Annotated in this window: 53 protein-coding genes; 18 read left to right on the top strand and 35 right to left on the bottom strand. The window is 41.5% G+C overall.

Annotated features, from left to right (window positions below; translation table 11 throughout):
* Positions 1 to 35: 35 nt before the first annotated feature.
* Complete coding sequence (locus tag PR761_RS16390; protein ID WP_112837290.1) at positions 36 to 1,031, bottom strand: LacI family DNA-binding transcriptional regulator; 996 nt, start codon at positions 1,029 to 1,031, stop codon at positions 36 to 38.
* A 463-nt stretch (positions 1,032 to 1,494) separates the two neighbouring features.
* Between PR761_RS16390 and PR761_RS16385 the strand changes: the two genes are divergently transcribed.
* Positions 1,495 to 2,124 carry a response regulator transcription factor gene (locus PR761_RS16385; protein WP_039855186.1) on the top strand — a complete coding sequence of 210 codons (630 nt, stop codon included), beginning with the start codon at positions 1,495 to 1,497 and terminating at the stop codon, positions 2,122 to 2,124.
* A 646-nt stretch (positions 2,125 to 2,770) separates the two neighbouring features.
* Here PR761_RS16385 and PR761_RS16380 read toward each other — a convergent pair.
* The 3 genes from PR761_RS16380 to PR761_RS16370 form a co-directional block, all read right to left on the bottom strand.
* A complete protein-coding gene (locus tag PR761_RS16380; protein ID WP_112837291.1) occupies positions 2,771 to 3,403 on the bottom strand; it encodes a helix-turn-helix domain-containing protein in 633 nt (210 codons plus the stop codon).
* Positions 3,404 to 3,602: 199 nt separating this feature from the next.
* On the bottom strand, positions 3,603 to 4,943 hold the full coding sequence (gene rimO / locus PR761_RS16375; protein WP_006815195.1) for a 30S ribosomal protein S12 methylthiotransferase RimO: 1,341 nt from the start codon (positions 4,941 to 4,943) through the stop codon (positions 3,603 to 3,605).
* Between the two features lie 150 nt (positions 4,944 to 5,093).
* A complete protein-coding gene (locus PR761_RS16370; protein ID WP_006815196.1) occupies positions 5,094 to 6,023 on the bottom strand; it encodes a DUF7916 family protein in 930 nt (309 codons plus the stop codon).
* A 268-nt stretch (positions 6,024 to 6,291) separates the two neighbouring features.
* On the opposite strand from PR761_RS16370, the gene PR761_RS16365 reads away from it, so the two are divergent.
* From PR761_RS16365 to efeB, 5 genes are all read left to right on the top strand, one after another.
* Positions 6,292 to 6,849: an iron transporter gene (locus PR761_RS16365; protein WP_112837292.1), complete on the top strand. Its 558-nt coding sequence runs from the start codon at positions 6,292 to 6,294 to the stop codon at positions 6,847 to 6,849.
* Positions 6,850 to 6,949: 100 nt separating this feature from the next.
* The gene (locus PR761_RS16360) at positions 6,950 to 7,285 is read left to right on the top strand and encodes a cupredoxin domain-containing protein (protein WP_006815199.1); all 336 of its coding nucleotides are present in this window, start codon (positions 6,950 to 6,952) and stop codon (positions 7,283 to 7,285) included.
* 11 nt (positions 7,286 to 7,296) lie between these two features.
* On the top strand, positions 7,297 to 8,154 hold the full coding sequence (locus PR761_RS16355) for an FTR1 family iron permease (RefSeq protein WP_154610689.1): 858 nt from the start codon (positions 7,297 to 7,299) through the stop codon (positions 8,152 to 8,154).
* Positions 8,147 to 9,034, top strand: a complete 888-nt coding sequence (locus tag PR761_RS16350; protein ID WP_154610703.1) for an EfeM/EfeO family lipoprotein — start codon at positions 8,147 to 8,149, stop codon at positions 9,032 to 9,034. Before PR761_RS16355 ends, PR761_RS16350 begins: the two co-directional genes overlap by 8 nt.
* Before the next feature lie 11 nt (positions 9,035 to 9,045).
* A complete protein-coding gene (gene efeB / locus PR761_RS16345) occupies positions 9,046 to 10,320 on the top strand; it encodes an iron uptake transporter deferrochelatase/peroxidase subunit (protein ID WP_154610690.1) in 1,275 nt (424 codons plus the stop codon).
* Positions 10,321 to 10,416: 96 nt separating this feature from the next.
* Here the strand turns inward: efeB and PR761_RS16340 are convergent, their stop codons facing one another.
* From PR761_RS16340 to PR761_RS16330, 3 genes are all read right to left on the bottom strand, one after another.
* Positions 10,417 to 11,151: a vWA domain-containing protein gene (locus tag PR761_RS16340; protein ID WP_006815203.1), complete on the bottom strand. Its 735-nt coding sequence runs from the start codon at positions 11,149 to 11,151 to the stop codon at positions 10,417 to 10,419.
* 142 nt (positions 11,152 to 11,293) lie between these two features.
* Positions 11,294 to 12,181: a hypothetical protein gene (locus PR761_RS16335; RefSeq protein WP_112837295.1), complete on the bottom strand. Its 888-nt coding sequence runs from the start codon at positions 12,179 to 12,181 to the stop codon at positions 11,294 to 11,296.
* Between the two features lie 175 nt (positions 12,182 to 12,356).
* Positions 12,357 to 13,292: a LysR family transcriptional regulator gene (locus PR761_RS16330; protein ID WP_006815205.1), complete on the bottom strand. Its 936-nt coding sequence runs from the start codon at positions 13,290 to 13,292 to the stop codon at positions 12,357 to 12,359.
* A gap of 148 nt (positions 13,293 to 13,440) precedes the next feature.
* On the opposite strand from PR761_RS16330, the gene PR761_RS16325 reads away from it, so the two are divergent.
* A complete protein-coding gene (locus PR761_RS16325; RefSeq protein ID WP_112837296.1) occupies positions 13,441 to 15,249 on the top strand; it encodes an adenine deaminase in 1,809 nt (602 codons plus the stop codon).
* The gene (locus tag PR761_RS16320) at positions 15,249 to 16,589 is read left to right on the top strand and encodes an NCS2 family permease (protein WP_112837297.1); all 1,341 of its coding nucleotides are present in this window, start codon (positions 15,249 to 15,251) and stop codon (positions 16,587 to 16,589) included. The genes PR761_RS16325 and PR761_RS16320 overlap by 1 nt, the downstream gene beginning before the upstream one ends.
* 94 nt (positions 16,590 to 16,683) lie before the next feature.
* On the opposite strand, the gene nadS is transcribed toward PR761_RS16320, so the two are convergent.
* The 3 genes from nadS to mdlC form a co-directional block, all read right to left on the bottom strand.
* The gene (gene nadS, locus PR761_RS16315; protein WP_006815208.1) at positions 16,684 to 16,968 is read right to left on the bottom strand and encodes a NadS family protein; all 285 of its coding nucleotides are present in this window, start codon (positions 16,966 to 16,968) and stop codon (positions 16,684 to 16,686) included.
* A 1-nt stretch (position 16,969) separates the two neighbouring features.
* A complete protein-coding gene (locus tag PR761_RS16310) occupies positions 16,970 to 17,302 on the bottom strand; it encodes a type II toxin-antitoxin system RelE/ParE family toxin (RefSeq protein ID WP_039855194.1) in 333 nt (110 codons plus the stop codon).
* Between the two features lie 135 nt (positions 17,303 to 17,437).
* The gene (gene mdlC, locus PR761_RS16305; RefSeq protein ID WP_006815210.1) at positions 17,438 to 19,069 is read right to left on the bottom strand and encodes a benzoylformate decarboxylase; all 1,632 of its coding nucleotides are present in this window, start codon (positions 19,067 to 19,069) and stop codon (positions 17,438 to 17,440) included.
* A gap of 679 nt (positions 19,070 to 19,748) precedes the next feature.
* On the opposite strand from mdlC, the gene gltS reads away from it, so the two are divergent.
* From gltS to PR761_RS16280, 5 genes are all read left to right on the top strand, one after another.
* Positions 19,749 to 20,954: a sodium/glutamate symporter gene (gene gltS, locus PR761_RS16300; protein WP_006815211.1), complete on the top strand. Its 1,206-nt coding sequence runs from the start codon at positions 19,749 to 19,751 to the stop codon at positions 20,952 to 20,954.
* A 190-nt stretch (positions 20,955 to 21,144) separates the two neighbouring features.
* Positions 21,145 to 22,053, top strand: coding sequence for a LysR family transcriptional regulator (locus tag PR761_RS16295; protein ID WP_112837298.1), 909 nt, complete (start codon positions 21,145 to 21,147; stop codon positions 22,051 to 22,053).
* A 56-nt stretch (positions 22,054 to 22,109) separates the two neighbouring features.
* On the top strand, positions 22,110 to 23,351 hold the full coding sequence (locus PR761_RS16290) for a D-amino acid dehydrogenase (protein ID WP_006815213.1): 1,242 nt from the start codon (positions 22,110 to 22,112) through the stop codon (positions 23,349 to 23,351).
* A gap of 3 nt (positions 23,352 to 23,354) precedes the next feature.
* On the top strand, positions 23,355 to 23,708 hold the full coding sequence (locus PR761_RS16285; RefSeq protein ID WP_006815214.1) for a RidA family protein: 354 nt from the start codon (positions 23,355 to 23,357) through the stop codon (positions 23,706 to 23,708).
* 223 nt (positions 23,709 to 23,931) lie between these two features.
* The gene (locus tag PR761_RS16280) at positions 23,932 to 25,572 is read left to right on the top strand and encodes an alpha-keto acid decarboxylase family protein (RefSeq protein WP_112837299.1); all 1,641 of its coding nucleotides are present in this window, start codon (positions 23,932 to 23,934) and stop codon (positions 25,570 to 25,572) included.
* Between the two features lie 56 nt (positions 25,573 to 25,628).
* Here the strand turns inward: PR761_RS16280 and PR761_RS16275 are convergent, their stop codons facing one another.
* The 3 genes from PR761_RS16275 to PR761_RS16265 all read right to left on the bottom strand — a co-directional run bounded on the left by PR761_RS16275 (position 25,629) and on the right by PR761_RS16265 (position 28,534).
* Positions 25,629 to 26,177 carry a DedA family protein gene (locus tag PR761_RS16275; RefSeq protein ID WP_006815216.1) on the bottom strand — a complete coding sequence of 183 codons (549 nt, stop codon included), beginning with the start codon at positions 26,175 to 26,177 and terminating at the stop codon, positions 25,629 to 25,631.
* Positions 26,178 to 26,372: 195 nt separating this feature from the next.
* On the bottom strand, positions 26,373 to 26,642 hold the full coding sequence (locus PR761_RS16270) for a DUF1471 domain-containing protein (protein ID WP_006815217.1): 270 nt from the start codon (positions 26,640 to 26,642) through the stop codon (positions 26,373 to 26,375).
* 245 nt (positions 26,643 to 26,887) lie between these two features.
* Positions 26,888 to 28,534: an alpha-keto acid decarboxylase family protein gene (locus tag PR761_RS16265; RefSeq protein ID WP_006815218.1), complete on the bottom strand. Its 1,647-nt coding sequence runs from the start codon at positions 28,532 to 28,534 to the stop codon at positions 26,888 to 26,890.
* A 124-nt stretch (positions 28,535 to 28,658) separates the two neighbouring features.
* On the opposite strand from PR761_RS16265, the gene PR761_RS16260 reads away from it, so the two are divergent.
* Positions 28,659 to 29,555: a LysR family transcriptional regulator gene (locus PR761_RS16260; protein WP_154610691.1), complete on the top strand. Its 897-nt coding sequence runs from the start codon at positions 28,659 to 28,661 to the stop codon at positions 29,553 to 29,555.
* Positions 29,556 to 29,719: 164 nt separating this feature from the next.
* On the opposite strand, the gene rlmF is transcribed toward PR761_RS16260, so the two are convergent.
* Positions 29,720 to 30,685 carry a 23S rRNA (adenine(1618)-N(6))-methyltransferase RlmF gene (rlmF, locus tag PR761_RS16255; protein WP_166806852.1) on the bottom strand — a complete coding sequence of 322 codons (966 nt, stop codon included), beginning with the start codon at positions 30,683 to 30,685 and terminating at the stop codon, positions 29,720 to 29,722.
* Positions 30,686 to 31,014: 329 nt separating this feature from the next.
* Here rlmF and mutS point away from each other — a divergent pair, with 329 nt between their 5' ends.
* Both mutS and miaE read left to right on the top strand, forming a co-directional pair.
* The gene (gene mutS, locus PR761_RS16250; protein ID WP_154610692.1) at positions 31,015 to 33,582 is read left to right on the top strand and encodes a DNA mismatch repair protein MutS; all 2,568 of its coding nucleotides are present in this window, start codon (positions 31,015 to 31,017) and stop codon (positions 33,580 to 33,582) included.
* Position 33,583: 1 nt separating this feature from the next.
* Positions 33,584 to 34,345, top strand: coding sequence for a tRNA isopentenyl-2-thiomethyl-A-37 hydroxylase MiaE (gene miaE, locus PR761_RS16245; protein ID WP_006815222.1), 762 nt, complete (start codon positions 33,584 to 33,586; stop codon positions 34,343 to 34,345).
* 74 nt (positions 34,346 to 34,419) lie between these two features.
* On the opposite strand, the gene rpoS is transcribed toward miaE, so the two are convergent.
* From rpoS to cysJ, 15 genes are all read right to left on the bottom strand, one after another.
* The gene (gene rpoS / locus PR761_RS16240) at positions 34,420 to 35,394 is read right to left on the bottom strand and encodes an RNA polymerase sigma factor RpoS (protein WP_154610693.1); all 975 of its coding nucleotides are present in this window, start codon (positions 35,392 to 35,394) and stop codon (positions 34,420 to 34,422) included.
* A 54-nt stretch (positions 35,395 to 35,448) separates the two neighbouring features.
* Positions 35,449 to 36,510: a murein hydrolase activator NlpD gene (gene nlpD / locus PR761_RS16235; protein WP_039855197.1), complete on the bottom strand. Its 1,062-nt coding sequence runs from the start codon at positions 36,508 to 36,510 to the stop codon at positions 35,449 to 35,451.
* 328 nt (positions 36,511 to 36,838) lie between these two features.
* The gene (locus PR761_RS16230) at positions 36,839 to 37,465 is read right to left on the bottom strand and encodes a protein-L-isoaspartate(D-aspartate) O-methyltransferase (protein ID WP_006815226.1); all 627 of its coding nucleotides are present in this window, start codon (positions 37,463 to 37,465) and stop codon (positions 36,839 to 36,841) included.
* A complete protein-coding gene (surE, locus tag PR761_RS16225) occupies positions 37,462 to 38,223 on the bottom strand; it encodes a 5'/3'-nucleotidase SurE (RefSeq protein ID WP_006815227.1) in 762 nt (253 codons plus the stop codon). The genes PR761_RS16230 and surE overlap by 4 nt, the downstream gene beginning before the upstream one ends.
* A complete protein-coding gene (gene truD, locus PR761_RS16220) occupies positions 38,201 to 39,250 on the bottom strand; it encodes a tRNA pseudouridine(13) synthase TruD (protein WP_112837303.1) in 1,050 nt (349 codons plus the stop codon). The genes surE and truD overlap by 23 nt, the downstream gene beginning before the upstream one ends.
* Positions 39,216 to 39,728: a 2-C-methyl-D-erythritol 2,4-cyclodiphosphate synthase gene (gene ispF, locus PR761_RS16215; protein WP_006815229.1), complete on the bottom strand. Its 513-nt coding sequence runs from the start codon at positions 39,726 to 39,728 to the stop codon at positions 39,216 to 39,218. The genes truD and ispF overlap by 35 nt, the downstream gene beginning before the upstream one ends.
* A gap of 9 nt (positions 39,729 to 39,737) precedes the next feature.
* Positions 39,738 to 40,466 carry a 2-C-methyl-D-erythritol 4-phosphate cytidylyltransferase gene (ispD, locus tag PR761_RS16210; RefSeq protein ID WP_006815230.1) on the bottom strand — a complete coding sequence of 243 codons (729 nt, stop codon included), beginning with the start codon at positions 40,464 to 40,466 and terminating at the stop codon, positions 39,738 to 39,740.
* A 60-nt stretch (positions 40,467 to 40,526) separates the two neighbouring features.
* Positions 40,527 to 40,823, bottom strand: a complete 297-nt coding sequence (gene ftsB / locus PR761_RS16205) for a cell division protein FtsB (protein ID WP_006815231.1) — start codon at positions 40,821 to 40,823, stop codon at positions 40,527 to 40,529.
* Between the two features lie 160 nt (positions 40,824 to 40,983).
* Entirely contained in the window at positions 40,984 to 41,592 is a 609-nt protein-coding gene (cysC, locus tag PR761_RS16200) for an adenylyl-sulfate kinase (RefSeq protein WP_115164887.1), read from the bottom strand.
* Between the two features lie 4 nt (positions 41,593 to 41,596).
* On the bottom strand, positions 41,597 to 43,039 hold the full coding sequence (gene cysN / locus PR761_RS16195; RefSeq protein ID WP_154610694.1) for a sulfate adenylyltransferase subunit CysN: 1,443 nt from the start codon (positions 43,037 to 43,039) through the stop codon (positions 41,597 to 41,599).
* 23 nt (positions 43,040 to 43,062) lie between these two features.
* Positions 43,063 to 43,971, bottom strand: a complete 909-nt coding sequence (gene cysD / locus PR761_RS16190; protein WP_039855456.1) for a sulfate adenylyltransferase subunit CysD — start codon at positions 43,969 to 43,971, stop codon at positions 43,063 to 43,065.
* Positions 43,972 to 43,985: 14 nt separating this feature from the next.
* Complete coding sequence (gene cysG, locus PR761_RS16185) at positions 43,986 to 45,398, bottom strand: siroheme synthase CysG (protein ID WP_006815235.1); 1,413 nt, start codon at positions 45,396 to 45,398, stop codon at positions 43,986 to 43,988.
* Positions 45,399 to 45,735: 337 nt separating this feature from the next.
* Positions 45,736 to 46,470: a phosphoadenylyl-sulfate reductase gene (locus PR761_RS16180; RefSeq protein ID WP_154610695.1), complete on the bottom strand. Its 735-nt coding sequence runs from the start codon at positions 46,468 to 46,470 to the stop codon at positions 45,736 to 45,738.
* Positions 46,467 to 48,212 (bottom strand): assimilatory sulfite reductase (NADPH) hemoprotein subunit, encoded by a 1,746-nt coding sequence (cysI, locus tag PR761_RS16175; protein WP_006815239.1) that lies wholly within the window; start codon positions 48,210 to 48,212, stop codon positions 46,467 to 46,469. The genes PR761_RS16180 and cysI overlap by 4 nt, the downstream gene beginning before the upstream one ends.
* Entirely contained in the window at positions 48,212 to 50,017 is a 1,806-nt protein-coding gene (cysJ, locus tag PR761_RS16170) for an NADPH-dependent assimilatory sulfite reductase flavoprotein subunit (protein ID WP_154610696.1), read from the bottom strand. Before cysJ ends, cysI begins: the two co-directional genes overlap by 1 nt.
* A gap of 265 nt (positions 50,018 to 50,282) precedes the next feature.
* On the opposite strand from cysJ, the gene queD reads away from it, so the two are divergent.
* The gene (gene queD, locus PR761_RS16165) at positions 50,283 to 50,645 is read left to right on the top strand and encodes a 6-carboxytetrahydropterin synthase QueD (RefSeq protein WP_039855201.1); all 363 of its coding nucleotides are present in this window, start codon (positions 50,283 to 50,285) and stop codon (positions 50,643 to 50,645) included.
* Positions 50,646 to 50,719: 74 nt separating this feature from the next.
* Here the strand turns inward: queD and queE are convergent, their stop codons facing one another.
* Positions 50,720 to 51,391 carry a 7-carboxy-7-deazaguanine synthase QueE gene (gene queE, locus PR761_RS16160; RefSeq protein WP_154610697.1) on the bottom strand — a complete coding sequence of 224 codons (672 nt, stop codon included), beginning with the start codon at positions 51,389 to 51,391 and terminating at the stop codon, positions 50,720 to 50,722.
* 177 nt (positions 51,392 to 51,568) lie between these two features.
* Here queE and PR761_RS16155 point away from each other — a divergent pair, with 177 nt between their 5' ends.
* Positions 51,569 to 52,936, top strand: coding sequence for an amino acid permease (locus tag PR761_RS16155; RefSeq protein WP_039855206.1), 1,368 nt, complete (start codon positions 51,569 to 51,571; stop codon positions 52,934 to 52,936).
* A gap of 61 nt (positions 52,937 to 52,997) precedes the next feature.
* Here the strand turns inward: PR761_RS16155 and megL are convergent, their stop codons facing one another.
* The 5 genes from megL to PR761_RS16130 all read right to left on the bottom strand — a co-directional run bounded on the left by megL (position 52,998) and on the right by PR761_RS16130 (position 57,482).
* Positions 52,998 to 54,185 (bottom strand): methionine gamma-lyase, encoded by a 1,188-nt coding sequence (gene megL / locus PR761_RS16150; protein ID WP_154610698.1) that lies wholly within the window; start codon positions 54,183 to 54,185, stop codon positions 52,998 to 53,000.
* 15 nt (positions 54,186 to 54,200) lie between these two features.
* The gene (locus PR761_RS16145; protein WP_006815246.1) at positions 54,201 to 54,593 is read right to left on the bottom strand and encodes a hypothetical protein; all 393 of its coding nucleotides are present in this window, start codon (positions 54,591 to 54,593) and stop codon (positions 54,201 to 54,203) included.
* 13 nt (positions 54,594 to 54,606) lie between these two features.
* Positions 54,607 to 55,794: an NAD(P)/FAD-dependent oxidoreductase gene (locus PR761_RS16140; protein WP_006815247.1), complete on the bottom strand. Its 1,188-nt coding sequence runs from the start codon at positions 55,792 to 55,794 to the stop codon at positions 54,607 to 54,609.
* A gap of 245 nt (positions 55,795 to 56,039) precedes the next feature.
* Positions 56,040 to 56,624 carry a DUF1287 domain-containing protein gene (locus tag PR761_RS16135; RefSeq protein ID WP_174217581.1) on the bottom strand — a complete coding sequence of 195 codons (585 nt, stop codon included), beginning with the start codon at positions 56,622 to 56,624 and terminating at the stop codon, positions 56,040 to 56,042.
* Positions 56,625 to 56,690: 66 nt separating this feature from the next.
* Positions 56,691 to 57,482 (bottom strand): endonuclease/exonuclease/phosphatase family protein, encoded by a 792-nt coding sequence (locus PR761_RS16130; RefSeq protein WP_006815250.1) that lies wholly within the window; start codon positions 57,480 to 57,482, stop codon positions 56,691 to 56,693.
* Between the last annotated feature and the right edge of the window lie 189 nt (positions 57,483 to 57,671).

Genomic DNA, 57,671 nt, shown 5'->3' with positions numbered 1-57,671 from the left:
CCCAATAAATGAAATATCCTAGGCTATCGTGCAAACTATACAGAATCACGCTCCAGTAGATTACATGGAATATAATGGCATTCTACATCTTGTTTTTCTTCAATAATATGTAAGGCGGCCTGCTCCCCCAATTGATAATGAGGCAAATCGACCGTCGTTAATGGTGGATAGAATAAATCTCTCACCCCAATCATATTGTCATACCCCAACACGGCGATATCCTCGGGGATCCGTACCCCCCTCCCTAATAAGACTTGATAAGCAAGAAAAGCAATTCGGTCATTACCGCAAATTACCACATCAAAATCAGCACGTTCAGGGGAAAAATGTTGATTAATCAGCGCGACTACATCCCGATAATGTTCATCACCCCATTCAAGGTGATATTGCGTTAATGACTCTAGTGGTAATCCCGCTTGTTTCCATGCTTCTTCCACCGCTTCTCGACGTACTTTTCCCGCAATCGTTTGTTGAGGTAAATACAAGCATAAAGGGCGTCGGTATCCTTTCTCTATCAATCTAGAAACTGCGTGATATTGCCCATTAAAATCGTCAGGAATATATGTCGGAAATTTCCCGTCTTTCGCTACGCAGTTAGCAAGTACCACAGAATGGCTAAATAGCGCGCTCGGAATATCCACTTCCCTTAATCCCATGGTGGTATAAATTATTCCATCAGGACGCTGTGATAATAATTGACGAACAGCTCGGTCATGATCAAGATTAGACGTCATGTTCACCACAAAACTGCTCCACCCATATTTTCTGGCGGTATCTTCAATTGACAGGATCATTTCAACTGAAAATGGTGTGGTGGCTGTATCCAGCGCTAAAACCCCTAAGGTAGAAACACGAGAATTTTTTCCGCGAATTTTTCGCGCAGAAAAATCGGGAATATAATTAAGAGCTTCAATTGCCTGCTGAACCTGTTTCAATGTTTCAGGTTTTAGCAGCTCGGGATTGTTAATCGCTCTTGAGACCGTCATCAATGAAACATTAGCAAGTTGTGCTACATCTTTTAAAGAAGCCATTAAGTATATTCACTCACTATTAAGTATAAAATGGAATTTTACCATGATATTAATAAATTTCACGTCTCATAAGCTGCAAACCAATCTAAATTTTTAATTAGGAAATATCATAAAATTACCAATATGGGCTTTTTATGATTACTCTTTTACGATATTATTACTTATCAAAATAACATTTATTTTTATGTTATCGATACACATAATAATAGTGCAACAAGTTTAAATCTCTATCTTGTTACAAAACATTAATCAAATGTTACGTTTTGACACAAACTTTAACCTTTGTTTCTTTTTTATATTAAAATCATGTCTAGGCAAATTTTAATATACTTTACGTTCAGCAATAAATTATAAAGAAGAAAGAACAATTGGAAATATGATTGCCATTTTGCTTGGTAATTATTTTCTAATCTTATTTCATTACGTTAATTTGCATGTCAAATCAGTTAACAGGAGTTTGGTGATGAACAGCACCATTCACGTAATTATAGAAAATGATAATGTCTTTAAGAATAAACTGAAATTAAAGATGGAATCTTTTGATTTTATATTTAAATTTTATAATAACGAAGAGGTATTTATTAGTACTTATACCTATCCGTTAGAAGAAAATGCAACGGACTGTGTTTTGTTATTTTTAAATAATGATATTGCTCGTATTCATAAATTAAAAAATATTACTCATCTTCTAGGAGTTATACCTATTATTGCTATCTCAGAAGAGTCCTCTACGGTACTATGCAGAGACTGTTTTAAAGCAGGTGCATTCGATTTTCACGTGGTCCCATTTAATGACCATGAATTATTGAGTGCAATACAAAGTGCTCATATCTACTTCTCTGAAGCACATGAAAATCATAAAAAATATGTATTCCTTTCAGATAAATTCGACCGTTTATCGGCTAGAGAACGTGAAATCATGGACATGATTTTAGACGGTAATACCAGCAGAGAAACCGCGGAGAAATTATCTTTATCACCGAGAACGGTAGAAGTACATCGCTCAAATATTTATACCAAACTAGGAATAAAATCATTACCGCAATTAATCCAAGAGTATGAATATATCAATACCTATTCAGCTAACGCTTAATACTTATTATCCCCTATCTCCACTTATCGGATGGTTTAATTTTAAACCATCCGATTGTCATCTTAAATAAAATAGCCAAATAAACACATCAGTACAAAATATAGACTCCAATCTCATATTCAATATTAGCTTAAATATTCAACCTGAGCCAACCCTCATAATTTAGGTTATAGAACTCACATCTTAATTTCAAATCGAAAGTGGCAAGATAAATAATCCGTACTATGATTTTATAGGATGAAAATATTTTATACACGAAAACAACTAAACAAATCACTTATTAGAAATGAATAAATTAATAAATTTACTTTAATTAAAAATATAAAACTATATACATTCATAATTCGTGCTACTACTGCTGCGAGTAAAGGGCATTTCTAAAATAAAAATCTATAATAAAAATTAATAAGAAATTCTAAAAAATGAAGACCAAGATCAACATACTTATCTCTCTAAATAGACGATAATCCTATCTCTTTTCATTTTTTCTCTTTCGTATAATTCGCCAATAGGCGTGACAAAGCCTTCCTCATTTATCTGAGGAGATAAGCTTAGTCCTTACCGCAAAGGTAGTGTGAATTGCTCGCTTCGAACTTTTTTACTTTTTACCAAAAAATAGTAGAAGCGATTTTTTTATCTAAGGGGTCTATAGTTTGTAATCTCGAATATCGATTTGATACTGCTTCAACTTTCGCCATAATGTCGTTCGCCCCATGTTGAGGGCTTGGTGCATTTCCTGTATTTTTCCGCCAAACGCTAATGCGGCTTCAATGATCAGGGCCTTCTCTACATCATGAATATTCAAGTTATTGAACAACGTGTGTTCTTCAGATTTATCTGATAATTTCTGCCAATAAAAGTAACTCTTGAGCTTCTCACTAATTTCCCGTCCCAAAGAACAGGTAAGTGCCAACAATAAATTGCTCTTGATCTGACTTGCCGTAATCATCACAACGGCTAACAAGCGACTTTCATCATAAATAAGCGCCGAATAGTAAAACTCTCCCTGTAGCTCTATTGGTTGCGAAGATTGAGTACCTTGCCCCATTTTTGCTAAAAATAACTCTGAGGCCTTTTCGAGCATTCCTTGCTGATTATTGGACCATAAAACACACCCATAACTATTCAGTAATAACGCCCCAGCATTAAGATCACTGATCGGCTTTAAACCATCAATGATAGTGGTGCTTGCAAGTTGAGTTAATAGATCGAGACTAATAGTGCATGAGGATTTTTCGGTAAGCGGTGCAAGCTTAGGGATAGTGAAGTCAATCGTCATAACCAGCCTTATTCATCGATAAGTATTACCCCTGATTATGTCTATTTGATATTTAATTTTCATATTCTAGATCAAGTTATGATTTGATAGATATTCGCGGGATGATGTAGATCAAATTACCGAAATATAAAGAAATCAAAATATGATATTCCCATTTTTTAGCCTGCTAAAAAATAACGTTAGCAGGCTAAAAATCACCTTAAAATGACTCAGGAACAAGGCTTCCCCATAAGTCATATTCATCAGCATGCTCGATAAGCACGTTGACAATATCCCCGGCTTTAACGTCAAATTCCCCGTTAAGGTACACCATACCATCGATTTCAGGAGCATCAGCCATACTGCGCCCTACCGCCCCCTCATCATCAACTTCATCAATGATGACCCATAATTTGCGCCCTACTTTTTCTTGTAATCTTTGCGTTGAGATTTCTTGCTGCAGCTGCATGAAGCGATGGTAACGCTCCTCTTTAATTTCTTCAGAGACTTGATCAGCTAATTCATTCGCTTTTGCGCCTTCGACCGGGCTATATTTGAAACAGCCCACCCGATCAAGCCTAGCTTCCTGTAAAAAATCGAGCAACATTTGGAAATCTTCTTCCGTTTCCCCCGGGAAACCGACAATAAATGTAGAACGTAAAGTCAGCTCAGGGCAAATCTCACGCCAACGTTTAATTCGCTCTAATGTTCTTTCTACTGCACCAGGACGCTTCATTAGCTTCAGAATTTTCGGGCTGGCATGTTGAAGTGGAATATCTAAATAGGGAAGGACTTTCCCTTCAGCCATCAACGGGATCACCTCATCCACATGCGGATAAGGGTACACATAATGCAAGCGAACCCATACCCCCATAGAGGCGAGTTGTTCACATAACCCCACCATACTCGTTTTGACCGGTTTCCCCTCCCAAAAGCCCGTACGATGCTTAACATCCACACCATAAGCAGAAGTATCTTGAGAAATAACCAATAACTCTTTCACGCCTGATTCGACTAAACGTTTAGCCTCATTGAGTACATCCCCAATTGGGCGGCTATCTAAATCACCCCGCATGGATGGAATAATACAAAATGTGCAACGGTGATTACAGCCTTCAGATATTTTCAAATAGGCATAATGTTTTGGCGTCAACTTCACACCTTGTTCGGGGACTAAACTCAAGAACGGGTCATGTTCAGGTTTTGGTACATAGTGATGAACATGGTTCAGAACTTGTTCGTAACTATGTGGTCCGGTGATCTCTAACACTTTAGGATGAACTTCACGGATTTGGTTTTCTTTCGCTCCCAAACATCCTGTCACAATCACTTTACCATTTTCGTTCAGAGCTTCACCGATGGCTTCTAACGATTCCTGTACTGCGCTATCAATAAAACCGCAGGTGTTCACAATCACCAAATCGGCATCATCGTAGCTTGGAACGACTTGATAACCATCAGTACGCAACTCGGTTAAGATGCGCTCTGAGTCAACGAGATTTTTGGGGCAGCCGAGTGAAACGAAGCCAATTTTAGGCACCGAATTAGTATTTTGCGACATAACTCACTTCTTTTATTTTTTTAGAAAAATGGGCGAAATTTTACCTGAAGTATAATGGGAATTGTATAAATTTTTAGCGGTGGAAATAACATTTCGAGCGAGATCCTAAACACAATAATAACAGGACCTCGCCCAGATAAATTGCAGAGATTATCGGTTAATTGAACGCGCGATGCGGGCGTAAGTGTGCCGCACTCCACGGATCACAATCCCGTAATTCAAAATATTCTCGGGGAGTGCTATGCCGTTGTAGCCTGAATCACCGATATGATGTAAATCAGTACCTGCCATTTTACACATTAACGCAATTTGACGAATCGTTTGAGTATCCGCACCCTCTTGAGACGTCCCTATGGCAGTCATCGTCATCACTCTTTGAGAGTGACAATAACTCACCATTCTCTGCACAAATTCTAATGTAATTCCCGGTACGGTTCCCGGTGCAGGCAATAAAATAATGTCCGCGCCACTGCTAATAAAAGAACGAATATCGTCTTCGGTAATCAATTGCTCAGCAGAAGCATTTAACACGCCCGCTGCGTGCATTTTTCCCGTGATTAAAACCATCTCCTCACCCACCACGGCTTTAAGTTCTTTTAAGCTTTGGTTGATCTCTTGATTTGTGACACCATTACCGGGATTACCGGTTAGGACGATAATATCGACCCCCATCTGTTTTAATTTCAGGGCATTTTTTACCGTCGCCAATCGACCTTCGGATATTTTCCATTGCTTATCTTGGTGCGGATTATTAAATCCAGCGGGAACTGGTTCTAAATTGACGCCAATGGCTCTACCCGTTAGATGCTTTAGTGTCCGAATAATTTCTTCTGGTAACGTCCCCTCAGGTAGTCCTTGTACCACTGGATTGTTCACATCAAAGACATTCAACAACAGGATATCGGCCCCCTGACTTGCCGCCAGTTCAGCATTGGTTACGGTCATTAATACTGGTTGAAGCGTTCCGATAGTTTCACTGACCAATAAGCGCCCTTCACTCGCCTTAATCGCTTCCAATAACCCTTTCTTATTTAATTGGGCGATTTCGGATGCAGAGCAATCCAGATAACGTTTTTGCATTGGCAACCCCTTTACCTACAGTTAGAGAAAGACCGTCGATTTGTTATTTCAATATACCAGATAAATTTAAATGCCATCCCAGAGCAAAATCACCTTTCTTTAACTTATTTTTCAACTCTAAAAAAGAACCAATTAACATATTGATTAATATTAAATTTAAATGATTCATTCTTTAACATTAATGAAGAAGGTAAAATATTCCCCTTGTCATTTATGAATAGTAATGATTATCATTATGCTTCTAACTTTATCAGGTAAGGATGTCACAATGAAATTTGCGTATCAGGCTGCCATTTCAGGTTTAGCTCTGTTCTCTATTTCCGCTTTTGCTCAAGAGTATCCTCTCGGTCACCCAGTCATTAAAAATGGGATGGAAATCCAAGGTGTTTATTTACAACCTATCACCATGGACACAGAAGAAGGTCACCATGCAATGGCGCACCTGGCTGCGGATAAAGCAGATATTCACTTAGAAGCCGATATTCATGCAGTAGAAGAAAACCCAAATGGATTCGCTGAAGGCGATTGGATGCCTTACTTGACCGTTGAGTATTCCGTTACCAAATTAGGCGATAAGCCACAAACTCAAACGGGTACATTCATGCCAATGGTGGCAAGTGATGGTCCACACTATGGCGAAAATATTAAATTAGACGGTAATGGTAAATACCGTGTAACGTATAAAATCTATCCGCCTTCCCATAATAAACAAGCCTCTTTTGGACGCCATATTGATAAAGAAACTGGCGTTGCTCCATGGTTTGAGCCGTTTGAAGTCTCTTGGGACTTTGACTATGCAGGCATAGGTCGCAAAGGCAGTTACTAATTTACATCCTATGCATTAAGGGCTTTCGTGGGGTTAAACTTCTACGTAAGCCCTTTTTCGCTCATAGGTCTTTACCAATTCTTTAAGATTTGAGCTAAAAATGAAAACATTACTGAGCGCTTTACTGGTTTTTGTTTGTGCATTGCTCCCTCAATCGGCGCTTAGTGCTGAAAAATACACCGTAGAGCTAGAAATGAAAAATGGGGATTTAATTCCTCGCGTTCTCGAAGTCCCTGCCAAAACCATTATTCGAATCAAAATAACCAATACCGGCACTGAACCTGCAGAATTCGAAAGCATTCAATTAAGAAAAGAAAAAGTTTTAGCTCCGGGAGCTAGCTCGGTAGTGGTGATTGCACCATTAAAACCAGGAACATATAGCTTTTTTGACGACTTCCACCTCTCTCACCCAAAAGGCGAGATCATTGCTAAATAGTAGGATTTAATATGGGGCAGGTTCTGTTTGTTGTTTGGCGTGAAAGCTTTGAAGCGCTATTAGTTATCGGCATCATCTATGCGTGGATAAAACGCCACCCCGATGCTAAAAATGGGATGAAATATCTGTGGGGCGGTGTCGCTCTCGGTATCGTTACCTCTATTTTATTAGCACTGTTAATCTACGGTGTATTCAACGTCCTTGATGATACAGGGCAATCCATTTTCATGATCTTTATGGAGATCCTCGCCTGTATATTGATCGTCCAAATGGTGTATTGGATGAACAAAAACGGTCGATCCATGAAAACGGAAATTGAATCGGGAATTAACCGTAACGCTCAGCACCATAGTTGGTGGGGAGCAACATTGATTATTGCGATTGCCATTGCTCGCGAAGGCAGCGAAATTGTGGTTTTCCTTTCAAGTTTCATCATGTCCCTGACCGCAGAAAATTCGAATGAATTTATCTTTGAAGTCGCGACGGGAATTGTGATTGCAGCTATGACCCTGTATGCATTTCTTCTCACAAACCGTATTATTTCATGGAATATATTCTTCAAAGTTACTGGCGTGATTTTACTGTTCCTCGCACTCTCTTTGTTACTCAAAGGCGTTGAAGAAATTTCAAACTTGATGATCGAGTTTGATTACCCCATTCCTGAATTCTTAATTTATCCCGCTTGGAATACGACCGCATTTCTTGATGATTCTGGCGTAGCAGGCAATTTTATCTCGTCATTCTTTGCCTACCGCTCACAACCTATCTGGCTCAGCGTCATTACTTTTGTTGTCTATTGGGTTGTGGTTATCACGCTCTTTGCTTGGGGTAAACATCATGCAACTAAACAGCGTTTACAAAATGCGTAATATGACCAAAATAACACTGAGTTTGTTTTTAGCGACATTCATCATATCCACCGCTCATGGCAAAGCCTTAAGATCCCCTGTGCAAACAGGGGATGATATTGTCATTGCGAAAGGGGATATTCCTACCCCTGAAAAATACCAGCCCGCAATCCAAAATTATTTAGCCTTTGTCACGAATGAGCTGGGCGAAATGGTAGAGCAACTCGATATTCTCAATCAGTGTTTGAAAAAAGGTCACTTAGCGCAAGCTAAATCAGCGTATATTCAAGCCCACCAACACTATGAAACCGTTCGCCCTATCATTATGTTATTTGGGAATACCGATAGAACCATTAATCCTCGCGCTGACTATTTTCTGGGTAAAGAAAAAGATTATCGCTTTACCGGATTCCATTTGGTCGAATACCAATTATTTTCCCAACAAGATATTAAAGCCGCACTTCCTGCCGCTGATGAACTGTTATTGAAAGGGCGTGACCTGCATAAGCGAGTCTTGACTGAAACCATCGAAATACCCAAGTTGGTGCAAGCATCCGCTGATTTTATGGAAATGATCCTTGAGACAAAATTGGCGGGACAAGAGAATATTTATAGCCAATCAGACCTCACTGATATCGCCGCCAACGCGAAAGGTTCACAAGCGATTATCGAAGTAATCAGCCCATTTGTTGAGACAAAAACCCTCGACCAAATAAAAGAAAATGACCAGAAAATTAATAAAATAGTGCAGTCATATCAATTAGCTAAAGGTCAATATGCGCCTTATAGCCAATTAAAACGACAAGATAAAATGGCGCTCTATTCACTGTTAACTCAACAAGCGGAGCTATTGGCCACTTTACGCGCCCAACTCGATGTTGATGTTTACTACAAATATTAAGGCATGTTTTTATGCAAAATAAACCAATAAGCGACGTACAACAGGTGAATTTATCTCGACGTAGTGCATTGAAAACTCTCGCGATGGGCGGAGCAATTTTAGCTGCCCCAGCCCTCAGTGCTCAGGCATCTATCGCCGATTGTCAGCTAAATTATGATAAAGCTATCAACTATTTAGGCGAGCATCAACCTGGGGTACTCACGCCAGAACAGAAAAATGCCTCATTTATTGCTTTTCATATCACCACACAATCCATCGACGAGCTACAAACGCTATTTACCATTCTTACCCAGCGCATTGCTCATCTAACCCAAGTACAGAAAGCCACACCTAATCAGAATGATAAAATGCCCCCTGCAGAATCTGGGATTTTAGGATCACTGGCACAACCGGACTCACTCAGTGTAACCGTGTCTCTTGGTGATACCTTATTCGATTCACGCTTCGGCTTAGAAAAACTGAAACCACGTTATCTTGTAGAGATGACCAGCTTCCCAAATGACCGTTTAGAAGATAAATGGTGTGGGGGTGATGTGGTATTACAAATCTGTGCCAACAGCCAAGAAAGTGTAATCTATGCGCTTCGAGATATCCTACGCCATACTTCACCATTTTGGTTTCCTCTGTGGAAAATCGACGGCTTCTTACCGTCACGGGATATTGATCGCCGCTCTACACCAATCAATCTGTTTGGGTTTAAAGATGGGTCAGGTAATGCGCCAACGGATGATAGCAAGCTGATGGATGAGCTGATTTGGGTCACATCAGAAGCCAAAGAACCGGAGTGGTGTATTGGTGGAACATACCAAGCAGTACGCCTAATTCGCTTTAATCTAGAATTTTGGGATAGAACCCCATTGGAAGATCAAGAGAATGATTTTGGTCGCCATAAAGAAACCGGTGCTCCGATGGGAATGAAACATGAAATGGATGACCCCGCGTTTGAAAAAGATCCCCACGGAGATCGCGTGCTATTTGATTCCCACATGCGCCGTGCTGAACCAAGAAACCCAAGCCGCTATACGGCTAAACTCAGACGCCGTAGCTACAGTTACTCATTAGGATTAACCGATAATGGGGCACTTGATATGGGATTGATTTTCGTCTCCTATCAAAAAAACTTGAAAACGGGGTTTATTGATACCCAAAAACGCCTTAATGGTGAACCTCTTGAGCGTTATATCAAGCCATTTGGCGGTGGTTATTATTTTGTGCTACCCGGCATTCAATCTGAAAAAGACCAACTAGCGAAAGGGTTATTTGAGTCGTTAAAATCACAGAAATAATGCTTATAAAAAAGCCCCAATATCACTATTGGGGCTTCGATTACCGACCTTTATTGACTTGTTAAGTTAATAAAATATTCCTAGGTTTACATCTTATTATTTTTTGCGATCCTTCGCGTCTTGCTCAACTTCCTGTTTCCATTCCTCTGATATTGGTGCGGCATTCTGTTTTGCTTCTACGGCTTTATTCACCGCTTTATAGGCTTTACCGTAACCGGTATCATCCTGAACATATCCGGTGGCGTTAGAGCTTTTAATTCCGATATTATTCGCTTCTGAAATCGCATCAATATTGGCGCCAAGGAAAATAAAGTCCCAATTGTCTTCCGTTTCGGCAGACTTAATCATCGATTTAATTTTTTCTTGGCTATATTCACGGCTGCTATTTTCCTCGCCATCAGTAATAATCACGAATAACACATTATTGTTCTTCGTGATTTTGCGATTCTCGCGCATTTTTACAATGCTATTCCCGATCGCATCTAATAACGCTGTATTTCCACCGACTTGATAATCATCAAGCGTAATATTTTTAACTTTATCAATAGGTTCTCTATTATGTAGCAGGCTAGTTTTGTTATTGAATAAAATGGTGGTGATAAATGTTTTGTTTGATTTATTTCTGTTTTCGGTTAATACGCTATTGTATCCACCAATGGTGTCTGATTCGAAGCCGGACATTGACCCACTTTTATCCAAGATGAACACTAAATCTAAAACCTCAGAATCTTTCTTAGGTTCAACTATGGATTTACTGCTTGATACACTAGAAAAGAGTAATAAAAAAGCGGTCGATATCACGGTCCAAAATGACGTCTTAGATAAACTCATCAGCTAGCCCCTTATGATAATATCTCGATGAAATTATCCTCTATCTTCCTTGTTTATGCGGGATATCAAATAAGATTACTCTGTTTGTTTTATAAGCAAATTCTTAAATTTATTCATACTGAAGGGGATTACATCAATAGACCTACTTCACCCAAACACCATAGTTACGAAGTTGATTTATCTCTTGAATAAACTCATTCAGTTTGATGTATTCAGTCGGTACGTTACTGGATGGACTTTCCGAATAGCTTTCCACTAAACTCACAATCAACTGGTGATATTGTTTATTTAAATCCTGATGAATATCGACTTTATTTGACTGTTTCAATTGCTGAGTTAAATCAATAATATTTTGAGCAATAGACTGAACTTGCGGATCTTCAAATTTCACATCAGGAATTTGGTAACTTAAATTAATATTTAGCGAATTATTGTTTTCATTAAACTCTGTTTTTGGAACTAAATTTTTATCGTATACATTTGCAAAATATTCAATTAATTCTGCCTGATCAAAACATTTAGATTTAATATCTTCTTGTTTATTTGGATTATTTTTAGGCTCAGGGTATGGCTTTCCAATGGGATAAGTACATCTTAATATGTTGCCATCAATCACCGTGGCATTCGTGCTTTTAATGGGCAAATTTAACTCATGACCATAGATGGTTACATCGCGGCTAGCAGGTTGATAACCTTTATTTTTTTCATCATTAGAATAGACTTCTGATAAGGCATAATAGACCCCATGATGAGGGTTTAAAATCCCACCAGAATTATGTTCATATACCATAAATTGGGTGACATTACCGGATTCGTCTTCCAATCGATGCTCGCCACTCGCTAACGTTATAGTCCCAAACTGGCGTGGCTCCACCTGATAATCTTTGCCATCTACTTTAAATGAAAAAGCCTGCTCTGTTGGATTACTATAATAAAATTTCCCTTTATTCCCGACAATATCGAAGCCATCACACGCGGTTAGCAACATCATTGCCGCCGTGAAGAAACTTATTTTCAATATAGTTTTCATTAATCCCCCCAACATCCCATTAATTTTTTCAATAAAATAGATACAATAAGTCAAGGGCAATAATCTTATTCATTTTAATAAAATTATTTTTACTATAAGTGCTTTCAACTCTTTATCATTGTAAAACTAAATAATAATAGATAAATATGAAAACTAACTAATAAACTAGCTTAATTTAAGGCTTATCCGTGTGATTACTGCGTAACACTTTTAATAATAACTGAAACACAGATTCCATCATGGGTGTCAGTATCTGGCTATTGCGCATTAATGATATTGATCGCGTTAATGCAGGCTGCTGCAACTGTAAAACGTTAAGGTCTGGATCCCGCAAATGTACCGTATATAACTGAGGTAAAATTCCGATAGCCAGTTTTGATCTCACTAATCCATACAAGGTTTCAATATAGTCGACTTGATAGCGAATGCGAGTATTAAGCCGATTACTTTCAATGGTTGCCGTCACCAAACGGTTAATATTGCCTTTGGAAAATATCGCAATATCTCGATGATTTAAATGCTTCCAAGGTAGATGAAACTCATTCTCCGTCAGAATTTCATCTCGATGAGCGACCACAACAAATGGGTCATCTTGCAATGGATATAACGTTAACTCCGCAGGTACCGAACTATCCATAACGCCAATACCAAAATCGATTTCATTGTTAACTAACTTATTGATCAACGAGTCATTGGTTTGATCATAGAATTCCACATTGAGTCGAGGAAAATGCTGGCTAAGTTGCTGCGGAATTAACGGAAACAGCAGAGAACTCACGGAAGGAACTAGCCCAATACGTAATGTTCCATCTCCCCCCTCTTCGATAATTTTTTGGATATCACTAAACCCACGCTGAGACACACTTAAAATTCGCTCTGCGTGAGGCAAAATAGCCGCACCTAACTCAGTGAGCGTAACCGATGCGGCGGTTCGATTAATCAGCCTACCTCCAATGATGGTTTCAACTTGTCGCAATGCGCTACTTAGAGCCGGCTGACTGACCGCAAGACGGTTAGCTGTTTCCGTAAAATGGCGCAAGTGAGCTAACGTCACAAAGTATTGGAGCTGCTTTAACGTAAGTGCAGGAAGACGCTGCCAAGGCTGACTCATACTGATATCCCCATTGAATCTGTTTGTTTTTATTATGATGATGGAGCTTATTATAACCTCTCTTTATGATGTGATAAATTTTATCATCTTGGCAAACGTTTGCGCACCCCATAAAGTAACCAACATTAATCCGCAGTGATGGTATTTTATGAAGCTAACAACGCAAACTCGACGTCGTGCTATACAGGCAGCTAAAGGCGAAATTCCTTTTGACCTGTTACTCACTAAAGCCAATATTATTGACATGGTGACTGGGGAAATTCGTCCTGCTGATGTCGGTATTACCGATGGCCTTATTGCCAGTGTTCACCCTACAGGTAGCCGCGATGATAGCCATGAAACCCATGATTTATCCGGCTTATATCTCTCGCCTGGCTTTATTGATACCCATGTTCACTTAGAAAGTTCTCATCTGCCCCCAGCTCGCTATGCCGAAATCGTGCTCACTCAAGGAACCACCGCCGTATTCTGGGATCCCCATGAATTGGCGAATGTGCTGGGCTTAGAGGGCGTTCGTTATGCCATTGATTCCAGTCGTAATCTCCCGTTAGACGTGATGGTTGCAGCTCCCTCTTCTGTTCCTTCAACTCCCGGATTAGAAATGTCGGGGGCAGACTTTGCCGGACAAGAGATGACCACCATGCTGAGTTGGCCGGAAGTTCGTGGGGTTGCAGAAGTCATGGACATGTTCGGTGTACTCAATGGTAGTGAACGCATGGAAGAGATCCTCGATGCTGGCTTAAGTTCCGGAAAAATCATTGAAGGTCATGCTAGGGGATTAAAAGGCGCAGATTTACAAGCTTATCTAGCGGCAGGCGTCACCTCCGATCACGAATTAACTTCGGCGGAAGATGCGCTTGAAAAACTCCGAGCTGGACTCACATTAGAGATCCGCGGTTCACACCCTTATTTACTGCCAGATATTGTCGCCGCATTACAAACACTGCCTCATTTATCATCGCAGATTACTGTCTGCACCGATGATGTTCCTCCTGATATTCTGATAGAAAAAGGAGGGATCATTGCACTGTTAAACTTGCTGATTGAGCATGGAATGAAAGCCACAGATGTTTTACGTTTTGCAACTCTCAATGGCGCTATTCGCTTACAACGCAACGATCTTGGGTTAATTGCAGCAGGACGCCGTGCCAACTTAGTGGTACTCGATTCACTCAATACCTTAGAAGCTCACCGAGTCTATGTAGCCGGAAAAATGATCGCTCAAAAAGGGCAATTAATCGATCCTCTCGCCGTCCCTAGCGATGTCTTACCGCCACGAGATACTATGCATCTATCTCCAATTCGCACCCAAGATTGCCAATTACGGCTCACCGATATTAACAATGGTACCGCACGCCTACGCCATATTAATGGTGCTCGATTCACTCAATGGGGAGAAGTTGACGTTCAAATTGAGAATGGCATCGTACAACTTCCTGATGAGTTCAGTTTAATTCGCGTTCAGCATCGTCATGGTCGCCATCAAGCTGAGCCTCAAATGGCATTACTCAAAGGTTGGGGAGAATTACGTGGTGCGATTGCCACCAGCTATTCTCATGATTCTCATAATCTTGTTGTACTAGGACGCGATCCCGAAGATATGGCAATCGCAGCCAACTTACTTATCGAAAGTGGTGGCGGTATGGCTTTAGTGCAAAATGGCAAAATTCTAGCACATGTGGCTATGCCCATTGCAGGTATGCTATCCGATTTACCTGCCCCAGAATTAGCGGCTCAATTTCGCCGATTACGGGAATTAAGCCATCAAATTGCCGATTGGGAGCCACCTTATCGAGTCTTTAAAGCGATTGAAGGCACTTGCCTTGCTTGTAATGCAGGTCCTCATTTAACCGATTTAGGACTAACATGCGGCACGACACGTCAAATTGTTGATGCCGTTTTACAACGTCACGAACAAACCCAAAATACCAATAATAATGATAGGAGCGCCAATTAATGGCTAATCATTCTCATCAGCCAACATCAGGGAGTTGGTTGGAAAAACGTTTTGCTTTACGTGAGCGTGGAAGTTCCGTGAAAACAGAATGTTTAGCAGGTATAACCGGCTTTCTTGCTGCCGCTTATTTGCTAGTCGTCATTCCGGGTTTACTGGCAGTTGGTGGCATGGATAAAGGTGCGGCTACCACGGGAACCATCATTGTATTTGTTCTCGCTAGCCTACTCATGGCGTTTTATGCAAACTTACCTTTTATTGTCGGCCCTGGAATCGGCGGCTCAGTTTTGGTCGGGATCACCCTTGCAGGTAGCGAAGGAATTGATTGGCAAATTGGTTTAGGAATAGCATGTTGGTCAGGAATTCTATTTTTCTTGCTCACCAAATTTGGGCTGCGTGAGGTTGTCACTCGCTCTGTACCACAATCGATTAAACTTGGATTAACTGCATCGATTGGCTTATTTGTTGCCATTCTTGGTTTTCGTAATGCGGGTTTAGTATTAGCCAATCCGAAAACTAACGCATTAATGCTGGGAGATTTTCTGTCTCCGGGAGCATTAGTCGCACTGTCTGGATTCTTTGTCGCCATCGCCTTACAAGCTCGTCGTATTCCGGGTAGCATTCTCTGGGCGATATTATTTGCCACTATTTTAGGTATCCCATTTGGCGTCACTAAATTACCCGAGAGCTTTATCGGGATCCCACATTCTGTGGCTCCGGTACTGGGGCAAGTCGATTTAATTGGCGCCTTAAATATTGCATTCCTACCGTTTTTATTTGTATTCTTTGCTGCGGAATTTTTCTCCACGATGGGTACGACATTAGCCGTTGGTGGTGAAGCCGGTCTATTAGATAAAGAAGGCAATATGCCAAATATCAACCGCCCGTTTATTGTTGATTCTATCGCAGCGGCACTGGGACCATTAGTGGGGATTCCTGCAGCAACTGCATTAATTGAATCTTCAGCTGCGGCTGAAGCTGGCGGTAAAACAGGCATGACCGCCTTAGCGGCAGCGTGTATGTTCCTGTTAATGTTATTATTTACCCCAGTGGCATTAATGATCCCAGCACAAGCAACTGCACCGGCCTTAATTCTTATCGGCTTAAATATGTTTAGCGGATTACGTAAAGTGGATTTAGGGAATTTCACTGACGGCTTGCCCGTTCTGATGATGGTGATGATTACGCTTATTGCCAATAGCTTTGGTACAGGGATCGCCGGCGGGTTACTGTTCTATATCTTAATTAAAGCCGTTGCAGGAAAATGGCGCGAAATCCCAATTAGCTTGTGGATCCTCGCCATCCCACTCGTGTATTACTTCTCGACGCTAGTGAAGCACTAAACTTCCATTCAAAATAAGAAAACCCCTACGTAAGCTATTAACTAACCTAGGGGTTTTATAAAAAAGACTCAAAAGAAAGTCCACAAAGAAATAATCAGCTAGTTGCTAATATTTTAAATAAAGCTGGATTGTTTTTTATTGCAATTAAGACTTTAGCCGCCAGCCCTGTTGGATTTCGTCTTTTTAATTCCCAACTTTTAATCGTATCAATACTGGTTCCTAATGCATTCGCTAATTCACTTTGTGAAACATTAAGCTGTTCTCTAATCGCTTTAACATCAGCAACTTCATAATAGGTAATTTTTGATGCTGCTTTCTCACCATTTTTAATCTCAACGGCTTCTTCCAAAGATGTTTTTAGTTCATTAAAGAAACTCATGTTACACCTCACCTTTTAGTATTTTTGTTACCTTTTTCAATGCGATTTTTTCTTCATCCGTTAAACTATCTTTCATATTCTTTGGATAAGCCATTATCAGGTAGATAATTTCCTTGGTAGCTAAAAAGTAAATAACCCTAGCGCTGCCGCTTTTACCTTGGCTACCTATTGCCATCCTCATTTTTCTTATTCCACCAGTCCCTTGTATTATATCGCCTTTTTCAGGTCTACCTATGAGTTCATTTTGTAATATCCTTAATTCCTCATCGGTAGCTATCTGCTTAATTTGTCGCGTAAAAATAGATGTTTCGATAAATTTTATTCCATGGCTCACGATGTTCCCTCTGTGATGACCCGTACACAAAAAGTGTACACTGTACACCATCAGGCGTCAATGTGAGGCAAATACCATACCAGTCCTCCGGTAATTAGATAATTACCGGAGGACTTTAGAATTTAGAGTCATGAATCAAATCAATGGTGGAATTTGGGGTAAGATAGGCACTTCAATGACCGTAGGTCCTTGGCGCTTATAAGCCTCTTTGCAAGCTTGCTGAACTTCCTCAACCGTCGTGGCTTTCACTGCGGTACAGCCATAACCTTTACCCAGCGCGACAATATCTAAGTTAGGAATATCCAAACCCGGTACACCTGGCGTTTCTTCTAAAACAGCGAAAGATTTTAAAATCGCGTACTCGCTATTTCGCGGGATCACAAACACAATGGGTAAATTATGTTGTGCTGCGCTCCATAAACCCTGAATGGAATATTGCATCGAACCATCGCCGATAATCGATAATACAGGGCGATTTCTACCGCTATCCCTTTCTGCTAATGCAATACCCACACTTGCAGGTAAATTCCAGCCTAATGAACCGCTGGCAAAGGTATAGAAAGAATCAGGATGTTCAATAGGCCATTCACGATGTAGCTCCCCTAAGTTGGATGGTGATTCCTCAACTAAAACCGTTTCTTTCGGAGAAACTTCTCGCAATGCACGGAATAATTGAGCCGCACTCAAGGTGGTTGCGTTATTTACGGTCTCTGGCGCGGCTGGATATGGTGCCATACCATGTGGCTGTTTCACCACCTTAGCTTGAGAAGCCGCTCTCGCTGACACCAACTGAGTTAACCCTTCAACAGCTAATACTGCGTCACTTAGCATGCTGTCCCCAACAGGCGCTCTTCCTACCTCTATTGGATCATCCGTAATATGCAACAGGCGCAGCCCGTCCGGTAAATATTCACCCGCGACATAAGGGTAATAACGGAAAACAGGCGCGCCAATAATGAGCGCTAAATCATGTCCTTTTAACTTATCTGCTAAAGGTTGGATCGCAAAAGGTAAGCCACCAGCATAGAGCGGATGTGTTTCTGGGAATGGAGGGCGCTCTGATGCAGGTGCCGCCCAAACAGGGATATTCAATTTTTCTGCCAGAGCAATACCGGCATCCCACCCCTGCCCCCTAGCAATAGCAGAACCGTAGATTAATACCGGATTCTTAGCCTGTGATAAGACATCAGCAAAGGATTTTAAACGGATAGGATCATACCCTATACGCTCAGAAACGGTACGAACAACAGCAGCGTCCTTCTCGGCAGGTTTATCCCAATCATCAAGAGGAATTGAAAGAAATACAGGCCCCGCAGGTGGCTGTAATGCCATCGCATAAGCACGCATAAATGCGGCAGGGACATCTTCAGCTCGTGCTGGTTGATAACTCCATTTGACCCATGGCTTTGGTAAATTTTCTGGCTCTATGTTGGTTAACCAAGGTTCCATAAGTAACATTTCACGGGTTTGGTTTCCTGCCGTAATAATTAAAGGCGTACGGTTCATATATGCCGTTAAAATATTACTCATCCCATTACTTAATCCCGCCGAGGTGTGCAAATTGACCATTGCGACTTTGCGCATGCCTTGGGCGTAACCATCCGCAGCAGCTACCGCCGAGGCTTCGTGTAATGTCTGAATATAACGAAAATCACTCGGAAAATCTTTTAAAAATGTCTCTTCCGTCGAGCCCGGGTTACCAAAAATTGTCGTGATATCTAGCTCACGTAATAGGTCAAAGGTTACTTGGCGAATGGTTTTCTTCATATAAAAATACCCTAATCAAGATAGGTGGATAATGCCCTCATCATAACCAATCCCCTAAATGAAAAACATTTCGCCAACAATAGTGAAAAGCTCACCGAATAAATAATTATTCTTATTATTTATATATAAAACAAATCATTAGAAATTCATCATGTTTCGATGATAGAAATAAAATGGGAAAAAACACCATGGATTAAGATTTAATCCATATAAATAGGCTGAGTTATCTCATAATATTGGCATTTATGTTATTACCCTTCGTTATTAACGTAAAAAATAACAATATTGGCTATCTCCCCCAACCACATTTGTTAATAGAATATTTTATGAATTAGTTACTCATCACATTTCTCGCAATTGACGCGACTCGATTTCCCAACGTGTTTATCTCGCTCAGAGATAATTTCTTATAAGCAATTCTCTTTTCGTGATTTAAAAGTAAAAACATAAAAATCAAATAATTAAAACACCCCCTCCTAATACTTTGTTTAAATAACATTCAAAATCAAATTTAAATCTATCGATAAAACGTATTTTTCTAAACCATTTAGTTAACTAAAAGTTATAGCACCCCAAACAAAACTCATTGTTAAACAAAAGTTAAGCAAAGTAATTTAATTTAAAACTAATGTTAAATCGCAAAAATGCACATTCTGGTAAACTAATGTGAGGTAAAATAATGATTCTAGATGCCAGTTATACGCTATTATTTGCATGCTTAGCGCTGCTTATTGGGATGATTTTTGTTAAATTCACCCCCTTTTTACAGAAAAATCATATTCCCGATGCAGTAGTCGGCGGTTTTATTGTTGCCATCGTATTGTTGATTGTTGATAAAACCGCGGGTTACAGTTTCTCATTTGATACCTCTCTACAGAGCACATTGATGATTGCATTCTTTTCATCAATTGGCTTGAGCTCAGATTTTGCTCGGCTGATAAAAGGCGGAAAACCGCTAGTTATTTTAACGTTAGCCGTCACTATTTTAATTGTTATTCAAAATGCCGTCGGTATGGGCATGGCTGTGATGCTCAATGAAAGTCCGTTTATTGGTCTGATTGCCGGCTCAATTACCTTAACTGGTGGTCATGGTAACGCTGGAGCATGGGGACCAATCTTGGCAGACAAATATGGCGTAACTGGCGCTGTTGAACTTGCCATGGCATGTGCAACCATGGGGCTGGTATTAGGTGGTCTTGTCGGGGGACCAGTCGCCAGACACTTACTGAAAAAAGTCGCCATTCCAAAAGCGACAGAACAAGAAAAAGAGACAATTTTAGAAGCCTTTGAGCAGCCGAGCGTCAAGAGAAAGATCAATGCCAATAACATCATTGAAACGATCTCTATGCTGATTATCTGTATCGTGGCAGGTAGCTATATCAGCGAATTAGTGAAAGACACACCACTTCACTTGCCGACTTTCGTTTGGTGTCTGTTTGTCGGTATTATTATCCGCAACGTACTGACACATATCTTTAAACACGAAGTTTTTGAACCAACCGTCGATGTCTTAGGCAGTGTGGCTTTATCACTGTTCCTCGCTATCGCACTGATGTCTTTGAAATTTGGTCAATTAGCCAGTATGGCAGGCCCTGTTCTTATCATCATCGCGGTTCAGACTGTCGTCATGGTACTGTTCGCTTGCTTTGTCACCTTTAAGATGATGGGGAGTGATTATGATGCCGTGGTCATCAGTGCGGGGCACTGTGGTTTTGGGATGGGGGCAACACCAACCGCTATCGCTAACATGCAAACCATTACCCGAGCATTCAGCCCATCACATAAAGCATTCTTAGTCGTACCAATGGTTGGCGCATTCCTTGTCGATATTACTAACAGTATCGTCATTAAATTATTTATCGAGCTGGGCGTCAGTATCGGATAAACTTCACTCACAAGATACTGGCTCATAACCAAAAGTATATGAGCCAGTATTTTTATTTTTGGTATTTTTTCCTCATTATTTCCCCTTTACTCCCTATTTTCCTTATCTATAAGTGACCCCAATATCGGATTGATGACTTTTTTTCCGGTAAAATAGGAATAAATGCAAAGTACTGTTTAGGTTACTGATAATGAAGTTAAGGCACCTTGATATTTTTTATGCCGTTATGACCTGTGGCTCACTCACTCGTGCTGCAGAGGTTTTACATATCTCCCAACCCGCAGCCAGCAAAGCATTAAAACATGCAGAACAACAACTCGGTTTAGTATTATTTCAGCGGATCCGAGGGAAATTAATCCCTACTGACGAAGCTAATTTATTATTTGAAGAGGCAAAAGAGGTTTATCAAAATCTAGATAGGCTCAGAATTTTGGCGCAAAATTTATCGCGTAATCCACAAGGTAAACTCGCGATTGGTTGTCTTCCTAGCCTAGGGTTAAACTTAGTCCCAGAAGTCACTGCGCTATTTATAAAAAAACATCCGAATATCAAACTGACCATTGGAACTCATCACACCACGGATATTCTGCAATTATTAACCCAACAAGATTTGGATATTGGAATTGCTTTCAATCTCGCGATTGAAGGCGGTATTACGGTGCTACCCGTTGCAGATATTCCGTTAGTGTATGTCGATAGCCAGCCCCCTACCCACTCCCCAGTTTCATTAGTGGATATAGATCAAGACCGTTGGATCCACCCCGGTTCAGACTCTCTATCTCAGCTATTACAGCAAGTTCATGAATTTGCAGCATCCAATATTAGTGTGCATACCTACCACATGGCAGCAGAATTTGTCCGAGCTGGCCTTGGATGCAGCATTACTGATATTTTTTCTGCCGAACATACGCTGCCAGAATCGATGATTTACCCACTCAAAGAAAATTTGCATCTGGCAGTATCAGTCTTTCATCGAGCAGACAGACCATTAACCAAAGCGGCACAAAATTATGTAAACACTTTGTCGTTAATACTAGAAAAACGCAACGCAGTAGTTAACCAAAAGTTATACTCTGGTAATGAAAACTCAATTGTTTAGTCTGACTATTCGCCGTTAAATGATAACTCCTTAGTTATTATTGGTTGCGGAATATTATGGCTAAACATGTGGTGGTTATTGGTGCCGGTGTTATTGGATTAAGTACCGCCTATGCTTTAATAAAAGCGGGTCAGACAGTCACATTAATTGAATCTGATTCAGATGTTGGCATGCAAACAAGTTTTGCCAATGGTGGACAGCTGAGCTATCGCTATGTTTCGCCTCTTGCCGATGCAGGTGTGCCATTACAGGGTTTGCGTTGGATGGGGAAAAATGACTCTCCATTAAATTTGAGGATCAATTTTTCCCTTGAGCAACTGACTTGGCTGGCTCAATTTACCTTAGCTTGTACTCGCGCAACCAATAAAATCAATGGTGATCATTTATTGAGATTGTCCTTATTAAGCCAAAATATCATGAATACTTGGCGTACAAGTGGAGATATTGCTGATTTTGCTTGGGAGAAATCAGGAAAATTAATTATCCACCGCGAGCGGTCTAGCTTTAAAAAAGCCAGTGAAACCATTGATAAAGAATTCCAAAAAATACTCACAACCCAAGAGATTATTGAATTAGAACCTGCTCTGGCAAATATCCAATCACAATTGGTTGGCGCAATCTATGCCCCAAGTGATGAAACCGCAGACTGTTATTTATTCTGCAAAAATATTTTGGCATATTTATCTACCCAACCCACCTTTAAGTTATGTTTAGAACACTCCGTGAAATCTTTTATTCAAGTGAATAACCAAATTACGGCGGTTGAAACGACTCAAGGAACAATTCAAGCCGATGATGTGATTGTCTGTGCTGGAAATGGGAGCCGTGAATTACTGAAACCACTGGGTATCGATGTACCAATTTTAGGGTTAAAAGGGTATAGCTTAAGCGTGGAATACCCTCAGGCTGAGCATATCGTTCCGAAAGTGAGTGTTACCGATTACGGTAACAAAATCGTATATGCCAAGCTCAATGACCAATTACGGATTGCCGCAATGGTCGATATTGGCTACGACAAATTAGGGTTACGGGAAAATAGAGTATCTGCCTTAAAAAATATTATTAGAAAAACATTCCCGAACTTACCAAAAATTGATGAAGCAGAAGCATGGTGCGGTTTACGTCCGTCAACACCAAAGGGACCGCCAATATTAGGCAAAACAACATACCGCAATTTATGGTTAAACGTGGGTCATGGCAGTTTAGGTTTTACATTAGCTGCAGGGAGCGCTGAAATATTAAGCCAATTAATTACCCAGCAACAATCACCCATTTCTTTAGAAGGATTAACGAGGTAATTTATGTCCATTAAACGTAACAACCCAAAACCGCGCTTAGCTGATAGCGTTGAATATGCTGGATTAGTTTATTTATCAGGGCAAGTGCCGACTAATTTATCGGGTGATATTACCGCTCAAACTCAAGAAGTCTTAGATAAAATTGATGCTTTATTAGCCGCAAGTCATAGCGATAAAACACGTATTTTATCGGCACAAGTCTGGATTAAAGATATGTCTCGTGACTTCGCACCATTTAATCACGTTTGGGAAGCTTGGATGCCTGCTGAATTCAGCCCCGCCCGTGCAGCAGTAGAAGCCAATATGGCAAGAGATCAGGTTCTTGTCGAAATTATGGTGATCGCTGCTCAGCGTTAATATTCACTTTCTCTTAATGGCATTTGTATATTTTAAATTAATGTTCCAATGCCATTTTTATTTAGCCATTTCTTTTTTCATTCCCCGATTAATAAATTTAATTCTCCCCTTATCGTATATTTAACCTACTATTAATTCTATAAATATTAAAATAATAAACTAAAAAAACAAATTAAATCCGAATATACGTTGGTGAACATTGGTTTATGAGCGGAGAGTAAATATGACTAAAACCGTCATTGAACATATTTTAACGCGATTACAAGACATAGGAATTACGGATATATTTGGTGTTGCGGGTGATTATGCCTTCCCCATCAATGATGCTATTTGTAAAAATAATACTCTGCGCTGGGTAGGAAACTGCAATGAGCTCAATGCCGCTTATGCTGCAGATGGCTACGCACGCATAAAAGGCGTCGCTGCATTAGCCACGACATTTGCTGTTGGTGAGCTTAGCGCACTTAATGGGATTGCAGGGGCTTATGCTGAACAACTACCTATTTTTCATTTAGTTGGCATGCCTGCGAGTCATATTCAGCATGGTAAATATCTCGTTCATCATACGCTAGGTAATGGTGATTTTGAGGTTTTTTACCGAATCGCTCAATCCCTATCCTGTGCCCATACCATTATTACCCCCGAAAATTGCATTGATGAAATAGAAAGATTAATCACCCATGCGTTATCTGAGCGTCGCCCAGTTTATATAGGGCTACCCGCAGATTACGCCAAGCAAACCATCGTTCCACAAAAAAAAGTCCCCATATCGCTTCCAGAAAGTTGCCCGAATACTCTGAGAAAAGTCATTAATTTAATCGCCAATAGGCTGACATGCAGTGAGTGTTCTTGCGCACTTATTGGTTCAATGGTTTCCCGCTTTGAATTAGTCAAAGATGTAGAAACTATTATCAAAGTTACCAATCTTCCTTATGCGACTATGTTTATGGATAAAGGTGTTTTGAATGAAACCAATAGCCAATATATCGGTGTTTATAATGGAAGATTGATGAACCTTGAGGTCGCTAATTTTGTTGAAAGCTGTGAGTGCGTTTTAAATATCGGTGCTTTAATGAGTGATGTTAATACGGGTTGCTTTACCGCAAATCTTTCTCCTGAAAATCACATTCAGATATTGGCAGATCACGTTATTATTGACTCAGTTATTTACCCACATATTTATATTTATGAATTGCTTTCGGAACTCAAAGATATTCTGACATTTATTCCGAATAATGCTTTAAAAGCCTACGGGTTGGGTGTTCCTCAAGCGGATGAAACAGGGAAAATTACCCGTTCCTATTTGTACCCTAGACTCGAAAAATTCTTCAAGCAAAACGACATTATTATTGCAGAAACAGGTACATTTTCCATGGGATTAGGCTTTGCGCTGTTACCTAAAGAAGTTTCTTTTCAAACTCAATCACTGTGGGGTTCCATTGGCTGGGCAACTCCCGCAGCTTTAGGTGCTGCAATTGCCGCTCCACATCGCAGGGTAATTTTAGCGACTGGTGACGGAGCACATCAGCTTACGGTGCAAGAAATCAGCCAGTTTGTGCGCTGGGGTTTAAAACCGATTATTTTTGTTCTCAATAATGATGGCTATTTAATCGAGCGTCTATTTTGTAAAAATCCTGAGTATATTTATAACGATATCCCTCACTGGAATTATGCTCAACTTCCTGCTGCTTTTGGATGCCACGATTGGCTTTGTAAAAAAATCACGCTTTGTGAAGAACTTGAAATGGTACTAGAGGAAATAGAGTCCAAAGATTGTGCTGCCTATATTGAAATCATAACTGATCGCTATGAATCATCAGAACTTCTGCAAAAAATGGGTGAAATTATTCGAGCAGAGCAATAAAAACAGACCTAAGCCACCACGGATAATGGTGGCTAATCCAACATTTAATATTCGACTTAGCGACGCCATTTTTTGCGGATCAGAATGGCTAATCCCACAATAACAAGTCCAATGACCAGCCAAGATAAATGAGGGTGAAATGGTAAAGCAAAGACTATCGAGCTGATAAAATAGCCTATTGAAACAATACTACATCCCCAAATAATCCCGCCGATCACATTGAGGATAAAAAATTTAATTGGATTGACTTTGCTGGCACCAATAATGATAGGCCCTATCGTCCTCATCCCATAAGCAAAGCGAATGCCGATTATAATCCAATTTTCATGGCTCTGGATCAACTGTTGTACCCGCTCTATTTTTGCTTGATGCTTTTGAAATCGCGGTAAAATTCGAGCGCCCGCGAAACGCCCAACAAAGAATAAAACGTTGTCACTGACAACCCCACCTAATGCTGCAAATAACATAGTAAGAGGATATGAGAGCCATTGTTTATGGGCTGCAATTCCCGATAAAAACGCAGCGGTTTCCCCTTCAATCATTGAGCCCAAAAATACCGCCCAGTAACCATACTCTATTAGCCAGCGGGTAAGTTCATCAGCCATAAATAAAATTTGCCTTCCACAATTTTAATTACCAATATCTTTCATTAAAATTTTAACATAGCTAAACACTATTTTTTGAAATGGTTTGGGATTTTATCAAAATAAGATGGGAGTCATGGGATGAAAAGTAAAAAAAACTGCACTTAGACCGGTCTTAAGTGCAGTGGATCACAACGCATAAAATATAAATATAGACTATTTATTGTATAAGCTAGCGGTTATTGCAATATCATTACCTTCACCTTCAGAAGTTACTGAAGTGATAATGAAATATTTCGCACCTGCCTCATCGGCTTTTTGAGATACCGCATTAGCATAATCCGTGGTTGTAGCTGCATTCATTACCACATTGATATTACTAACTAATTTCATATCCATGGATTGAACATAATTAATTTCTGTTGCACTCATCGCAAATGGACTTAAAAAAAACAAGGAAACCAATGCTATTTTTAATTTATTCATCAAACTCACCTTTTATTAAAATAACGCATCTCATTTAAATACATTCTTTTTTAGAGAATGAAATTATGAGCATCATTAAATGAATATTACTTACCTGCTAATATAAGATTATATTTACCTATTAAAATAAAGAATGTAGCGATGAATATCAAATTTAATATCGTGCTAAACTTAGCAGAAATTGCTTTTATTGATGAGATTTCTAACGTTTTAAATCAACACTAAAAATAGGGCTCAGCATCATGTTAAAACGAATACAACGATGCCACAGACTTACCTACTTTTTGTGCCAGATCTGAAGCAGCGTATCTATCCATGACTATCTCAATATAGGCTGCTGAATCTGTTACTTCAGCGTGTTTAATCGCAGCGTCTAACTCATCGCAAGTGGTGACTTTTTGGCAATACCAATCAGTACAACCTAATGCCGCTGGCAATTGTGCATAATTCCACTGTGGTAAATCGTTATAATAAGCTTCAGGCTCTTTACATAATAATCGCTCAATTAAGTAACCATCATTATTAAGCACAAAAACAATCGGTTTTAATCCAAAACGCGCAAACTGACTAATTTCTTGCGCCGTTAATTGATGTGAACCTTCCCCCGTCACTAAGATCACGCGCTTATTGGGTGCTGCAATTGCTGCGCCAAATGCCGCTGGCGTTGCCCAACCAATGGAACCCCACAGTGATTGAGTTTGAAAAGAAACCTCTTTAGGTAGTAAAGCAAAAACCAATCCCATTGATGCTGTCCCTGTTTCAGCAATCACAATATCGTGATCCATGAACATTTCTTCTAAGCGCGGATACAGATATTGTGCAGTAATTTGGCCATTATCTCCTTGTCGAGGTTCTCCCAATCCTTGAGCTGCAATACCTTGATGTTTTAAAGAAGGTGCTAATATTTGCAGTTTGTCCAATACCTCTTTCATCATCACATTTGGGTAAACCGCAGAACCCACTTTCACATAATCTGCTAAAATATTAATGCCTTGCTCAGGGGAGATAGATGCCGTAAAACTGCCTGAGTTAAAATCAGTTAATACCGCACCAATACCTAAAATACAGTCGCAACTTTCAACAAACTCTTCTACTTGGGCATTCATTAATTTGCCATTATAAATTCCCATATACGTCGAGTTAGATTCACTCACGATGCTTTTATCCATAAACATCGTGGCATACGGTAGCCCTGTCTTATCAATAATTGCCTGCACATCATCCGAATACCCTAGCCGCGCAGCCAAGATCCCCGGAATAATACAGGCTTTTTGGCTGGCATTAAGTTTATCTAAAATGGCATTCACTGCGGCATTGAGTGACTGTGGATCACTTTTCTGTTGTGCAACTTTTTTATGTTTCTCATTAGCAATGATGGGCATCACCGCGTAATCAGAGGGGAACCCCATATAGACAGGGCGACGCTCTTTTAGGGCGGCTGCAATTAATCGCTCAGTTTCATCAATGCAATTTTCTGGGGTCAATATTGTATGGGCACAGCTCAAATGCTGGCTCATTTGATAAAACACATCAAAATCACCGTTACCTAAAGTATGGTGAACAAGACGATGGTTTTCCTGGACACCACTCGCTGGCATTCCCACCAAATGGAAGATAGGTAAATGCTCAGCATAAGAACCCGCAAGACCATTTAACGCACTGAGTTCACCCACACCAAATGTTGTCGAAAGTGCGGCAACACCTTTGATTCTTGCATAACCATCCGCGGCATAAGCAGCATTTAACTCATTACAATTACCGATCCAACGCAATGTTTCACTTTCACAGACTGCATCTTCAATAGGGAAAGCGTAGTCCCCCGCAACCCCAAAAACTTCGTTGATACCCAGTGTTTGTAAACGCTCAAGAACATATTCGATAACTGTTTTCATAATGTAGCTCCAAATAATAATTTCGACTGATTATTCAGCCCGTTATTATTATTATCCCTAATGTTACATTAACAGAAATCATTTATAATCATCGCAGCTATAACAAAATGTAATAGAGGTCACGATGGATATTCGAGGATTACGCTACTTTGTCGAAGTAGTACAACAAAATAACTTTAGCCGAGCGGCGGATAAATTATGCGTCACCCAACCAGCAATCAGCCGCAGCATTCAAAAATTAGAACAAGAGCTTGAAGCGACTTTACTGATCCGAGAAACCGATGGAGTGAAACTTACCGATTATGGTGATATTTTATTTCACCATGCTCAGCAAATTTTGGCACAATTCGACAATCTTAATAACGCACTAAAAGACAAATCAGGCCCACTCACTGGGGTCTTGAAGGTCGGTTTACCGCCGGTTATCGCTTCGACCTATTTTGCTGATATCATCATGATATTTAGCCAGAAATATCCACAAGTCGAACTACAGATCATTGAATTAAGTTCAAACCATATGATGAATGCCATGCTCAAAGGAGATGTAGAAACGGCAGCGGTAATGTCTCCATTTGATGAACAACGATTTCATTTATACCAATTTGCTACCGACCGATTGATGCTATTAGTGAATGATCAACATCCATTAGCCACCCAAAATAGCGTTAAGTTTGCAGAACTTCTGAATGAGCCATTTATCTTCTTTCAAGATAGTTTCCGAATTAATGAATTAATTGTTAATGCTTGCGGGATTCATGGTAAAAAACCGATTATCGCAGGACGTAGTGGGCATATAGATCTTGTGATGGCAATGGTACGCGCTGGGGTTGGTGTGACATTACTCCCTGAAGGTATGTGGAAAAAGAACCATATTGGGGGGCTTTCCATTATTCCAATCACAGAGCCTATTCTGTCCTATGAGCTGGCACTGGCAACATTAAAAGGCTCCCATCCAAGCCGCCGAGCTACAGCGTGGATCGAGTTAGCGTTAGAAATGCTGAATGAGCCCTCATCATTATGAACCATTATAATGAGTTACAACTGAATAGCCGCCGACTTGATAGACACCTTTAAGTTAGACAAGCTTGTTTTAGGAAGACATATTGAGAATAATGCAACATGCAGAAATTGAAAGGAAAATGCGAAGTTTTATCGGTGCCAGTTAAATAACCGGCACCGGGGAAATTAACGCCAGCGTTCTGCCGCCCAGGCGACCTGCTGTTGTGCGTCGTGGAAAGTCCAAGCCACAAAGCGACTGATTTTTTGCCCCTGCGCCATTTCAATGGTACGGACTTCGGCCGCCCCTACCAGCTTCAACGCGTGATAAATCGAAGGCAGGGTCGTATTTTTAGAAATTAACGAGGTGAACCACAGGCAGTTTTGCGCCAGGCTAACGCTCTCCTCTACCATTTTACGCACAAAGGCTTCTTCACCGCCTTCACACCATAGCTCTTTACTTTTGCCACCAAAGTTCTGTACCGGCGTGTCGGCTACCTCGCCTTTACCCAGCTTGTGCAGTTTGCGGCGAGTGCTGGCTTGCGCTTCCTGTTCAGAGCTGTGGAACGGTGGATTACACAGTGTGGCATCAAATTTCTCCGCCACGCCGATGATGCCGTTCAAAATAAATTCGGGTTGTTTTTGCAAACGCAGACGCACGCTGTTTCTCAGTGTTGGATTCATCTCCACGATCATTTTGGCCGTATTGATCGACACCGGATCAATCTCCGAACCAGTAAAACGCCAGCCGTATTCATTCAAGCCAATAATCGGATAAATACAGTTGGCGCCAACGCCCACATCAAGGATAGCCACGCTTTTACCACGAGGGATCTCACCGCCGTTACTGGTCGCCAGCAGGTCAGCTAGATGGTGTAAATAGTCGGCACGCCCGGGGATCGGCGGGCACAGATAACCGGCGGGAATGTCCCAGTGTTCGATGCCATAAAAATGTTGCAGCAACGCACGGTTGAGCATTTTAACCGCCGCAGGATCGGCAAAATCTACCGAGATGTCGCCCCAGGCGTTCGGTTTGACGAACGGCTCCAGTGCAGGGCAACTGGCGATCAGCGCCGGGAAATCATAGCGCGAGCGATGACGGTTACGCGGGTGCAAGCCGCTTTTCTGCTGCGGGAAGGTTTTCTTTTTTTCCACCGTGAAGGGCTCTCTTAAAGGTATTTCTGACGCGTACGATACCATATACCCTGCTTTTTATATTGCTTTTCTTCTTTTAGCTCAGTGACCGGGCATCGACTTAATTGGCATAACGGTTTCAACTCATGCAACTCAACTCACCACGCAATAACATTGCGAGGTAAATTCCCCGTTATTAGCAGTACAAGTTTACCCTTAACTGGGCTACTATTAGGGTCGCAAATGCCCTTTCAACTTTCCGCGAATTCACCCTAACAACAAGATAAAATAACGTTTACGCCGAAAGTCAAAAGCCCATAAATACATCAAATATTCAACAAGTTAAAAAAATGACAGAAAAACAAAATTTCGAATCCCACACACCAATGATGCAACAGTATTTAAAACTTAAAGCTCAACATCCGGATATTTTGCTGTTTTATCGTATGGGGGATTTCTACGAATTATTCTTTGATGATGCCAAAAAAGCCTCTCAATTATTGGATATTTCCCTCACTAAACGCGGTCAATCTGCTGGGCAACCCATTCCAATGGCGGGGGTTCCTCACCATGCGGCAGAAAACTATTTAGCGCGATTAGTGCAGATGGGCGAATCCGTCGCTATTTGTGAGCAAATTGGAGATCCTGCCACCAGCAAAGGTCCCGTTGAACGTCAAGTTGTGCGAATTGTAACTCCGGGTACGATTACTGATGAAGCGTTATTAAATGAGCGCCAAGACAACCTATTAGCCGCTGTTTGGCAAGATGCTCAGGGCTACGGTTTTGCGACCTTAGATATCACTTCCGGGCGATTTATTATCAGTGAAATCGACGATGAAGAGTCATTAAAAGCAGAGCTTCAACGTACTCGACCTGCGGAATTACTCTATCCCGAAGATTTTGCCAGCATGCCATTAATTGAACACAGTAAAGGCTTACGTCGTCGCCCACTCTGGGAGTTTGAATTAGACACAGCGAAACAGCAATTAGGCTTGCAATTTGGTACCAAAGATCTGATTGGCTTTGGTGTTGAAAATGCCCATAAAGCCCTAAGAGCCGCAGGTTGTTTACTGCAATACGTTAAAGATACCCAACGTACTTCGCTCCCCCACATTCGTAGCATTATCATGGAAAAACAGAATGATAATGTTATTTTAGATGCGGCAACACGTCGCAACTTAGAGCTAACTCAAAACCTCGCAGGCGGAACAGAGAACACGCTAGCGGCAATCCTAGACCTGTGTGTGACCCCTATGGGTAGCCGAATGCTGAAACGCTGGTTACACACTCCACTACGCAATATTGATGTGCTTACTCATCGCCAACAAGCCATCGGGGCATTGCAAGAGTGTGGATTAGAATTGCAGCCATTTCTACGCCAAATTGGCGACCTTGAACGCGTTCTTGCACGTTTAGCATTACGCTCAGCTCGCCCCCGTGATCTCACTCGCATGCGTCATGCATTCCAGCAATATCATGATATTCACCAAATCCTTGAACAGTCTGACTGTGGTTATTTACAAACACTACAAACACGCATTGGGCAATTTGATGAACTGCAAAGTCTGTTAGAGAAAGCGATTGTCGAAGCGCCGCCAGTGTTAGTTAGGGATGGTGGTGTGATTGCCCCTGGCTATCATAGCGAACTCGACGAATGGCGCGCATTAGCCGATGGAGCAACCGACTATCTTGACCGCTTAGAAATTCGTGAGCGAGAAAAACTGGGAATCGATACATTAAAAGTCGGCTATAACGCGGTACATGGCTACTATATCCAAGTGAGTCGCGGTCAGAGCCATTTAACACCGATCCACTATGTTCGTCGCCAAACGCTGAAAAATGCCGAGCGCTACATTATTCCTGAACTGAAGGAATATGAAGACAAAGTTCTGACGTCAAAAGGAAAAGCTCTCGCCATCGAAAAAGCGCTCTATGATGAGTTGTTCGATATGCTGCTGCCACATTTGGCGGCACTGCAAACTAGCGCAGAAGCGCTTGCTGAATTAGATGTACTGGCTAACCTAGCCGAGCGAGCCGAAACATTAGGTTATGCATGCCCTCAACTCACGGACAAACCGGGAATTCAGATCACAGAAGGTCGTCACCCCGTTGTAGAGCGCGTTCTGAGTGAACCGTTTATCTCTAACCCATTATCCCTTTCTCCACAGCGCCGTTTGTTGATTATTACGGGGCCCAATATGGGTGGTAAAAGTACCTATATGCGCCAAACTGCGCTGATTACATTGCTCGCCTATATTGGGAGTTTTGTCCCTGCCAGCAAAGCCGTAATTGGTCCCGTTGACCGTATTTTTACTCGTGTTGGCGCATCTGATGACCTCGCTTCTGGGCGTTCAACCTTTATGGTGGAGATGACGGAAACTGCTAATATTTTGCATAACGCGACGGAACACAGTTTAGTCTTGATGGATGAAATTGGCCGCGGAACCTCAACCTATGATGGTTTATCACTCGCTTGGGCTTGTGCGGAGAACTTAGTTAATCGCATCAAAGCGATGACCCTATTTGCCACTCACTATTTTGAGCTCACTACATTGCCTGAAAAGCTTGAAGGGGCTGTAAATATTCATCTCGATGCCATTGAACATGGTGATACCATCGCCTTTATGCACAATGTTCAAGAAGGAGCAGCGAGTAAAAGTTATGGTCTTGCGGTAGCTTCCCTCGCTGGTGTGCCTAAAGAGGTGATCAAGCGCGCAAAACAGAAGCTTAAAGAGCTTGAGGTTATTTCAAATAATGCAAATACCAGCCATGTGGATAGCGCTCAATTAAACTTCCTTGACATTGTCGAAGAGGAACCGTCCCCCGTATTAGTGGCGTTAAATGAAATCGACCCTGATAAGTTAACTCCACGCCAAGCCCTTGAATGGTTATATCGCTTGAAGGAAATGGATAAATAATATGGATGAGTACGCAGAACTTTTGGCACCGATTAAGCAATTTTTGCATTGTGAAACCCCGAATGCGTGGATCCACAAAGCAAGTCAGCCTGAAAATCTGCCCATTATCTTAAAAGACCATCTACTGTGCGAATTAAAAGCTGCGCAAAGTGCCATGTTTTTGATCCGTAAATATGCCGTAGATAAAGAAAGTGCCGCCATTCTTTTAGAATGGTTTAAGCCTTATGAGTCTTTTGCTTATGATCGAATTGGTGATGTTCACACGCTAAAAAATAAAAATCAGGTTTCCAAACATATTTTGGCGAAGAAAAATTCCCCCTATAGCCAAGATTTAATTGATAAAATGGTGCTATTGATTAAAGAAGAATTGCACCATTTCTACCAAGTATTGGAAATTATGCATGAACGAAATATTCCTTACGATGGGATCAGCGCAGGTCGCTATGCTAAGGGGCTATTCAGCCATTTAGATCCTCGTGACCCTAAAACTCTCGTCGATAAGCTGATTATTGGTGCCTATATTGAGGCGCGTTCGTGTGAACGTTTTGCAAAATTAGCGCCTCATTTAGATGAACAGTTAGCGAGTTTTTATACCTCTCTATTACGTTCTGAAGCCCGTCATTATCAAGATTATCTTCAGCTAGCTCAATTAGTTAGCAAAACAGATATCTCAGAACGAGTCAAATTCTACGGAGAAATCGAAGCGCAATTAATCTTAGCCCCTGATGATGATTTCAAGTTTCACAGTGGTGTACCCGTTTAATTGATTCACACATTATAATAGAAAAACCCCTGTTATCGATGATAACAGGGGTTTTAGATTCAAACACAGCAGTTCTACATATTGAATAACGCTTCCAGCGTTAATTCCTCACCTTGTAAAATATCTTTAAGACGTCTTAAACCTTCGACCTGAATTTGACGAACTCTTTCACGTGTGAGCCCAACTTCTTCCAGAGTCTCCGCTTCATAGCCTAATAATCCAAACCGACGCGCTAAAACTTCCCGCTGTTTCGGATTTAATTCATATAACCACTTAACAATATTTTCTTTTAAGTCGTTATCTTGGATCGTGTTCTCAGGTCCTGAATCATTATCATCAGATAATACTTCAAGCAATGACTTCTCTGAATCCCCTGCAATCGGCGTATCAACGGAAGTAATACGCTCATTTAGGCGCAACATTCGGCTGACATCTTCAACAGGTTTATCTAATTGCTCAGCTATCTCTTCTGGGCTTGGTTCATGATCCAGCTTTTGGGCTAATTCACGTGCCGTACGAAGGTAGATATTGAGTTCTTTAACGATATGAATCGGAAGGCGAATAGTACGGGTTTGGTTCATTATGGCGCGTTCAATCGTTTGACGGATCCACCATGTTGCGTAAGTTGAAAAACGGAATCCCTTCTCGGGATCAAATTTTTCTACTGCACGAATCAAACCTAGATTTCCTTCCTCTATCAGATCGAGTAAGGCTAGTCCTCGATTATTATAACGACGAGAAATTTTTACGACTAAACGAAGGTTGCTTTCTATCATACGCTGACGCGATGCGATATCACCACGAAGCGCTCGACGAGCATAGAAAACTTCTTCCTCTGCTGTGAGGAGCGGAGAGAATCCAATTTCACTGAGATAAATTTGGGTTGCGTCCAAAACACGTTGACTCGTGCTTTGGAGTAAGTCCGTTTCTTCATCCTGCTCGGAAACTAGATCCTCTTCTTTAAATTGACTCTCATCAAATGCGTCATCCATCGCATTTTCATCGAGGTCATTATACAACTCGTTAACTTTCAGCGAACTTTGGCTCATCAGTCACTCCGACCCAAGATAATGAGGACGGAATGTGAAAGCACTCCGCCCAGTTTATCGCTGCGGTAAGTAGCGCAACGGGTTTACTGATTTTCCCTTGTAACGAATTTCAAAATGTAAGCGAACCGAACTTGTACCGGTGCTACCCATCGTGGCTATTTTTTGACCTTCAGCAACATCCTGTTGGTCGCGCACAAGCAATGTATCATTGTGTGCATAAGCACTTAAGTAGTCATCGTTATGTTTTATTATTATAAGATTTCCATATCCACGCAGTGCGTTGCCTGCGTATACAACTTTACCTGGAGCAGACGCTATGACCGACTGGCCACGAGTACCTGCGATATCAACACCTTTGTTCCCACCTTGTGAATCAGAGAAGCCTTCAATCATCTTCCCATCAGCAGGCCAACGCCATTTTATCGACGAGTTATTGGTGCTACTTCCAGTTGCTGCGGTTGTTGTAGTCGTAGTTGGGCTAGTTGTTGTCGTAGAAACCGTTGATACTGGTTTCTTATTATTTGGCAACATCTTACCTGAACTTTGCCCACTACTATTTTCAGGATACCCACTAGTTGGTTGAAGATCAACCGCTCTCTGCTGACTATTTGATGCTAATTGCGTGTTCGAGTTCACATTTGTGTTACCAATATTTATCACCTGACCAACATTTAAGCTATAAGGCTCCGAAATATTGTTTTTCGATGCTAACTCACGGAAATCATTACCCGTTAGATAGGCGATATAAAATAATGTGTCTCCACGCTGAACGGTATAGGTATTCCCGTTATAGCTACCTTTTGGAATACTTCCATAATCACGATTATAAACAATACGACCTTCACCGTTAGTCGACACAGTGCGAGAAGCTGAATTCCCCATCGAGCCATTAGAGGACAAATTAGGTCTGTCTGAAGGCATCGCCGTACTCATTCCGTTATTAGACGGAGAATTAGGTACAGTTCTTGATGCTGATTGTTGGCTAGAACCACCATCATTCACACTCGAAATCGGTGCTGCTGGATGATATGGCGTAGAACATCCCGCTAATAAAGCACCGCTAAATGAAAAGATAACCGCCCATCGAATTTTACTTATAGGGCTAACAATTTTCATATTTCTTCTCCCGTGAAGAAAAGTCTGACCTGAAGCTAAAGGACTAAATGCAAATAATGCCTAATAGATATAGGTATCTTAAAATATTTCGCTTATTAAAGCAGAAATATAAAATAATGGACAAGTTAAATGTATCAAAAATATAACAAATTGAGATTATCACTTAACCATGTGAGCGAAATCATCCCATTTAAATAGGTAAAATATCATATTAAGAGTAATTCAAATATCATTAGGCTAGATAAACTCATCAATAAACGGCTATTGGTGACGTTTATTTTCAAGGTGACTCTAGCCCGTTAGACATCAGATTTGAATTAATGATTTATCAGCTTAGATCGCCGGCAATCAGGGGGACAAAACGGACTTTTTCGATGACATTAGTGTGATAATCGTTACCGCGACGAGTAATCAATTTCAGCGCCTGATCTTTATCACCTACAGGCAATACTAACCGCCCACCGTCTTTCAATTGGCTCAACAGTAATGAAGGAATTTCGCTAGGTGCGGCTGTCACAATGATGCCATCAAAAGGACCTTTTGACAGCCAGCCTTCCCAGCCATCACCGTGACGAGTTGAAATGTTGTGTAAATCGAGCAACTTAAAGCGACGCTTGGCTGTCCACTGTAAGCTTTTCACCCTTTCGACTGAATAAACATGCTCTGCAAGGTGAGCAAGCACCGCCGTTTGGTATCCCGACCCTGTCCCGATTTCCAGAATATGATCTGTTGGTTTAACTGAGAGTAAGGCGGTCATTTTGGCAACAATGTAAGGTTGTGAAATGGTTTGCCCATGACCAATTGGTAATGGGATATTATCATAGGCTTTATGAGATAGCGCTTCATCAACGAATCGTTCACGTGGAACGAGCGCGAGAGCGTCTAATAGGCGCTCATCGTGAATTCCCTGTTGGCGAAGTTGTACCAGCAGTTCTTTCATGAGCCCAATTTTCATTTTACCTTCACTCCTGACTTATCTAACCACTCTTCCACTACAGACTGAGCCTTATAGGATGTCAGGTCTACCTGCAATGGGGTAATTGATACATAACCATTTTGTACCGCTTCAAAGTCTGTTCCCGGTCCCGCGTCACGAATTTCACCTACAGGTCCCAACCAATACAGCATGTTTCCACGAGGATCTTCGAGATTATAAACCTCTGATGCGGCATGACGGCTACCACAGCGGGTCACTCTGATGCCTTTAATTTCATCATAAGGAATATCCGGTACATTGATATTCAAGATATTTCCTGCTCGTAGTGGATTTTTTTGCAGCATTTTCAGAACATCGCTAGTGACCTTAGCTGCCGTTTCATAATGCACATCACCATCTAAAGAAACCGCAATCGAAGGCAAGCCTAAATGACGTCCTTCTGTGGCTGCCGCTACCGTACCGGAATAAATAACATCGTCCCCTAAATTCGGGCCACAGTTGATACCGGAAACCACAATATCAGGGCGTGGACGCACGACTTTATTCACGCCGATATAAACACAGTCTGTCGGTGTTCCCTCTTGAACTGCCAAATCACCATTCTCTAATGTTTGAATTTTCAGAGGTTTATCTAATGTTAATGCATTTGAGGCACCACTACGATTGCGGTCAGGCGCAATCACTTGCACATCATAAGATTTGCGCAATTCAGCAGCCAATGTTTGAATTCCCGGTGCAGTAACACCATCGTCATTACTCAATAATATTTTCAGCATCAACACAATCCTGATTGATAATTTCTCGCACTACGCTGGTCGCAAAGCTACCGGAATTAAGAAAAAATTGTAATTTCACGGTAGACGCATCCAGCCACTGCCATTGTAAATTTTGAGGCTTGATAAGCACCGCTCTTCTTGCTGGCGAAACGCGTTCACTTTTCATTAATGCCATAAACGGCTGATAACTTTCCAAGCATTGAGTTTCAAAAGCAAGCGCATCGTCTTGAGTTCCTAGCTCACCATCACCCGGTAGTGGCGCAGTCACACTGAGCTCCGAGGATTCAACTCTTCCCTGTAATGCCGCTAACTCTTCTGCGGTTGCGACAAACCAACTTCCACGCCCAGTCAATTGAAGTGCATCCCCCAACATGACATTCTGAGCGCTGTTGCTTTCGATTCTTGCACTGGCAACTTCATTAAACATAGCACTACGCGCGGCAGACAGGTAAAAACTGCGCTTATTTCTTTCTCGCACATTAATTTCTTGGTTTGCCCAACGACGTGCTTGCACCAAGTTTTGTCCACCACGGCCAAAACGTTGCTCCCCAAAATAGTTGGGTACGCCAAACTCAGCCACTTTTTGTAGCCTGAGTTCCACATCATCTGAATTCGAAATATCTCGCAACGTGATTTCGAATTGATTCCCTTTCAGGGCGCCAATACGCAATTTACGTTTCTGTCTCGTCACCGCTAATACGCGACAACCTTCCAATTGCCACAGAGCAAAATTGGGCGTTTCTTTCCCCGGCATTTGCAAACAAAACCACTGTTCGGTAACGGCATGCCGATCTTTCAATCCCGCATAACTGACCGCCCTTGCAGAAATTTTAGCAAACTTTGCCAATTGTTCCGCAACGAATAGTGTATTACATCCAATTTTTTCAACGCGAACCATCACATGTTCGCCGTCACCATCTAACTCAAAACCGAGGTCTTCTTTAACCACGAAATCTTCAGGAATACTTTTTAAAACCCCTGAAGAGAGAGGTTTACCATGCAGGTACTGAACATTCATAACTTTCATTACTATTATCTTTGATGAGTAGAACGACCGCTGCGCAAGCAATCCCTTCTTTACGACCGACAAAACCTAGCTGTTCTGTGGTGGTGGCTTTGACATTGACGTCATCCATATGGCATTCAAGGTCTTCTGCAATATTGACGCGCATTTGCGGGATATGAGGTAACATTTTTGGCGCTTGTGCCATAATCGTCACATCGATATTACCGATCAAATAGCCTTTTTTGCGCACTTGGCAAAAGGCTTCTCTCAATAAAATACGGCTATCGGCACCTTTGTACGCAGGATCGGTATCTGGGAACAATTTACCGATATCGCCTAATGCTGCTGCGCCTAAAATTGCGTCAGTAATGGCGTGCAATACTACGTCACCATCCGAATGAGCGATAAGCCCTTGTTCGTAAGGAACTCTTACACCACCGATCACTATCGGGCCTTCACCACCAAATTTATGTACATCAAAACCGTGTCCGATTCTCATTTTTTTTCCTTATGATTTCATTCTTGAAAGATAAAACTCCGCAAGAGCCAAATCTTCAGGTCTGGTGACCTTTAAGTTATCGGCTCGTCCTGCGATTAACATAGGTTGATAACCACAATGTTCAAGCGCAGAAGCTTCATCGGTGATCACGGCATTCTCTTTCAAGGCTTTATCTAGACAGTCACGTAATAACAATAATGGGAAAAATTGTGGCGTTAATGCATGCCAAAGCGCATCTCGTTCAACGGTATGAGAAATATTTTTCTCTCCGCTTACCCCGCGTTTCATCGTGTCGCGGACAGGTACCGCTAATATTCCACCACAACAATCACGTTGGGTTGCTAGCTGGATAATCGTGTTTAAGTCATCTTGGTGAAGACATGGGCGAGCGGCATCATGCACTAATACCCAAGCATTCATACAATCGGCTTGCTTAGCAAGGTAGTTCAACCCCGCTAAAACAGAATTGGCTCGCTCTTTTCCTCCAATAACGGTAATTACTCGAGGATCTTTAGCGATTTCAAGGTGCTGAAAATAATCGTCTTCCGCACTCAATGCAACCACAATACGCTGCACGTGGGGATTACGTAGCAAGGTATCAATGGTGTGTTCAATAATGGTTTTCCCTGCCACAGTGAGATATTGCTTTGGGCAGTCCGCATTCATGCGGCTTCCCACGCCAGCAGCGGGAATGAGTGCCACAATGGAAGTGGCGCTTGAACTTATTGGATTTGTCATTATTCGAATCTTACATCAGAAATTATCAGGCTCATGGGTATCGCCCATCCAACATGATGATTATTGGGATGAGGGTGGGTTGGCGCGCTCTTTGACCATTCGATAGAATGATTCCCCAGGTTTTACCATGCCTAATTCGCTACGTGCGCGTTCTTCAATAGCATCCTGACCATCATTCAAATCATTGATTTCAGCAAATAGCTGCTCATTACGCTGTTTTAAGCGCGAATTGACAATCTCCTGTGCGGCAACGTCATCCTTAACTTTGACATAATCATGAATGCCATTTTTACCTAACCATAAGGAATATTGTAACCATGCTAATATCGCAATTAATAGTAGCGTTAATTTACCCATTCTGCCCCCTGAAATGATTTGCTAATCATCCCATAACTGAGCGCGTGACGCTACTGCGATGCATATATTGTCTTAAAAAGTCAGAATTGTTCGCGCTAGAAGAGATTAAATATCATCCAAATCTCCTTTAAATGTAGAAAAGGATGATATTTAAGTAAAATCAATTTAACTCTGGAATGATATTTTTCTGTTGAAGTAGACTCAAAACCTGCATCAGTAACGTGTCAATCGGTTGCTGACCATCGAGATGCAATTCCGGATTTTCTGGTGCTTGGTACGGGGAATCGATTCCTGTGAATTGTTGAATTTTCCCTGCTCGCGCTTGTTGATACAGGCCTTTAGGATCCCGTTGCTCGCAAATCGCAATTGGCGTATCCACATACAGTTCAAAAAATTGTTCTGGCTCGAACAATTCACGCACCTTTTGACGGTCAGATTGATAAGGGGAAATAAATGCTGTCGCAACAATTAAACCGGCATCAACCATTAATTTAGCAACCTCACCAATTCGGCGAATATTTTCTTGTCGATCCGCGTCACTAAACCCCAAATCACGACACAATCCATGGCGAATATTATCGCCATCCAATAAATACGTTTTAGCTCCCAGATTGGCTAGCTGACTTTCAACCGCTCCCGCTAGTGTTGATTTTCCTGAGCCTGATAGCCCCGTAAACCATAAAACAGCCCCTTGATGTCCATTGTGTTTTTCCCTTAATTCACGGGTTACAACATGTGGATGCCAAACTATTTGGTTAATCGAGTTCATGGCTTTATTTCCCACCTAGCACATCTCTAGCGCCCCAATGTGGGAAATGTCGACGAATCAACTGATTCAGTTCAATTTCAAACTGACTAAATTCGCTAGGGTAAACTTGATCAGAAGATTGAGGCTCACGAACTAACCCTGCTCCCACCGTGACATTTGTCAGTCGATCAATCAGGATCATTCCACCAGTATCCCCATTACTTTGGTAGTTTTCTAACAATAAAGGCTCATCAAAAGAAAACTCCACTAAGCCAATACCGTTCAACGGCAGCTCGGTCGCGACTTTTTGCGTCAAATTATTGACGTCCACTTGGTATTGAATATTTTCGACTTTACCGCGACTGCGTTTACCTGCAATTTTAATATCCAATTGCTGGCCTTGCACTAAAGGCTGCTCTGACATCCAAACCACATCAACCAACCCATGCTGGCTGGTTTGTAGAGTTTCATCTTCGGCGACAATCAAATCGCCACGGCTGATATCAATTTCATCGTTAAGTACTACCGTGATAGCTTCCCCGGGCACTGCACTAGCAAGATCCCCGGAGAAAGTGACTATCTGCTTCACCGTTGAAACCACACCCGATGGCAACACTTTCACTTTTTGTCCGACGCGGATAATTCCCGAGGAAAGGGTTCCACTGTACCCACGGAAGTCTAAATTTGGGCGATTAACATATTGAACAGGGAAACGTAATGACTGCTCTGCGGCTGTTTGAGTGACTTGTACACTTTCCAGTAACGAAAGTAGCGTTTCCCCCTGATACCAAGGTAAATGACGACTTGGGTTAACAATATTATCCCCATCCAGTGCAGAGATCGGGACAAACCAGACGTTTAAATCGACGGGAAGTTGCTGGGCAAAATGTTGATAATCTTGTTGGATTTTATCGAATACCTGCTGGCTATAATCCACCAAATCCATTTTATTTACCGCCACGATCAAATGACGAATACCGAGCAACGTACTAATAAAACTGTGGCGTCGAGTTTGTTCTTGTACCCCTTTTCGAGCATCGATCAACAAAATAGACAGCGAGCACGTTGAGGCTCCGGTTGCCATATTGCGGGTATATTGTTCATGCCCCGGCGTATCAGCAATAATAAATTTGCGTTTTTCCGTGGAAAAATAGCGGTAAGCCACATCGATGGTGATCCCCTGCTCTCGCTCAGCCGCTAAACCATCCACCAGCAAAGCCAGATCGAGCTTCTCGCCCTGTGTTCCAATTCGTTTACTGTCACTTTGTAAAACCGAGAGTTGATCTTGATAAATCTGTTGTGTGTCATGGAGTAAACGCCCGATGAGTGTACTTTTCCCATCATCCACATTGCCACAGGTTAAAAAGCGTAAAAGCCCTTTATGCTGTTGAGCCAGTAAATATGCTTCAACCCCACCTTGCTGCTGTATCTGCTGGGCGATAGTGTCGTTATAAGCCAGTTCAGCCATGATATTGCTCCTTAACCCTGTGATTAAAAATAGCCTTGGCGCTTTTTTTGCTCCATGGAGGCGGATTGGTCGCTATCAATTAAACGCCCTTGGCGCTCACTGGTTGTGGACAGCAACATCTCTTCAATAATTTCTGGGAGTGTTTGTGCATTCGAACGCACCGCCCCCGTTAGCGGCCAACAGCCCAGGGTTCTAAAGCGCACATTCTTCTTAGCGATCACTTCTCCCGGCTTTAGTTCAATACGCGCATCATCGACCATGATTAATGTGCCATCGCGTTCCAGCACAGGGCGTTCTTTTGCAAAATAGAGCGGAACAATATCGATATTTTCTAAATAGATATATTGCCAAATATCGAGTTCCGTCCAGTTAGAGAGAGGGAAAACGCGAATACTTTCCCCTTTATTAATTTGGCCGTTGTAGTTGTGCCACAGTTCAGGGCGCTGATTTTTAGGATCCCAACGGTGGGCGCGATCACGGAAAGAGTAAATTCGCTCTTTGGCTCGTGACTTTTCTTCATCGCGCCTTGCACCACCAAACGCCGCATCAAAACCGTATTTATCCAACGCTTGTTTTAATCCTTCTGTTTTCATGATGTCCGTGTGCTTGGCGCTACCATGAACAAATGGATTTATACCGAGGCGTTCCCCTTCCGGATTTCGATGAATTAACAGTTCAAAACCGTATTTTTCTGCCGTTGCATCACGAAATTGGTACATTTCACGAAATTTCCATCCGGTATCCACATGCAATAATGGGAATGGAATTTTCCCCGGATAGAATGCTTTGCGTGCAAGATGCAGCATGACCGAAGAGTCTTTTCCAATTGAATACAGCATCACAGGGTTAGTAAATTCGGCAGCAACCTCCCGAATAATATGAATACTTTCCGCTTCTAATTGCTGTAGGTGGGTTAATGTTTTTTCGTTCACCATATACTCCTCGATTAAGCCAATTCCAGCACGGCTGAGCGCCATTGGATGGTTTCTGATTGCGGACCAAACCACGCAAGCTGTTGATGTAATGCAGCGACTTCACCAATGACGATGAGAGCGGGAGCCGGTGCTTGTAACGTTAAGGACTCCAATTCGTGCAATTGTCCGGTGACCACCTTTTGCTCTTGGCGGGTACCACAACCAATGACGGCAACGGGAGTTTCTCGATGGCGACCATACTGAATAAGTTGTTGGCGTATATTGGCCGCGGTGACCGTTCCCATATAGATCGCCAAAGTTTGATTACTGCGCGCCAATGCTTGCCAGTCCAATTCAGCGCCTTCGCTGCGGCAATGCCCTGTAATAAAGGTAATACTTTGCGCATGCTCACGATGAGTCAGCGGAATTCCTGCATAAGCCGCGGCACCAATCGCTGCGGTTATTCCGGGAACGACTTGGAATGGGATCCCCGCTTGCGCTGCTACTTGTAACTCTTCACCACCCCGCCCAAAAATAAAGGGATCGCCACCTTTTAAGCGCACCACTTTTTTGCCCTGCTGCGCATATTTCACAATCAATTGGTTGGTTTCTTCTTGGGAAACACTGTGATTTCCAGCTCGTTTTCCCACACAAATTTTATCGGCATCACGGCGAACCAAATCGAGAATGTCGGCACTGACTAAATGGTCATACAGCACCACATCGGCACTTTGTAATACCCTCAAGCCTTTCAATGTCAATAATCCCGCATCTCCAGGTCCTGCGCCCACTAACACTAACTCTCCTTGGCTATCTGCCTCAGAAAGCTGTTTCTCAAGTTGCAGCTCGGCTTCACTCAGTTGCCCACTTTCCACAAGGGAGGCAAACCGCCCACTAAAACTGTGCTCCCAGAAACGCTTGCGCTCTCTTAACCCTGTTAAGCTTTGTTTGACTCGCTGACGCCAACGCCCAGCAATTTCTGCCATTTTGCCTAATGATGGCGGTAACATGGCTTCCAGTTTTTCTCGAATTAATTTGGCTAAAACAGGGGCTGTGCCACCGGATGAAATAGCAATGACCACTGGCGAACGATCAATAATTGATGGCACGATAAATGAACACAGCGGCTGATCATCCACAACATTGACAAAAATTCGTCGTTGCTGCGCATCATGAAAAACTTTCTCATTCAAAGCCTGATCATCCGTTGCGGCAATCACCAAATAAGCCTCATCAAGATGCTCTGGTTGATATGAAGCTTGTAACCATTCCAGCTGCTGTTGCTGATAAGCGGTTTGCAATGACTCACATAACTCAATGGAAACCACCACCAGCGATGCATGCGCTTTGAGTAGAAGCTCAGCTTTGCGTTCAGCCACATGCCCACCACCGATTAGCACGACTTTGCGATCACGTAAATTCACAAATAAGGGTAAGTAATCCATATATCACTTCCATCTGACTTTTTAATTATAAGCGTATTGAAATTGACTATATGGCTTGAATGAGCGCCTTTGAAATGACAAAAAGGCATGAATAGGAACGGAAAGGCATAAGCTAAATAAAATCGATAAAATCACGTAAATCAGGCTTATTTTCAGTAAAACAAACATGATTTGATAATAAAAAACCAATAATTAATAATAAAAAACAGTAAAGGGATACTTTTGTTTTAAATAAAAGTATCCCTTTGTTATTACACAAATAAATTTGATTTCTATTTATTAGTAAAGCAAGTAACTAATTATTTTAATGAAATACTCAAAATTTCATTAACAGATTTTAATTCTCATGAAGCCCGCATTCGCGCTTTAAGCCAAAGAATCTCGTTTCTTCCTCACTCATTCCGGGTTCCCACGGTCGACTGGTATGTGTATCACCGACAGATAAATACCCTTTTTCCCATAATGGGTGATAAGGCAAATTATGCTGGGTGAAATACTGATAAACATCCTTATTGTTCCAATCAATCACGGGTAAAATTTTGAAAATTCCGCGCCCTATATTGAGCACAGGTAACGATGAGCGGCTCGTAGATTGCTCCCGCCTCAATCCCGAAAACCAGCTTTGGGCATGTAACTCACTTAATGCTCGTTCCATTGGCTCCACTTTATTGAGTTGGTTGTAGCGTTCAATGCCTTCAACACCCTGAGTCCATAATTGCCCATAGACTGCTTCTTGCCATGCGGGAGTGAGTGGAGCGCGATACACTTTAAGGTTTAAATTTAACCGCTCAGTCAGTTGCTCAATAAATTGGTAAGTTTCAGGGAATAGATAGCCAGTATCCGTTAAAATCACCGGAATATTGGGTATCACTTGGGTCACTATATGTAAGGTGAGCGCCCCCTGAATCCCAAAACTGGAAGATAAAACAAATTCTTCCGGTAAATGATCTACCGCCCATTCGATCCTCTGGGTGGCATTCATTAATTCCAGCTGTTGATTGAAATTAGCTAAATACGCAGTTTGCTCTGATGGTGCTAACGCTTGAATTTGCGCTAATTGAAGTCGGCTCATACCGCCTCCTTAACCTCATAGAAATCCACCGCAGAATTCATCACCGGCTTGATCACGTCTACGCGGATTAAAAAATCCCCGAAGCCTTCTCCAGACTGGCGCTCTACAGCCCAGCGTCCAATTAAGGTGTCCAAAATTGAGAGAATTTCTGCACTCGTAATATTTTCTTTGTACATCCGTGGAATACGGGTTCCAATACGGTTACCGCCAAGATGTAAGTTATATCGGTCATTGGCTTTACCCACCAGCCCGACTTCCGCTAGCATGGCGCGCCCACAGCCATTCGGGCATCCCGTAATCCGCAAGACGATATGCTCATCTGCCACCTGATGCGCCGCCATAATAGTGTCAATTTGCGTCGTAAATTCAGGTAAAAAGCGTTCAGCTTCTGCCATGGCTAATGGGCACGTTGGGAAAGAAACACATGCCATTGAATTTTCCCGCTGGCGAGTCACTGACGGGCTCATTAATCCATGGGCTTGGGCTATCTGCTCAATCACTACTTTATCTTCTTCGGCGATACCTGCCACAATTAAGTTTTGATTGGCGGTTAAGCGAAAATCACCTTTGTGGATCTTAGCAATCTCAGCAACCCCCGTTTTTAACGGTTTATCCGCCAGATCAACCAAACGACCATTTTCCACAAATAAGGTTAAATGCCAGCGGTTATCAATGCCTTTTAACCAGCCAATTTGATCCCCTCGATGGGTAAATTGATAGGGACGAATCGGTTCAAACGTTACCCCTGAACGCCGCTCAACTTCCTGCTTAAATACGTCTACACCAACACGTTCAAGGGTGTATTTGGTTTTGGCATTTTTCCGTTCGGTACGGTTTCCCCAATCTCGCTGGGTCGTCACAATGGCTTCGGCTATCGCTAAGGTTTTCTCCAGTGGGATAAAACCAAATTCACTGGCTAAACGTGGATAAGTATTGGTATCCCCATGCGTCATGGCTAAACCGCCACCCACCAGCACATTAAATCCAACCAATTGCCCCTGATCCGCAATAGCAACAAAATTCATATCATTGGCGTGAAGATCCACATCATTAAGCGGTGGGATCACAACCGTGGTTTTGAATTTTCTTGGCAGATACGTTTCCCCGAGAATGGGCTCTTCATCTGTGGTGACGATTTTTTCTTTATCTAGCCAAATTTCAGCATAAGCGGTGGTTCGCGGTAATAAATGCTCTGAGATTTTTTTTGCCCATTCATAGGCTTGCTGATGTAACTCCGACTGCACCGGATTTGAGGTACATAGAACGTTACGGTTCACATCATTTGCCGTTGCTAACGCATCCAATCCAACCTGACTGAGCATTTGATGAGCCGGTTTCACATCCCCTTTCAAGATGCCATGAAATTGGAATGTCTGCCGGTTAGTAATGCGAATGCTGCCATACAGAGTTTGTTCAGTGGCAAATTTATCAATATCGAGCCACTGTTTGGGGCTAATAATTCCCCCCGGTAAGCGGCAGCGCAGCATCATGGCATGGCGAGGTTCTAATTTTTGTTCCGCACGTTCGGCACGAATATCGCGATCATCTTGCTGATACATGCCATGAAAGCGAATGAGTAAAAAGTTGTCACCCTCAAAGCCACCCGTTAAACCATTTTTCAGGTCCTCTTTGATGGTGCCTCGCAAATAGTTACTTTGCTGTTTCATGCGCTCGCTGTCTGCGAGTTTTCCCTCAACCACTAACGGTGGGTTGGACGCATCTGTTTTATATTGATTGCTCATTAATAAACATCCCTCTGATAACGGCGCATTACACGCAGCTCACTTAAAAAATCATCCGCCAGCTCTTCATCCATGTGACCGTGTTCGCTGATGATATCCAATAACGCTTGTTCGACATCTTTTGCCATGCGATTGGCATCGCCACACACATAAATATGCGCACCCTCTTGTAGCCAATCCCATACCTCGCGACCTTGTTCACGTAGCTTATCTTGGACATATACTTTGTGTGTTTGATCCCGAGACCACGCCAACGAAATCTGCGTCAGTAAACCGTCTTTAACGTAGCGCTGCCATTCCACTTGATATAAAAAATCATCCACAAAATGAGGGTTACCAAAGAACAGCCAATTTTTGCCTTCACCGCCGTCATTATCTCGCTGCTGTAAGAATGCACGGAATGGTGCGATTCCAGTTCCTGGTCCAATCATGATAACGGGCGTATTAGGGTCGGTTGGTAAACGGAAATTATCATTGTGTTCGATAAACACGCGCAGTTCGTGACCTTCATTTAGGCGATCAGCTAAGAATCCTGATGCTCCCCCCGTTCTTGGACGACCATCAATCTCATAACGAACAACCCCCACCGTGGCATGTACTTCATCAGGCACTTCCGCTTGCGAAGAGGAAATTGAATATAGACGAGGGGTTAATGGGCGCAGAATATCGATAAATTCTTGAGCCTTTGGCTGAGCGGCTGCTTGTCGAAGCATATCGGCGATCGGTGTAGTTTGCGCATATTGCATCATCGCGGATTTATCGCTAATTAATGCCAGTAAGCTGTCATCTTTAGAAAGTTGCGCATATTTTTCCACAATCAAGTGGGTGTTTTGAGTTAGCTCTAACTGGTACGTTAACGCATCACGCAAGGAATGACGTTGCTGACCAATAAAAACCTCTTCATTTCCTTTCAGCCATAGCAACTCAATCACTTCATCGACTAAGGCTGGGTCATTATCGAACCAAACGCCCAGCGCATCTCCAGGCTGATAGCGTAACCCTGAATCCCCTAAATCAATTTCAATATGGCGAACATCTTTATCCGAACCACGCCCGGTAATTTTTTGGTTGTTTAATAAGGTCGCCGTCAGTGGCGCCGTTTTTGTATAAGGGGAAGAATCTAGCTGATTGATGCTGCCAGACTGTGCGCTCACTAACTGACTTTCAGATTGAGCGGGCACTCTGGCTTTGAGAATGTGAGTCAGTTCATCAAGCCATGAATTTGCTACCGCTTGATATTCTACATCTGCGTCAACTCGAGCCAATAATGGACTAGCACCCAATTGCGCTAATTGCGTATCGAAGTCTTTACCTGCTTGGCAAAAATGTTCGTAAGAAGAATCACCGAGTGAAAATACGGCATACTGGGTAGTTCCTAGATTCGGGGCTTTTTTCGAAAATAGGTATTTATGTAACGCAACAGCCTCTTCCGCAGGATCCCCTTCACCTTGGGTTGAAGCCACCACAATCAAGACTTTTTCTTGGTTAATCTGCTTGAATTTATAATCCCCAGCATTTACCAGATTGGCATTGATTTTTTCATTGATTAGTCGCTCTCTGAGCTGTTCAGCTAAACGGCGAGCATTCCCCGTTTGGGATGCCGAGATAATTGTCACGGCCTCTTGAGGGGGAATAATAGCTTGAGCTTGTTCACTAACGCCATTATTTGGATTTACCATTCCCCATAAATAACCCGATAACCACGCAAGTTGATGAGTAGAGAAATCCCCCACGACAGTTTGTAAACGTCCCAATTGTTCAGTAGAAATCGGTAATGCCGATAATGGAGGTTGCTTGTTTTGCATTTATTTTGTCACTCCAACGTGATCCGTCATTGAATAGCCTAAAAGTAAAATCAAAACCTTTATCTATTCCATATATTGATAAAGGTTATAACAGCTATTGACAGGAATATAAGAAACTCTAGCCATAACTAATAGCTAAAAATCCTAAAGAAAATATTCGATGATCGATATCTATTAAAAAGGTTAATAAGAAATCGATAAATAACGACATATTGAGTGAAAATAACAGTAGAATACGCTACTAAATATGAGTAAGGAGAAACTTATGAGCACAACTATCTATAAAGATTTTCAATTCGAAGCCGCCCACAAACTTCCACATGTTCCTGCGGGTCATAAATGTGGCCGCCTACATGGTCATTCTTTCATGGTGCGCTTAGAAATTACCGGAGACGTTGATGCTCATACGGGATGGATTATCGACTTCGCTGATGTGAAAAGTGCCTTTAAACCTATCTATGAGCGACTAGATCATCATTATCTGAATGACATTGAAGGGTTAGAAAATCCAACCAGTGAAGTATTATCTCGCTGGATTTGGCAACAAGTTAAACCGCTGCTGCCATTATTAAGCGCAGTAACCGTTCAAGAAACCTGTAATGCCGGCTGCGTTTATCGTGGTGAATAATTTATTGTGATAAATAATATGCAATAAGTTTATCTAGCTGTGGGGGAGACCGACAGCTAGATAATGCAGTTCGGCTATTGAATATTTAAATATTTGTGCGTTTGAATGGATAAACGCCAATTACGTTGAATACAGATATCAATACATAATTTTGTCGCCGATACTTTTTGGCTAATGGGCTGTAATGCTACGATGAGAGGCGCATTATTTGTTCGTCTTGCTAATAATTGGTCAAGAGCTTCAATGTCTTTTTCTCTGGCAACTGGATGCTTTATTTCATTAGCACGATCTACCGCTTGGTTCAGTACTTTCAACCCCCCTTTCATCCCTACTTTTGGCGATACTGTGACCCACGTTTTTTCCGTGCAGAGAATAGGATAAGTTCCGCTGGTTTCAATTTGACATTGAAAACCATTAGTTTCTAGTGTCTCTGTTAATGGGGTTAAATCGTAAATACAAGGTTCTCCCCCCGTAATCACAATATGCTTCGCCGTATAACCACTTTGCTGCATTAACTGAATTAAAGCTTCAGCATCTGCCATCGCCCATAAATCATTATCTTGTGTCTTTAACGCAATATCACCCAATGTGGATTCCTTTGCGGGTTCCTTATCCCAGGTCTGTTTGGTATCACACCAGCTACATCCGACTGGACAGCCCTGCAAGCGGATAAATACCGCAGGAACTCCGGTAAAAACGCCTTCTCCCTGCAACGTTTGAAAGATTTCATTAATTGGGTATTTCATATCGCTCCTAAAATGATCCATTTGGCGTACATTATATTGCAGATATCTATCTCACGGGCAATGCACTTTGTGATAATCTAGTCGACTTGCACTCAAGAAAGTTCGTCAATTAAATCAACGAAACCGAAACAATATTCGGTACCATATTTAGTGATAACGACAAAGACAGGAAAAGACATGCAAAGTAGTGAACAAAATCAACTCAGAAAGGGACTGAGTGTTCGGCACATTCGCTTTATGGCTTTAGGGTCAGCGATTGGTACCGGTCTATTCTATGGTTCTGCTTCCGCGATCCAAGCGGCAGGCCCCGCGGTATTAATCGCCTATATGCTCGGCGGCGCAGCCGTGTTTATGGTCATGCGTGCACTTGGTGAAATGGCAGTCCATCATCCTGTTCCTGGGTCTTTCTCTCACTATGCGAGCCATTATATGGGGCCGCTTGCTGGTTTCTTAACCGGCTGGAACTATGTGTTTGAAATGCTGGTCGTCTGTTTAGCGGATATTACCGCCTTTGGGATGTATATGGGATTTTGGTTTCCCCATGTCGACCAATGGATTTGGGTACTAAGTATCGTGCTATTTATTGGCGCTCTCAATTTATGCCACGTTAAAATCTTTGGTGAGATGGAGTTCTGGCTTTCGATTATTAAAGTCAGTGCGATTATTGCCATGATTATCGGTGGTGCTTTCTTAATGTTCTATGGCTTTGGGCAAGAGACTGACCATGCTGTAGGCATTCAAAATCTGTGGGAACATGGCGGTTTCATGCCAAATGGCATTGAAGGAGTGATAGCTTCATTAGCTATTGTCATGTTCGCATTTGGTGGTATTGAAGTCATCGGTATCACCGCGAGTGAAGCGCAAGATCCTGAAAAAACCATTCCTAAAGCCATCAACGCAGTACCTATTCGAATTTTATTATTCTATGGGCTAACACTGTTTATCCTGATGTCTATCTACCCATGGAATCAAATTGGACAAAATGGTAGTCCATTCGTCCAAATCTTCGATAGCCTTGGGATTCAATCTGCGGCAAATATCTTAAATGTCGTGGTGATCACGGCGGCCGTCTCTGCTATCAACAGCGATATTTTTGGTGCAGGTCGTATGATGTATGGTATGGCTCAAGATGGGCAAGCGCCAAAAGTCTTCACTAAATTGACCAAAAATGGTGTGCCTTGGGTCACCGTTGTTGTGATGTCAGTAATTATGCTGTTAGGTGTTTACCTCAACTATCTGCTACCAGAAAAAATCTTTGTGATCATTGCGTCGATTGCAACTTTCGCAACAGTTTGGGTATGGTTGATGATCCTGCTTTCTCACGTCGCTATGCGTTTAAAGATGAGCAAGGAAGAAGTGAAAAATATCAAGTTTCCGATGCCTTTCTGGCCTATCGGACCAGCGATTACCATCGCGTTCATGGTATTTGTTATCGCACTATTAGGCTTCTTTGAAAATACGCAAGTCGCATTGATTGTGGGAGTTGTCTGGGTGGCTCTGCTCAGTATTGCTTTCTATGCCATGCGTTATTACCAAAAACGTTAAATAGAAACTGGCAATACAATAAAATGCCCTATACCTGATGGATATAGGGCATTTTTTATGGCTATGTTTCTAATGCTTGTTGGATATCTTCGATCAGTTCATTAGCATCTTCTAAGCCTATAGAAAGCCGAATAAGCCCATCACTAATACCATATCGTTGTCTTTCTTCTGGAGAATAAGTTGAATGTGTCATACTTGCAGGATGCTGGGCTAATGATTCACAATCCCCCAAGCTGACTGCTCTAGAAAATAAGTTGAGACGATTTAAAAAATATTTTCCCGCATTCAACCCACCTTTTAACTCACATGCAATCATTCCCCCTGCTAATTTCATCTGCTTTTGAGCTAATGCAAATTGCTTAAAACTCGGTAAGCCGGGATACATCACGGATTCTACAAGGGGATGAGATTCTAAATATTTCGCAATTTTATGGGTACTTTGGACTACTCTCTCCATCCGCACTGATAACGTTTTCATTCCCCTTAAAATTAAGCTGGCATCATGAGGAGACAAGCAAGCCCCTGTCATATCTTTCAACCCAACCAACCTAATTTGCTTAGCACATTCAGTCGTTGCAATAACAGCCCCTCCCATAGCATCACCATGACCATTCATGTATTTAGTTAAAGAGTGCAATACAATATCAGCCCCTAGTACTAACGGCTGCTGAATATAAGGTGTGCAATAGGTATTATCTACGGCAACAAGTACATTGTGCCGATGTGCAATTTCACTGACGGAAGCAATATCAACTAAGCGCATATTGGGATTTGCCGGAGACTCAAAAAAAATCATCCTCGTTTTATCTGTAATTGACTGCTCCACTATTTGTGGATCGCTCATGTCGATATGACGAACCGTGACACCAAATCGCGCTAAACCATGATGGAAAAAAGAGTATGTACAGCCATAAACAGTGAGATCCACTAATAACTCATCACCAGGGTTTAATAATGCCCATAATGTCGATGTAATAGCCCCCATACCAGAGGCGAAAACAATTGCAGCCTCTCCTTCCTCAAACGAGGCAATTCTATTTTCTAATAAATTTAACGTTGGATTGTTAATACGTGTATAAATATAGCCCTCTTTTTCACCGCTAAAACAATCCGCTCCCTCTTCCACATCTTTAAACACATAAGTTGATGTTTGATATATAGGTGAAGCTAACGATCCTAAATGTTCACTTGCATTATAGTGACTGTGTATTGCGCGTGTTTCAAAAGAACGTTTCTGATTTAAACTCATACCACCTCCGAAAAATTACTCTCCCTGAGATTGGGATAATCGTGAACCCACAATTTGTAATGTTCGCAAAACGGTGCTAATTCCACGTAATGTATTTGGGTCTTTTAATAAGCTATAAACAGAGCGGAAATTGGGATTTTTACTGTCATTTAGCGCTTCCATTTTCGCCATGTTATACGCCGTACCAAGTTCCCACACAGGAACTAAGGTATCTTCAAAGGAATTGGATAATCTTTCTACTGTGCTGTTATCGAGAATATCGACTAAGTCGGAAACTAATGAGAGCAAATCCACGATATTATCGAGTCGATTTAGCTGTAATAACGGCGCTAATTTCTCAGCAAAATGATTACCTGATTCAGAAGCGAGTAGTTCAACAAGTTTACTTTGAGTTTCATTATTAGACATTCTGTACTCCTTATTAAACTAAACCGCGAATGGCAGCCCAATAAATACCTCTATTGAAGCCATTTCTGAGTAATCCGCCAAGCTTCGTTGGTGGTGTTGGGATCACATCATGTTTATAGTCATATTGCAGAGGCATTCCCGCGGTTAATCCCATTTGTGCAACTGCTTGTACGCGACCATCATAAATCGCTGCTGGGTAGCCATAAATGAGTTCACCACAAATATTATCTGCAATAATAGCCGCTTGATTATGGCAACTTCCTCCGGCTTTACTGATAGGCAGATCTACCGTATCACCAATAACATAAACGCCATCAACACCATAGACTTGCATGGTTTCATGGTCAGTTGGTAGCCATCCTTCCCCATTATTGTGTTCGCTCAATCCCGTATTAATCACCGCTTCCACTGCTGTTATCGGCGGAGTACTAATCAATAAATCAAAAGGCTGTTCATCACCTTCTTTTGAGTAAGCCACTTTTTTATCAGGGTCAACTTTACTGAGCGTAAATCCACGCTGAGCTTTAATATCTTTAATTTTAAAGACTTCAGGAATGACTTCACAAACTGGCTGCTGCATGAAAAGGCAATTACGTAATAATTGGGAGACAGTTGGGTAGGTATACACGATTTCAATATTATCGCGAACTCGACGTTTTCGTAAAAACTCATCGATCATTAACGTCGTTTCCATCGGTGCAATGCCACATTGATGAGGAACATTTGGTGTTTCAGGGAACGATACTGTAATAAATATTCGACCTTTTTCTATTTTGGCTAATTGATCTGCCAATTTTCGCGAAGCATCGTAGGCATAAAAATGATTTCCCATTTCCTTTAAACCTTCAATACGTTCAGGTCTAGGAATGCAGCCTGTAGCAACAACTAAATAATCATAATGATATTTTTGGTTATTCTTTGAATATAACTCTTTATTTTTAAAATCAAATGAGTCAATTTTATCAATCACTAACTCAATTTCTGGCCTTAATAATTCTCGCTCGTTACGGCTTAGTTCTTCTTTTAAAAACATATTAAATGCAACATACATAAAGGCTGGTTTGTAATAATGAATAGGATTGTCTGTTATTAACGTTATTTTAATTTTTTTTGAAAAAATATCTTTATTTAATTTCCTAGCTAAAATATTTGCCAACATAGTTCCACCAGTACCGCCACCAACAATAACTATATTTTTCATAACATTAAGTCCTTAAGAAACAAATCGATAAATAAAATTTGCATCGCAATACGTTTCACTTAATAAATATAGTTCAATCAGAATTATTACTAATACAATAAATTGCATGTAATTTAAAAAACAATAAAAAAAACTAATCACCCTAATATATTAACTAAAAAAATGTACGTTATTAATTCATTTTAGTAATATTTCATTTATTTATATTATAGAAAAACCTTAACTAATTTATTGAAAAACATATATTAATAGGAATAATGACCCACAATCTTCCATTTAAATAAAACATCTTCAGGGACCTGCCCATAACCAATATTATGCATGACTAAGTAGGATTGACTATCTGAGGATTTGATCGAGGTCACAATTCCAATATGAGGGCGACCATTATCTAAACGCCATGAAACAATATCTCCAGGAAGATAATCAGCACTATTTTTAGTTATTGGCTTAACTATCCCCTTTCGAGAGAAAAAAGTTTCAAGGTTAGGAACTCTTCGGTGATCAATATTTGTATCAGGCTTACGTAATCCCCACATTTTCTGGCTAGGATACTGACTGAAACTCTGTTTGATATCTTCGTGGAGCAATTTTTGTAGATCGATACCAACTTTTCGATAGCTACGAATAACCACATCTGAACATACACCATAATGGCTAGGTACATCCCCATTAGGATAATCTATCCGCTGATAAGAAGCGTCATAAGCCACTAAACGAGGAAGTTGCTCAGCATGTTTTGCTAATGTGAGATTATTTACTCCCATACTATAGGGAGTAAATAATAAGAATAAAACTGGAAATAATTGTTTCAAGAGGGCTATCTCCATATATGTTGATGATGAAATCTACAATAATTGCGGAGATAAATAAGGTGATATTGTCTTAAAAATTTTTTATTTCGTCAGAGAGAATTGAGTAATTATTGGATTATGATCGGAAGCATCTGTCTGTAATACATGACTATTTTTTATTTTTAAGCCTCGATAAAACATAAAATCAAGTGGTCGTCCAAACGCTTTTGTTCTTAAATCAACATCATAAGATACTTCTTTTAAACCGACCGCGCGTATAAAACGCTTCAATGCGTTAACTCGCTGCCGACTCCATGCATTAAAATCGCCAGCTAAAATCACCGGCCCAACATGCTTACTAATATGGGAACCTAATTTATTTAGCTGTTTAGTATATACATCAACACCAAAACTGAAATTAATTGCATGTACGTTTGCCACCATTAAGTGACGTCCATTAGGCAATGGATAAACCGTGATCAGGGCCGATTTAGCTAAACGTAATAGCGGCTCTTTTTCTCTCAATGGACAGCAATAGATAGGATGGGAAGTAGCCAGTGTCATCACACCTGAAGGATGTGGCGAAAAAGGTAAGGCAGGAACTTGGTCTGCAATTAATTGGTGGGATGCTGCAAAGGAAATTAATTCAGGAGACATTTGTGCTTCTTGCAGCAATAACAGCTTTTTCCCCTGCACTAATTCGGCTAAGGTCGCTTTCCAATTAGGTCGCTGCTGTTTATAGATATTCCATGTCACAACATCCAATGTTTCACCCGCAGGGAACAGGGGTAAACCGATAGGAAGTGAATCGCCTAGCATATGTATTGGCATAGGCTGGATACGCATTGCCGGCTCACCTGCAATGTATCGAACGGAATAAGTTCTTTTTGCCACGTACCGGATCCCTACATAGTTGCTAAGTACAATTGTATTCTAGCATTGGTTTAATTAATTCAAGAGTAGTATATCAAACATAGCGAGAGTAATTTTAGGAAGTAGAGTGACTTATTAATAATAACCTGTATTTATACAAATCTATGTTTCAATTTTCACCAAGTACCCAACGCAAAAAAGCCACCCAAT

Source organism: Providencia sp. PROV210 (genome assembly GCF_028479445.1).
Classification (GTDB): Bacteria; Pseudomonadota; Gammaproteobacteria; order Enterobacterales; family Enterobacteriaceae; genus Providencia; species Providencia rustigianii.
The sequence above is the reverse complement of the archived record's forward strand: the minus strand, read 5'-3'. Positions and strand labels throughout refer to the sequence as shown.

Excerpts from the sequence above, each read along its gene's own strand:
- PR761_RS16390 (WP_112837290.1), bottom strand. The coding sequence starts at position 1,031 with ATGGCTTCTTTAAAAGATGTAGCACAACTTGCTAATGTTTCATTGATG.
- PR761_RS16385 (WP_039855186.1), top strand. The coding sequence starts at position 1,495 with ATGAACAGCACCATTCACGTAATTATAGAAAATGATAATGTCTTTAAG.
- PR761_RS16380 (WP_112837291.1), bottom strand. The coding sequence starts at position 3,403 with ATGACGATTGACTTCACTATCCCTAAGCTTGCACCGCTTACCGAAAAA.
- rimO (WP_006815195.1), bottom strand. The coding sequence starts at position 4,943 with ATGTCGCAAAATACTAATTCGGTGCCTAAAATTGGCTTCGTTTCACTC.
- PR761_RS16370 (WP_006815196.1), bottom strand. The coding sequence starts at position 6,023 with ATGCAAAAACGTTATCTGGATTGCTCTGCATCCGAAATCGCCCAATTA.
- PR761_RS16365 (WP_112837292.1), top strand. The coding sequence starts at position 6,292 with ATGAAATTTGCGTATCAGGCTGCCATTTCAGGTTTAGCTCTGTTCTCT.
- PR761_RS16360 (WP_006815199.1), top strand. The coding sequence starts at position 6,950 with ATGAAAACATTACTGAGCGCTTTACTGGTTTTTGTTTGTGCATTGCTC.
- PR761_RS16355 (WP_154610689.1), top strand. The coding sequence starts at position 7,297 with ATGGGGCAGGTTCTGTTTGTTGTTTGGCGTGAAAGCTTTGAAGCGCTA.
- PR761_RS16350 (WP_154610703.1), top strand. The coding sequence starts at position 8,147 with ATGCGTAATATGACCAAAATAACACTGAGTTTGTTTTTAGCGACATTC.
- efeB (WP_154610690.1), top strand. The coding sequence starts at position 9,046 with ATGCAAAATAAACCAATAAGCGACGTACAACAGGTGAATTTATCTCGA.
- PR761_RS16340 (WP_006815203.1), bottom strand. The coding sequence starts at position 11,151 with ATGAGTTTATCTAAGACGTCATTTTGGACCGTGATATCGACCGCTTTT.
- PR761_RS16335 (WP_112837295.1), bottom strand. The coding sequence starts at position 12,181 with ATGAAAACTATATTGAAAATAAGTTTCTTCACGGCGGCAATGATGTTG.
- PR761_RS16330 (WP_006815205.1), bottom strand. The coding sequence starts at position 13,292 with ATGAGTCAGCCTTGGCAGCGTCTTCCTGCACTTACGTTAAAGCAGCTC.
- PR761_RS16325 (WP_112837296.1), top strand. The coding sequence starts at position 13,441 with ATGAAGCTAACAACGCAAACTCGACGTCGTGCTATACAGGCAGCTAAA.
- PR761_RS16320 (WP_112837297.1), top strand. The coding sequence starts at position 15,249 with ATGGCTAATCATTCTCATCAGCCAACATCAGGGAGTTGGTTGGAAAAA.
- nadS (WP_006815208.1), bottom strand. The coding sequence starts at position 16,968 with ATGAGTTTCTTTAATGAACTAAAAACATCTTTGGAAGAAGCCGTTGAG.
- mdlC (WP_006815210.1), bottom strand. The coding sequence starts at position 19,069 with ATGAAGAAAACCATTCGCCAAGTAACCTTTGACCTATTACGTGAGCTA.
- gltS (WP_006815211.1), top strand. The coding sequence starts at position 19,749 with ATGATTCTAGATGCCAGTTATACGCTATTATTTGCATGCTTAGCGCTG.
- PR761_RS16295 (WP_112837298.1), top strand. The coding sequence starts at position 21,145 with ATGAAGTTAAGGCACCTTGATATTTTTTATGCCGTTATGACCTGTGGC.
- PR761_RS16290 (WP_006815213.1), top strand. The coding sequence starts at position 22,110 with ATGGCTAAACATGTGGTGGTTATTGGTGCCGGTGTTATTGGATTAAGT.
- PR761_RS16285 (WP_006815214.1), top strand. The coding sequence starts at position 23,355 with ATGTCCATTAAACGTAACAACCCAAAACCGCGCTTAGCTGATAGCGTT.
- PR761_RS16280 (WP_112837299.1), top strand. The coding sequence starts at position 23,932 with ATGACTAAAACCGTCATTGAACATATTTTAACGCGATTACAAGACATA.
- PR761_RS16275 (WP_006815216.1), bottom strand. The coding sequence starts at position 26,177 with ATGGCTGATGAACTTACCCGCTGGCTAATAGAGTATGGTTACTGGGCG.
- PR761_RS16270 (WP_006815217.1), bottom strand. The coding sequence starts at position 26,642 with ATGAATAAATTAAAAATAGCATTGGTTTCCTTGTTTTTTTTAAGTCCA.
- PR761_RS16265 (WP_006815218.1), bottom strand. The coding sequence starts at position 28,534 with ATGAAAACAGTTATCGAATATGTTCTTGAGCGTTTACAAACACTGGGT.
- PR761_RS16260 (WP_154610691.1), top strand. The coding sequence starts at position 28,659 with ATGGATATTCGAGGATTACGCTACTTTGTCGAAGTAGTACAACAAAAT.
- mutS (WP_154610692.1), top strand. The coding sequence starts at position 31,015 with ATGACAGAAAAACAAAATTTCGAATCCCACACACCAATGATGCAACAG.
- miaE (WP_006815222.1), top strand. The coding sequence starts at position 33,584 with ATGGATGAGTACGCAGAACTTTTGGCACCGATTAAGCAATTTTTGCAT.
- rpoS (WP_154610693.1), bottom strand. The coding sequence starts at position 35,394 with ATGAGCCAAAGTTCGCTGAAAGTTAACGAGTTGTATAATGACCTCGAT.
- nlpD (WP_039855197.1), bottom strand. The coding sequence starts at position 36,510 with ATGAAAATTGTTAGCCCTATAAGTAAAATTCGATGGGCGGTTATCTTT.
- PR761_RS16230 (WP_006815226.1), bottom strand. The coding sequence starts at position 37,465 with ATGAAAATTGGGCTCATGAAAGAACTGCTGGTACAACTTCGCCAACAG.
- surE (WP_006815227.1), bottom strand. The coding sequence starts at position 38,223 with ATGCTGAAAATATTATTGAGTAATGACGATGGTGTTACTGCACCGGGA.
- truD (WP_112837303.1), bottom strand. The coding sequence starts at position 39,250 with ATGAAAGTTATGAATGTTCAGTACCTGCATGGTAAACCTCTCTCTTCA.
- ispF (WP_006815229.1), bottom strand. The coding sequence starts at position 39,728 with ATGAGAATCGGACACGGTTTTGATGTACATAAATTTGGTGGTGAAGGC.
- ispD (WP_006815230.1), bottom strand. The coding sequence starts at position 40,466 with ATGACAAATCCAATAAGTTCAAGCGCCACTTCCATTGTGGCACTCATT.
- ftsB (WP_006815231.1), bottom strand. The coding sequence starts at position 40,823 with ATGGGTAAATTAACGCTACTATTAATTGCGATATTAGCATGGTTACAA.
- cysC (WP_115164887.1), bottom strand. The coding sequence starts at position 41,592 with ATGAACTCGATTAACCAAATAGTTTGGCATCCACATGTTGTAACCCGT.
- cysN (WP_154610694.1), bottom strand. The coding sequence starts at position 43,039 with ATGGCTGAACTGGCTTATAACGACACTATCGCCCAGCAGATACAGCAG.
- cysG (WP_006815235.1), bottom strand. The coding sequence starts at position 45,398 with ATGGATTACTTACCCTTATTTGTGAATTTACGTGATCGCAAAGTCGTG.
- PR761_RS16180 (WP_154610695.1), bottom strand. The coding sequence starts at position 46,470 with ATGAGCCGACTTCAATTAGCGCAAATTCAAGCGTTAGCACCATCAGAG.
- cysI (WP_006815239.1), bottom strand. The coding sequence starts at position 48,212 with ATGAGCAATCAATATAAAACAGATGCGTCCAACCCACCGTTAGTGGTT.
- cysJ (WP_154610696.1), bottom strand. The coding sequence starts at position 50,017 with ATGCAAAACAAGCAACCTCCATTATCGGCATTACCGATTTCTACTGAA.
- queD (WP_039855201.1), top strand. The coding sequence starts at position 50,283 with ATGAGCACAACTATCTATAAAGATTTTCAATTCGAAGCCGCCCACAAA.
- queE (WP_154610697.1), bottom strand. The coding sequence starts at position 51,391 with ATGAAATACCCAATTAATGAAATCTTTCAAACGTTGCAGGGAGAAGGC.
- PR761_RS16155 (WP_039855206.1), top strand. The coding sequence starts at position 51,569 with ATGCAAAGTAGTGAACAAAATCAACTCAGAAAGGGACTGAGTGTTCGG.
- megL (WP_154610698.1), bottom strand. The coding sequence starts at position 54,185 with ATGAGTTTAAATCAGAAACGTTCTTTTGAAACACGCGCAATACACAGT.
- PR761_RS16145 (WP_006815246.1), bottom strand. The coding sequence starts at position 54,593 with ATGTCTAATAATGAAACTCAAAGTAAACTTGTTGAACTACTCGCTTCT.
- PR761_RS16140 (WP_006815247.1), bottom strand. The coding sequence starts at position 55,794 with ATGAAAAATATAGTTATTGTTGGTGGCGGTACTGGTGGAACTATGTTG.
- PR761_RS16135 (WP_174217581.1), bottom strand. The coding sequence starts at position 56,624 with ATGGAGATAGCCCTCTTGAAACAATTATTTCCAGTTTTATTCTTATTA.